The 56926-nt window shown below is 58.5% G+C and carries 53 protein-coding genes and 1 tRNA gene (2 of these 54 only partly in view); 30 read left to right on the forward strand and 24 right to left on the reverse strand.

Annotation, left to right across the window (positions count from 1 at the left end; genetic code table 11):
• From V0R60_RS07155 to lon, 4 genes are all read left to right on the forward strand, one after another.
• Positions 1 to 1226 carry the 3' portion of a TonB-dependent receptor gene (locus tag V0R60_RS07155; protein WP_330080169.1) on the forward strand. 829 nt of this gene lie to the left of the window's left edge, so only the last 1226 of its 2055 coding nucleotides appear in the window; its start codon lies off the left edge, out of view; it ends in the stop codon at positions 1224 to 1226.
• Positions 1227 to 1424: 198 nt separating this feature from the next.
• Positions 1425 to 2783 (forward strand): carbohydrate porin, encoded by a 1359-nt coding sequence (locus V0R60_RS07160; protein ID WP_330080170.1) that lies wholly within the window; start codon positions 1425 to 1427, stop codon positions 2781 to 2783.
• A 30-nt stretch (positions 2784 to 2813) separates the two neighbouring features.
• Complete coding sequence (locus V0R60_RS07165; protein WP_330080171.1) at positions 2814 to 5222, forward strand: glucose/quinate/shikimate family membrane-bound PQQ-dependent dehydrogenase; 2409 nt, start codon at positions 2814 to 2816, stop codon at positions 5220 to 5222.
• A 129-nt stretch (positions 5223 to 5351) separates the two neighbouring features.
• Positions 5352 to 7775, forward strand: a complete 2424-nt coding sequence (lon, locus tag V0R60_RS07170) for an endopeptidase La (protein WP_330080172.1) — start codon at positions 5352 to 5354, stop codon at positions 7773 to 7775.
• Positions 7776 to 7832: 57 nt separating this feature from the next.
• On the opposite strand, the gene V0R60_RS07175 is transcribed toward lon, so the two are convergent.
• Together V0R60_RS07175 and V0R60_RS07180 are read right to left on the reverse strand one after the other, a co-directional pair.
• Entirely contained in the window at positions 7833 to 8840 is a 1008-nt protein-coding gene (locus V0R60_RS07175) for an alpha-xenorhabdolysin family binary toxin subunit B (protein WP_330080173.1), read from the reverse strand.
• A 13-nt stretch (positions 8841 to 8853) separates the two neighbouring features.
• On the reverse strand, positions 8854 to 10017 hold the full coding sequence (locus V0R60_RS07180) for an alpha-xenorhabdolysin family binary toxin subunit A (protein ID WP_136474837.1): 1164 nt from the start codon (positions 10015 to 10017) through the stop codon (positions 8854 to 8856).
• A gap of 120 nt (positions 10018 to 10137) precedes the next feature.
• Here V0R60_RS07180 and V0R60_RS07185 point away from each other — a divergent pair, with 120 nt between their 5' ends.
• From V0R60_RS07185 to cmoB, 3 genes are all read left to right on the forward strand, one after another.
• Positions 10138 to 10539, forward strand: a complete 402-nt coding sequence (locus tag V0R60_RS07185) for a protease inhibitor I42 family protein (protein WP_136474836.1) — start codon at positions 10138 to 10140, stop codon at positions 10537 to 10539.
• A gap of 85 nt (positions 10540 to 10624) precedes the next feature.
• Positions 10625 to 11368 (forward strand): carboxy-S-adenosyl-L-methionine synthase CmoA, encoded by a 744-nt coding sequence (gene cmoA / locus V0R60_RS07190; RefSeq protein WP_136474835.1) that lies wholly within the window; start codon positions 10625 to 10627, stop codon positions 11366 to 11368.
• Positions 11365 to 12321 carry a tRNA 5-methoxyuridine(34)/uridine 5-oxyacetic acid(34) synthase CmoB gene (cmoB, locus tag V0R60_RS07195; protein WP_330080174.1) on the forward strand — a complete coding sequence of 319 codons (957 nt, stop codon included), beginning with the start codon at positions 11365 to 11367 and terminating at the stop codon, positions 12319 to 12321. The genes cmoA and cmoB overlap by 4 nt, the downstream gene beginning before the upstream one ends.
• 74 nt (positions 12322 to 12395) lie before the next feature.
• On the opposite strand, the gene V0R60_RS07200 is transcribed toward cmoB, so the two are convergent.
• Positions 12396 to 12602: a hypothetical protein gene (locus V0R60_RS07200; RefSeq protein ID WP_136474833.1), complete on the reverse strand. Its 207-nt coding sequence runs from the start codon at positions 12600 to 12602 to the stop codon at positions 12396 to 12398.
• 269 nt (positions 12603 to 12871) lie between these two features.
• Here V0R60_RS07200 and V0R60_RS07205 point away from each other — a divergent pair, with 269 nt between their 5' ends.
• Both V0R60_RS07205 and V0R60_RS07210 read left to right on the forward strand, forming a co-directional pair.
• Entirely contained in the window at positions 12872 to 13546 is a 675-nt protein-coding gene (locus V0R60_RS07205) for a heavy metal response regulator transcription factor (RefSeq protein WP_136474832.1), read from the forward strand.
• A complete protein-coding gene (locus V0R60_RS07210) occupies positions 13543 to 14937 on the forward strand; it encodes a heavy metal sensor histidine kinase (RefSeq protein WP_136474831.1) in 1395 nt (464 codons plus the stop codon). The genes V0R60_RS07205 and V0R60_RS07210 overlap by 4 nt, the downstream gene beginning before the upstream one ends.
• 163 nt (positions 14938 to 15100) lie before the next feature.
• Here the strand turns inward: V0R60_RS07210 and pdxJ are convergent, their stop codons facing one another.
• The 10 genes from pdxJ to rpoE form a co-directional block, all read right to left on the reverse strand.
• The gene (gene pdxJ / locus V0R60_RS07215) at positions 15101 to 15826 is read right to left on the reverse strand and encodes a pyridoxine 5'-phosphate synthase (protein ID WP_371922310.1); all 726 of its coding nucleotides are present in this window, start codon (positions 15824 to 15826) and stop codon (positions 15101 to 15103) included.
• A 62-nt stretch (positions 15827 to 15888) separates the two neighbouring features.
• The gene (gene recO / locus V0R60_RS07220; protein WP_330080175.1) at positions 15889 to 16572 is read right to left on the reverse strand and encodes a DNA repair protein RecO; all 684 of its coding nucleotides are present in this window, start codon (positions 16570 to 16572) and stop codon (positions 15889 to 15891) included.
• A gap of 56 nt (positions 16573 to 16628) precedes the next feature.
• On the reverse strand, positions 16629 to 17531 hold the full coding sequence (gene era / locus V0R60_RS07225; RefSeq protein ID WP_038607646.1) for a GTPase Era: 903 nt from the start codon (positions 17529 to 17531) through the stop codon (positions 16629 to 16631).
• Positions 17524 to 18213 carry a ribonuclease III gene (gene rnc / locus V0R60_RS07230; RefSeq protein WP_136474828.1) on the reverse strand — a complete coding sequence of 230 codons (690 nt, stop codon included), beginning with the start codon at positions 18211 to 18213 and terminating at the stop codon, positions 17524 to 17526. The genes era and rnc overlap by 8 nt, the downstream gene beginning before the upstream one ends.
• A 179-nt stretch (positions 18214 to 18392) precedes the next feature.
• Positions 18393 to 19247: a signal peptidase I gene (gene lepB / locus V0R60_RS07235; protein ID WP_136474827.1), complete on the reverse strand. Its 855-nt coding sequence runs from the start codon at positions 19245 to 19247 to the stop codon at positions 18393 to 18395.
• A gap of 9 nt (positions 19248 to 19256) precedes the next feature.
• Positions 19257 to 21053 (reverse strand): translation elongation factor 4, encoded by a 1797-nt coding sequence (gene lepA / locus V0R60_RS07240; protein WP_136474826.1) that lies wholly within the window; start codon positions 21051 to 21053, stop codon positions 19257 to 19259.
• A gap of 222 nt (positions 21054 to 21275) precedes the next feature.
• The gene (locus V0R60_RS07245) at positions 21276 to 22658 is read right to left on the reverse strand and encodes a DegQ family serine endoprotease (protein ID WP_371922309.1); all 1383 of its coding nucleotides are present in this window, start codon (positions 22656 to 22658) and stop codon (positions 21276 to 21278) included.
• A 221-nt stretch (positions 22659 to 22879) separates the two neighbouring features.
• Entirely contained in the window at positions 22880 to 23845 is a 966-nt protein-coding gene (locus V0R60_RS07250; RefSeq protein ID WP_136474824.1) for a MucB/RseB C-terminal domain-containing protein, read from the reverse strand.
• Positions 23846 to 23857: 12 nt separating this feature from the next.
• A complete protein-coding gene (locus tag V0R60_RS07255) occupies positions 23858 to 24448 on the reverse strand; it encodes an RseA family anti-sigma factor (protein ID WP_136474823.1) in 591 nt (196 codons plus the stop codon).
• A gap of 31 nt (positions 24449 to 24479) precedes the next feature.
• On the reverse strand, positions 24480 to 25061 hold the full coding sequence (gene rpoE, locus V0R60_RS07260; protein WP_010220971.1) for an RNA polymerase sigma factor RpoE: 582 nt from the start codon (positions 25059 to 25061) through the stop codon (positions 24480 to 24482).
• Positions 25062 to 25495: 434 nt separating this feature from the next.
• Between rpoE and nadB the strand changes: the two genes are divergently transcribed.
• Positions 25496 to 27112 carry an L-aspartate oxidase gene (nadB, locus tag V0R60_RS07265; RefSeq protein ID WP_330080176.1) on the forward strand — a complete coding sequence of 539 codons (1617 nt, stop codon included), beginning with the start codon at positions 25496 to 25498 and terminating at the stop codon, positions 27110 to 27112.
• Here the strand turns inward: nadB and V0R60_RS07270 are convergent.
• A complete protein-coding gene (locus V0R60_RS07270; protein ID WP_330080177.1) occupies positions 27081 to 27533 on the reverse strand; it encodes a protein YgfX in 453 nt (150 codons plus the stop codon). The two genes, nadB and V0R60_RS07270, sit on opposite strands and share 32 nt — an antisense overlap.
• Positions 27517 to 27771 (reverse strand): FAD assembly factor SdhE, encoded by a 255-nt coding sequence (locus V0R60_RS07275; protein ID WP_136474820.1) that lies wholly within the window; start codon positions 27769 to 27771, stop codon positions 27517 to 27519. Before V0R60_RS07275 ends, V0R60_RS07270 begins: the two co-directional genes overlap by 17 nt.
• Positions 27772 to 27936: 165 nt before the next feature.
• Here V0R60_RS07275 and ygfZ point away from each other — a divergent pair, with 165 nt between their 5' ends.
• Together ygfZ and V0R60_RS07285 are read left to right on the forward strand one after the other, a co-directional pair.
• Positions 27937 to 28878: a CAF17-like 4Fe-4S cluster assembly/insertion protein YgfZ gene (gene ygfZ / locus V0R60_RS07280; RefSeq protein WP_330080178.1), complete on the forward strand. Its 942-nt coding sequence runs from the start codon at positions 27937 to 27939 to the stop codon at positions 28876 to 28878.
• A 60-nt stretch (positions 28879 to 28938) separates the two neighbouring features.
• Complete coding sequence (locus V0R60_RS07285; protein ID WP_136474818.1) at positions 28939 to 29748, forward strand: HDOD domain-containing protein; 810 nt, start codon at positions 28939 to 28941, stop codon at positions 29746 to 29748.
• Here the strand turns inward: V0R60_RS07285 and V0R60_RS07290 are convergent.
• Both V0R60_RS07290 and V0R60_RS07295 read right to left on the reverse strand, forming a co-directional pair.
• Complete coding sequence (locus tag V0R60_RS07290; RefSeq protein ID WP_136474817.1) at positions 29745 to 31124, reverse strand: sensor histidine kinase; 1380 nt, start codon at positions 31122 to 31124, stop codon at positions 29745 to 29747. The two genes, V0R60_RS07285 and V0R60_RS07290, sit on opposite strands and share 4 nt — an antisense overlap.
• Positions 31117 to 31788 (reverse strand): response regulator, encoded by a 672-nt coding sequence (locus V0R60_RS07295; RefSeq protein ID WP_136474816.1) that lies wholly within the window; start codon positions 31786 to 31788, stop codon positions 31117 to 31119. The genes V0R60_RS07290 and V0R60_RS07295 overlap by 8 nt, the downstream gene beginning before the upstream one ends.
• A gap of 202 nt (positions 31789 to 31990) precedes the next feature.
• On the opposite strand from V0R60_RS07295, the gene V0R60_RS07300 reads away from it, so the two are divergent.
• The 5 genes from V0R60_RS07300 (at position 31991) to V0R60_RS07320 (ending at position 37468) form a co-directional block, all read left to right on the forward strand.
• Complete coding sequence (locus tag V0R60_RS07300) at positions 31991 to 33280, forward strand: OprD family porin (protein WP_330080179.1); 1290 nt, start codon at positions 31991 to 31993, stop codon at positions 33278 to 33280.
• Positions 33281 to 33314: 34 nt separating this feature from the next.
• A complete protein-coding gene (locus V0R60_RS07305) occupies positions 33315 to 34295 on the forward strand; it encodes a Bug family tripartite tricarboxylate transporter substrate binding protein (RefSeq protein ID WP_136474814.1) in 981 nt (326 codons plus the stop codon).
• 144 nt (positions 34296 to 34439) lie between these two features.
• On the forward strand, positions 34440 to 34898 hold the full coding sequence (locus tag V0R60_RS07310; protein WP_136474813.1) for a tripartite tricarboxylate transporter TctB family protein: 459 nt from the start codon (positions 34440 to 34442) through the stop codon (positions 34896 to 34898).
• 1 nt (position 34899) lies between these two features.
• Positions 34900 to 36414: a tripartite tricarboxylate transporter permease gene (locus V0R60_RS07315; RefSeq protein ID WP_136474812.1), complete on the forward strand. Its 1515-nt coding sequence runs from the start codon at positions 34900 to 34902 to the stop codon at positions 36412 to 36414.
• Positions 36407 to 37468: an AbrB family transcriptional regulator gene (locus V0R60_RS07320; RefSeq protein ID WP_136474811.1), complete on the forward strand. Its 1062-nt coding sequence runs from the start codon at positions 36407 to 36409 to the stop codon at positions 37466 to 37468. The genes V0R60_RS07315 and V0R60_RS07320 overlap by 8 nt, the downstream gene beginning before the upstream one ends.
• A gap of 15 nt (positions 37469 to 37483) precedes the next feature.
• Here the strand turns inward: V0R60_RS07320 and ung are convergent, their stop codons facing one another.
• The gene (gene ung, locus V0R60_RS07325; RefSeq protein ID WP_136474810.1) at positions 37484 to 38176 is read right to left on the reverse strand and encodes a uracil-DNA glycosylase; all 693 of its coding nucleotides are present in this window, start codon (positions 38174 to 38176) and stop codon (positions 37484 to 37486) included.
• A 127-nt stretch (positions 38177 to 38303) separates the two neighbouring features.
• Between ung and V0R60_RS07330 the strand changes: the two genes are divergently transcribed.
• Entirely contained in the window at positions 38304 to 39410 is a 1107-nt protein-coding gene (locus V0R60_RS07330; RefSeq protein ID WP_136474809.1) for an enoyl-CoA hydratase/isomerase family protein, read from the forward strand.
• Positions 39411 to 39415: 5 nt separating this feature from the next.
• Here the strand turns inward: V0R60_RS07330 and V0R60_RS07335 are convergent, their stop codons facing one another.
• Positions 39416 to 39790, reverse strand: a complete 375-nt coding sequence (locus tag V0R60_RS07335) for a hypothetical protein (RefSeq protein ID WP_330080180.1) — start codon at positions 39788 to 39790, stop codon at positions 39416 to 39418.
• Between the two features lie 215 nt (positions 39791 to 40005).
• On the opposite strand from V0R60_RS07335, the gene V0R60_RS07340 reads away from it, so the two are divergent.
• The 7 genes from V0R60_RS07340 to V0R60_RS07370 all read left to right on the forward strand — a co-directional run bounded on the left by V0R60_RS07340 (position 40006) and on the right by V0R60_RS07370 (position 46713).
• A complete protein-coding gene (locus tag V0R60_RS07340; RefSeq protein ID WP_136474807.1) occupies positions 40006 to 41496 on the forward strand; it encodes a sensor domain-containing diguanylate cyclase in 1491 nt (496 codons plus the stop codon).
• Positions 41489 to 41710: a cysteine-rich CWC family protein gene (locus V0R60_RS07345; protein ID WP_136474806.1), complete on the forward strand. Its 222-nt coding sequence runs from the start codon at positions 41489 to 41491 to the stop codon at positions 41708 to 41710. Before V0R60_RS07340 ends, V0R60_RS07345 begins: the two co-directional genes overlap by 8 nt.
• Positions 41711 to 41738: 28 nt before the next feature.
• Complete coding sequence (locus V0R60_RS07350; RefSeq protein WP_330080181.1) at positions 41739 to 42431, forward strand: pseudouridine synthase; 693 nt, start codon at positions 41739 to 41741, stop codon at positions 42429 to 42431.
• A 318-nt stretch (positions 42432 to 42749) separates the two neighbouring features.
• The gene (locus tag V0R60_RS07355; RefSeq protein ID WP_330080182.1) at positions 42750 to 43634 is read left to right on the forward strand and encodes an alpha/beta fold hydrolase; all 885 of its coding nucleotides are present in this window, start codon (positions 42750 to 42752) and stop codon (positions 43632 to 43634) included.
• Positions 43635 to 43785: 151 nt separating this feature from the next.
• Positions 43786 to 43859, forward strand: a tRNA-Gly gene (locus V0R60_RS07360).
• A gap of 305 nt (positions 43860 to 44164) precedes the next feature.
• The gene (locus V0R60_RS07365; RefSeq protein ID WP_330080183.1) at positions 44165 to 44818 is read left to right on the forward strand and encodes a glycosyltransferase family 25 protein; all 654 of its coding nucleotides are present in this window, start codon (positions 44165 to 44167) and stop codon (positions 44816 to 44818) included.
• Between the two features lie 188 nt (positions 44819 to 45006).
• Entirely contained in the window at positions 45007 to 46713 is a 1707-nt protein-coding gene (locus tag V0R60_RS07370) for a SulP family inorganic anion transporter (RefSeq protein WP_330080184.1), read from the forward strand.
• A gap of 17 nt (positions 46714 to 46730) precedes the next feature.
• Here V0R60_RS07370 and V0R60_RS07375 read toward each other — a convergent pair whose 3' ends face one another.
• Together V0R60_RS07375 and V0R60_RS07380 are read right to left on the reverse strand one after the other, a co-directional pair.
• A complete protein-coding gene (locus tag V0R60_RS07375; protein ID WP_136474801.1) occupies positions 46731 to 47366 on the reverse strand; it encodes a LysE family translocator in 636 nt (211 codons plus the stop codon).
• 69 nt (positions 47367 to 47435) lie between these two features.
• Positions 47436 to 48509, reverse strand: a complete 1074-nt coding sequence (locus V0R60_RS07380; RefSeq protein WP_136474800.1) for a glycerophosphodiester phosphodiesterase — start codon at positions 48507 to 48509, stop codon at positions 47436 to 47438.
• A gap of 107 nt (positions 48510 to 48616) precedes the next feature.
• On the opposite strand from V0R60_RS07380, the gene V0R60_RS07385 reads away from it, so the two are divergent.
• From V0R60_RS07385 to V0R60_RS07405, 5 genes are all read left to right on the forward strand, one after another.
• Positions 48617 to 49639: a DUF4917 family protein gene (locus V0R60_RS07385; protein ID WP_330080185.1), complete on the forward strand. Its 1023-nt coding sequence runs from the start codon at positions 48617 to 48619 to the stop codon at positions 49637 to 49639.
• Between the two features lie 86 nt (positions 49640 to 49725).
• Positions 49726 to 50265 (forward strand): RNA polymerase sigma factor, encoded by a 540-nt coding sequence (locus tag V0R60_RS07390; RefSeq protein WP_136474798.1) that lies wholly within the window; start codon positions 49726 to 49728, stop codon positions 50263 to 50265.
• On the forward strand, positions 50262 to 51212 hold the full coding sequence (locus V0R60_RS07395) for a FecR family protein (protein ID WP_330080186.1): 951 nt from the start codon (positions 50262 to 50264) through the stop codon (positions 51210 to 51212). The genes V0R60_RS07390 and V0R60_RS07395 overlap by 4 nt, the downstream gene beginning before the upstream one ends.
• Before the next feature lie 113 nt (positions 51213 to 51325).
• On the forward strand, positions 51326 to 53878 hold the full coding sequence (locus V0R60_RS07400; protein ID WP_330080187.1) for a TonB-dependent receptor: 2553 nt from the start codon (positions 51326 to 51328) through the stop codon (positions 53876 to 53878).
• A 101-nt stretch (positions 53879 to 53979) separates the two neighbouring features.
• A complete protein-coding gene (locus V0R60_RS07405; protein WP_330080188.1) occupies positions 53980 to 54867 on the forward strand; it encodes a DMT family transporter in 888 nt (295 codons plus the stop codon).
• Between the two features lie 44 nt (positions 54868 to 54911).
• Here the strand turns inward: V0R60_RS07405 and V0R60_RS07410 are convergent, their stop codons facing one another.
• From V0R60_RS07410 to V0R60_RS07420, 3 genes are all read right to left on the reverse strand, one after another.
• Entirely contained in the window at positions 54912 to 56129 is a 1218-nt protein-coding gene (locus V0R60_RS07410) for a class I SAM-dependent methyltransferase (RefSeq protein ID WP_330080189.1), read from the reverse strand.
• A 105-nt stretch (positions 56130 to 56234) separates the two neighbouring features.
• Positions 56235 to 56852: a TPM domain-containing protein gene (locus tag V0R60_RS07415; RefSeq protein ID WP_330080190.1), complete on the reverse strand. Its 618-nt coding sequence runs from the start codon at positions 56850 to 56852 to the stop codon at positions 56235 to 56237.
• A gap of 27 nt (positions 56853 to 56879) precedes the next feature.
• Positions 56880 to 56926, reverse strand: the end of a protein-coding gene (locus tag V0R60_RS07420) for a TPM domain-containing protein (protein ID WP_136474792.1). The gene runs 694 nt beyond the window's last position; 47 of the gene's 741 nt are visible here — the last part of the coding sequence; the start codon falls outside the window, past its right edge — the gene reads right to left on this strand; it ends in the stop codon at positions 56880 to 56882.

A 56926-nucleotide genomic window follows, 5' to 3' on the forward strand; every position in this document is an offset into this window, starting at 1 on the left:
GCTTCGCTTCAGAGCTGCGTGATCTTGATGGCCCTTTCAGTTCAGTGAAATTCGATGCCGGCTACACCGATTACCAACACCGCGAGCTGGAAGGCGGTGAGGTTCATACCACGTTCAAGAACAAAGGATACGAAGCTCGGGTAGAAGCCCGGCATCAGCCTTTGGGACCCGTAGAAGGCGTGATCGGGGCTCAAGTCAGTCGTAACGAGTTTTCCGCCCTCGGCGAAGAAGCCTTTGTGCCGCAGACCGACACCAACAGCGTTGCACTGTTCATGCTCGAGCAATGGCAAGCCACCGAGCGCCTGAACCTGAGCCTGGGTGGACGCCTGGAGCACACGCGGGTGGATCCCGACAGCCAGGGCAGCGAACGCTTCGCCCATGCCGACAGCGCCAGCAGCTTCACCGCCGCCAGCCTGTCGTCCGGTGCGGTTTATGAGTTGACGCCCATCTGGTCGCTGGCAGCGACGTTGGGTTATACCGAACGTGCACCGACGTTCTACGAGCTGTACGCCAACGGCGCTCACGTCGCTACGGGTACCTATGAGGTCGGCGATCCAGACCTGGGCAAAGAAAAAGCGATTTCCAGTGACCTGGCCTTACGTTTCGACAATGGCGTGCACAAAGGCAGCGTCGGGGTTTTCTACAGTCATTTCCGCAACTACATCGGCCTGCTGGCGAGTGGCAACATGCGTGAAGGTCACGACCACGATCATGGTGATCATGATCATGACCATGACCACGATCACGACCACGCCGCTGACGTTCCCGAGTACCTGTACAAAGGCGTACGCGCCCGCTTCTATGGCATCGAGGCCCAGGACCGTTGGCAACTGGCCGAAAATCACTTGGGCAGCTTTGCCTTGGAGCTATCCGGCGACTATACCCGGGCCAAAAACCTAGACACCGGAGAAGACCTGCCACGTATCGCTCCTCTGCGCTTGAACAGCGGTCTGGTGTGGGATCTGAACCGCTGGCAGGCACGGTTTGACGTGCAGCATGCCAGCGCCCAGCACCGTAAACCAGCCAACGAAACCAGCACCGATGGCTACACCACGTTGGGGGCCAGTCTGGGCTATCGTTTCGACGTCGGCCAAAGCCAATGGCTGGCATTTGTTCGCGGCGAAAATCTCACCGATCAGACCGTGCGTTACGCAAGCTCGATCCTGCGCGACATCGCACCTGCACCCGGCCGCAGTGTTGAAGTAGGCTTGCGCACCGCCTTCTGATGACCGCCGTTGCCGGACTGTTACCAATCCGGCAACGGTGCCTCTTGGTGAATTGACTTTTTTTCTTACACATTCATCTATATCCTCCCCGCCTCACGCTGAACCGGTTCAGTTTATCCCCTACTACCCTATCGCCGCCGATCTCCACGGTAGGGTGTATCTGTCGTTTTTTCTATAATCAAAAGATAGCGCTATCTCATGCCTCAGATTCAACGTTTTCGCATTTCTCCCAACACCCGAGCGCGGCTTTCGGGTCTGGTCATTGCCAGCTTGGCCCCCTGCACTCAGGCCGCAGCGATGTTCGCCAGCGACTCACCATGGATGCTTGGCGATTGGGACGGCAACCGCACGGAGCTTGCCGAGCGCGGCTATGACTTCACCCTGGGCTACACCGGCGAAACAGGCGCAAACCTTCACGGCGGTTATGACGATGACACAAGCGCTCGCTACAGCGGGCAGTTCACCCTGGGCACGCACCTGGATTTGCAGAAAATTTTCGGCTGGCAGGACAGCGAGTTCCAATTGACCGTTACCCAGCGTCATGGCGACAACATCAGCAACGACCGCATCAATGATCCGCGGGTCGGCGGCTTCACGTCTGCGCAGGAGGTGTGGGGACGCGGCCAAACCTGGCGTCTGACCCAGATGTGGATCAAGCAGAAATATTTCGACGGTGCCCTGGATGTGAAATTCGGCCGCTTCGGTCAGGGCGAAGATTTCAACAGCTTTCCCTGCGACTTCCAGAACCTGGCCTTCTGTGGCTCTCAGGTGGGTAACTGGGCCGGCGACATCTGGTACAACTGGCCGGTCAGCCAGTGGGCCTTGCGGGTCAAATACAACCTCACGCCCGAACTTTACGCACAGATCGGTGCCTACGAACAGAACCCGTCGAACCTGGACCGCAACAACGGCTTCAAGCTCAGTGGCAGCGGTACTCAAGGGGCCGTAATGCCGGTCGAACTGGTATGGACGCCGGCAATCGGCAGTCTGCCAGGGGAATATCGCGCGGGTTACTACTACAGTAATGCCAAGGCAACTGATGTCTACAAGGACAGCAACGACCAGCCAGCAGCACTGAGCGGTCAGGCTTACCGCAGCAGTTCGAGCAAGCACGGCTTCTGGCTGGGTGCCCAGCAGCAGTTGACGTCGCTGGCCTCCGACCATTCCCGTGGCCTGAGCGTGTTTGCCAATGCCACGCTGCATGACAAGAAGACCAACGCCATCGACAACTACGTTTCAGCAGGTGTGGTGTACAAGGGGCCCTTCGATGCCCGCGCCAAGGACGACATCGGTTTCGCCCTGGCCCGTGTGCACGTCAACCCTGCCTACCGCAAGAACGCCAAGGCGCTGAACCAGGCCAATGCTGTCAGCGACTACAACGACCCCCTGTTTCGCCCGATCCAGGATACCGAGTACAGCGCCGAGCTGTACTACGGCATTCACCTGGCCGACTGGCTGACCGTACGCCCGAACCTGCAGTACATCCGTCACCCTGGTGGTGTTAGCCAGGTCGACGACGCGCTGATCGGCGGGATCAAACTTCAGAGCAGTTTTTAATCGCCCTTTCCCTTTAACGGAGAACACAAGATGAGCACAGAAGGTGCCTTGAGTAGAACCCGCTGGCTGCCGCGCCTTATCGGCGTGCTGTTGCTGCTGATGGGCCTGGCCCTACTGGCGGGCGGCATCAAATTGAGCCAACTCGGCGGCTCTTTGTATTACCTGATTGCCGGTATCGGTTTTGCCCTGTCCGGCATTCTGCTGCTGGCCCTGCGTCGGCATGCCCTGGGGCTGTACGGTGCAGTGCTGCTCGGCAGTACCTTGTGGGCGTTGTGGGAAGTGGGTCTGGATTGGTGGCAACTGGTGCCACGTCTGGCGCTGTGGTTCGCTTTGGGGGTAGTCCTGCTGCTGCCATGGGCCCGCCGACCGCTGCTCGGCAACCCGTCGAAAATCAACCCGGCCCTGTTGAGCCTGGCGGTTGTCCTGTCGGGCGCCACCGCCGTGGCCAGCCAGTTTACCCATCCGGGCGAAATCAAGGGCAAGCTGGGTCGCGACAGCACAGGCTTGAGCAGCACCGCGCCGCAAATACCCGATGGTGAATGGCAGGCGTACGGTCGCACCGAGTTCGGCGATCGCTATTCTCCGTTGCGCCAGATCACCCCCGACAACGTGCATAAGCTGGAGGAAGCCTGGCGCATCCGCACCGGTGATCTGCCAACCGACAACGACCCGGTGGAGCTGACCAACCAGAACACGCCACTCAAGGTCAACGGCATGCTCTACGCCTGCACTGCGCACAGCAAGGTACTGGCCCTGGACCCGGACACCGGCGCTGAAATCTGGCGTTTCGACCCGAAAATCAAGAGCCCGACGGGCTTCAAGGGCTTCGCTCACATGACCTGCCGTGGTGTCTCGTATTATGACGAGAACAACTACGTCAATGTTGACGGCAGCCCTGCGCCGAAGATCTCCGATGCTGGCCAGGTTGTCGCCCGCACCTGTCCACGCCGTCTTTACCTGCCTACCGCAGATGCTCGCCTGATTGCCCTTAACGCTGACACCGGTAAAGTCTGCGAAGGCTTCGGCAACCAGGGGGTCATCGATTTGACCACTGGCATCGGCCCGTTCACTGCCGGTGGTTACTATTCCACGTCGCCTGCGGCGATCACCCGCGAACTGGTGATCATTGGCGGCCATGTAACCGATAACGAGTCGACCAACGAGCCATCCGGAGTGATTCGCGCCTACGATGTGCACGATGGGCGCCTGGTATGGAACTGGGACAGCAACAACCCGGATGAAACCGCGCCCCTGGCCGCGGGCAAAACCTACAGCCGCAACTCGGCGAACATGTGGTCGCTGGCCAGTGTCGACGAGAAGCTGGGCATGGTTTTCCTTCCCCTGGGCAACCAGACACCTGACCAGTGGGGCGCTGATCGCACCCCCGGTGCAGAAAAGTTCAGCGCCGGTATCGTTGCCTTGGACCTGGCCAACGGCAAGGTGCGCTGGAACTACCAGTTCACCCACCACGACCTGTGGGACATGGACGTTGGCAGTCAGCCGACCCTGCTCGATCTAAAGACCGCAGACGGGGTAAAACCGGCATTGATCGCGCCTACCAAACAGGGCAGCCTGTACGTGCTGGACCGTCGTGACGGTACACCGATCGTACCGATCCACGAGATCCCGGCCCCTCAAGGTGCGGTAGAGGGTGACCACACCGCGCCGACACAGGCTCGCTCGGAGCTCAACCTGCTTGGCCCGGACCTGACCGAACAAGCCATGTGGGGTGCAAGCCCGTTCGACCAGATGCTGTGCCGCATCCAGTTCCGTGAACTGCGCTACGAAGGTCAGTACACCCCGCCATCGATCCAGGGCAGTCTGGTCTATCCGGGCAACGTTGGCGTGTTCAACTGGGGCAGCGTCTCGGTCGACCCCGTGCGCCAATTGCTGTTCACCTCGCCGAATTACATGGCATTTGTGTCGAAGATGGTGCCGCGTGAGCAAGTCGCTGCCGGCAGCAAGCGCGAGAGCGAAACCAGCGGCGTGCAGCCCAACACCGGTGCCCCATACGCGGTCATCATGCACCCGTTCATGTCGCCACTGGGCGTACCTTGCCAGGCACCAGCCTGGGGCTACGTCGCCGGTATCGATTTGACGACCAACCAAGTGGTGTGGAAGCACAAGAACGGCACCAGCCGTGACAGCTCGCCGATTCCGATTGGCCTACCCATTGGCGTGCCAAGCATGGGCGGTTCCATCGTCACCGCCGGCGGTGTGGGTTTCCTAAGCGGCACCCTGGACCAGTACCTGCGCGCCTATGACACCAACACCGGCAAGGAATTGTGGAGCTCGCGTCTGCCAGCAGGCGGCCAGGCCACGCCAATGACCTACACCGGCAAGGACGGCAAGCAATATGTGCTGGTGACCGCCGGTGGCCACGGCTCGCTGGGCACCAAAATGGGTGACTACGTAATTGCTTACAAATTGGCTGAATAGGCCCTAGCGACAAGCGACAAGCTGCAAGCTGCAAGCTGCAAGTCCCGCAATCCCATCTTGCAGCTTGTAGCTTGAAGCTTGGAACCTAAGTCCCCATCTAAGCACCATAGCCATTTTCGCAGGTGCCCCATGAGTGATCAGCAGGATCTACCGGAACAACTCGAGGATTACGCCAAACTCGAGCATCCTGAAGCCTCCGCTAAAACAGGCCACAACCTCGCCCTGCCCGACCAGCAACTGCCGGAAAGGGTTTATGTCATCCCGATTCACAACCGCCCGTTCTTCCCCGCGCAGGTACTGCCGGTAATTGTCAACGAAGAACCTTGGGCGGAAACACTCGATCTGGTCTCCAAGACCCCCCATCACTCCCTGGCCCTGTTCTATATGGACACGCCGCCAGAAGATCACCGCCACTTCGATACGTCAGCGTTGCCGCTTTACGGCACCTTGGTAAAAGTCCATCACGCCAGCCGCGAAAACGGCAAGCTGCAGTTCGTCGCGCAGGGCCTGACCCGGGTGCGTATCCGTACCTGGCTCAAACATCATCGCCCGCCCTACCTGGTCGAGGTCGAGTATCCGCGTCAACCCAGCGAACCGACCGACGAGGTAAAAGCCTACGGCATGGCCCTGATCAATGCGATCAAGGAGCTGCTACCCCTCAATCCGCTGTACAGCGAAGAGCTGAAAAACTACCTCAACCGCTTCAGTCCCAACGATCCGTCGCCGTTGACCGACTTTGCTGCGGCACTGACTTCGGCTACCGGCAACCAATTGCAGGAAGTGCTCGATTGCGTACCCATGCTCAAGCGCATGGAGAAGGTCTTGCCGATGCTGCGCAAGGAGGTCGAAGTTGCTCATTTGCAGAACGAGATTTCTGCAGAAGTAAACCGCCAGATCGGCGAGCATCAACGCGAGTTTTTCCTCAAGGAGCAACTCAAGGTAATCCAGCAAGAGCTGGGGCTGACCAAGGATGATCGCAGCGCGGACCTGGAGCAATTCGAGCAGCGCTTGCAAGGCAAGACATTGTCGGCAGCCACAAAAAAACGTATTGATGAAGAGATGGGCAAGCTGGCGATTCTGGAGACAGGTTCACCCGAGTACGCGGTCACCCGTAATTACCTGGACTGGGCGACCGCGTTGCCATGGGGTGTCTATAGCAAGGACAAACTTGACCTCAAGCACGCACGAAAAGTGCTCGATCAGCACCATGCCGGACTCGACGATATCAAGGATCGGATCCTGGAGTTCCTCGCCATCGGTGCCTGGAAAGGCGAAATCAGCGGTTCTATCGTTCTGCTGGTCGGCCCACCTGGTGTGGGTAAAACCAGTGTCGGCAAGTCCATTGCGCAATCCCTGGGGCGACCGTTCTATCGTTTCAGTGTTGGTGGCATGCGCGATGAGGCAGAAATCAAAGGGCACCGACGCACCTACATCGGCGCGCAACCGGGCAAGCTGGTCCAGGCGCTGAAAGATGTCGAGGTCATGAACCCTGTGATCATGCTCGATGAAATCGACAAGATGGGGCAAAGCTACCAAGGTGATCCCGCTTCAGCCTTGCTGGAAACTCTCGACCCCGAACAGAACGTCGACTTCCTCGACCACTATCTGGACCTGCGTCTGGACCTGTCGAAAGTATTGTTCGTGTGCACGGCCAACACGCTGGACTCGATTCCCGGTCCGCTGCTTGACCGCATGGAAGTCATTCGTCTATCGGGTTATATCACTGAGGAAAAACTGGCCATTGCCAAACGCCACTTGTGGCCCAAACAGCTGCAAAAAGCCGGTGTCGTCAAGACCAGCGTGAGTATTACTGATAGTGCGCTGCGCACTGTCATTGAGGGCTACGCTCGCGAGGCAGGGGTCCGCCAACTGGAAAAGCAGCTCGGCAAATTGGTGCGTAAAGCGGTGATGCAACTGCTGGACAACCCGCAAGCCAAGATCAAGATCGGCCCCAAGGATTTGGAAGCCTCTCTGGGCATGCCCGTGTTTCGCAGTGAGCAGGTGCTGTCGGGCAAAGGTGTGATTACGGGCCTCGCCTGGACCAGCATGGGTGGCGCTACGCTGCCGATCGAAGCTACCCGTATTCATACCCTCAACCGCGGCTTCAAGCTGACCGGGCAGCTAGGCGATGTGATGAAGGAGTCGGCCGAAATTGCCTACAGCTATGTCAGCGCCAACCTCAAACAGTACGGCGGTGACCCGACCTTTTTCAATGAAGCGTTCATCCATCTTCACGTACCGGAAGGCGCCACTCCAAAGGATGGACCGAGCGCAGGCATAACAATGGCCAGCGCTCTGTTATCCCTGGCCCGAGATCAGCCCCCGAAAAAGGCAGTGGCCATGACCGGCGAACTCACCTTGACCGGGCAGGTGCTACCCATTGGCGGGGTCCGTGAGAAAGTCATTGCAGCGCGCCGGCAGAAAATTTTCGAATTGATCCTGCCGGAGGCCAACCGAGGTGATTTCGAAGAATTACCGGATTACCTCAAGGAAGGCTTGAGCGTGCATTTCGCCAGACGCTTCAGTGAGGTAGCCAAGGTGTTGTTCGAGTGATTTAACGCTGCAAGCCATCAGCGCGGGCGTAAAAGCCCGCGTCATCGGTTGGCTGAGTTAAAGGTACTTACGAAACTCGGCAACGACAAATTGTGCATAAGCCCTCAACCCGAAAGCCACAGCGTCCAGCCCTTGGGCACTATCGACATCAGCGACCTTTACCCCACGCAATCGGGTGTGTGCAGCATCCAGCTGAATGCAGATCTGTTTGTTTTCATCCAACCACTGCTGACGGATCTCGCCTAACGACAAATATCGATCAAGCGCCTCCAGATAACCCTGCAACTGCCTGGAACGAGATACTAAGTCAGCTTGATCGGTCTTCAATTCCTTGATTTGTGCCACCAATGCTCGTCGTTGCTCCTGCAACTGCGAATAACGCATGCTTTCCTCTAGGCCGCCGACAAGCTTGCCAACAGCCTCCAGTGCTCTCTCTACGGCCGCTACAGCCGCAGCCGGTGTCGTGCCCATGCTGACCAGTTCCTTAACCTGATCGACCGTTGGTAGCTTTCCCTCAAACAATGTATCCAAACCGTTGGATTCAAATACGTCGATTGCATCCTCCAGTTCGCCGAGATCCTTTTGCTTACTACTTAAGCTGTCGGCACAAAGTTGCTCGTCACTGGTGGTCCGCGCCTGTGCCGTCTGGTAGCCGCTTACATCGCGGCTCGCATCATATACAGGGAGGCTCTCGACCGTTTTCACGGCGGCTACGACACCGTCCTGTAACATCCCCAACTTCCTGCAGATATTATTTACCGAAACAGTGATCTCCCCGATGAAAAAATCCTTTTCTTCCGCGTCCCCTGCCTCGCGGAGCTTACCTGTCAATTTAGATAGATTTTCCGACTCGATACTTATTACGAGTGTTTCAGCATTGCTCGCAAACCCCTCGACAGCCGTCGTGATAGCGTTGTAATGACGCTCGATCGAACTATGTAGCATGGGCAGAAAGCCGAAGGTATTCTCCTTCCAGAACGCTGCGTAGGCCGATCTTGCAGCGAGGAACTTTTCCATGTCGGGGTTGGCCAATGAAGCGTTCAGCGAAACGACATTATCATTCATAAAAATAATTCCTTTATTTAATCGAAGCCGCGTCATCGAATACGCCATTCATATGCCTGGCGAAACTTCCTATCCCCTTCCATTGATCAACGAAGTTGCCAAAGAACAAAGCAAATTTGTACAGCTGCTGGTTGGACTCCACGCGATTCAGATGGGTAATCGAGGCGTCGATGTATTTACCGATCATGTCCCAGGCAGAGTGCAGATGAGAAGAAGCCGTCAGTACATCACGTAGCCGTGTTTCCAGTTGACCCATCTGCGTATTGAGTTCTTCCAGAAGGCCCTCGAGCCTGATGGCAGCTTTCAACTTTTGGCTAGTTTCCGCCCGCTCCGCCTGGCGAGCGTTGCGCTCCTTACGAACTTTTTCCGCTTTTGAACCATAGATTGAACCCGTTATAACCGCACCCAACGGTCCTGCCGCCAGTCCCGCAAGGGCTGCCTTCACATAATGGTCATACTCGCTACCAAGGCGTTTGATCTCGTTATCGAGGCTTACCAAATCCTCGCGTAGTTGTTCGATTTTCCCGCTGCTCTGGCGGCGCTTGAGGGCGTGAAGCTTGCGAATGACCAATGGCGCCAAGACTTCCCGCGCCACATCGCGAAACTCTTTGGTCTGTCCGCCTACAACAGTGACATTCTCTGCGAACTGCGCCACATCTTTTCGCAGGACGTCCATGAAACCGACAAGATCTTTCACCGTGCCCTTATCTATCAACGTGAGCTCGACAGGCTCATCGAAGCTGATGCTTTCCCACCTATCCCTCGATTTGCCAATGGCCACGGTTTTTTCCAGCGTTTTCAGTATGTATTGGCCTGTGCTGTCGATGCTGCTGGCGCTGGAGGCCAATTGAAAACCAAGGGCCTTGCTAATATCCGCCAACTCGACCCAGCTGCGTCCGTGCTGCTGCAATTGCTTATGCAAGTCACACATACTGGACGGCATTAACTCCGCTTCACTGATTGTCGAGTATCCCAACCACTCAATCACGGCATCAGTGGTGCCTGGCAGGCTGAATACATGGTTGGCATATTGATTGAGGGTGATAATGTGTTCCCGCGTCAGGGTGAGCCCGCCGTCATTGGGACCATCGCGCTCTGCCATACCCTGGATGAGGTTAGCGGGCAGGCGTTCAGCCTCTGCCTGCAATTGGTCGAAATTTTTTTCTGCACTGTCCATAGTTACGCCCCTGGTGATAGGCCATGTGGCCTGGGACTTGAAACTATTACTGATGAGTACTGCCGAGCAGAGGGCAGCTTTTCCCGAATGCCAATACTGGCCCGAACGAATGGATCGTCGATGAAAATCAACTGCAAATTACTCGTCCTTGGCTTGCCCCTGCTGATGGCCGCATGCGCTCAGACGCCAGGCAAGCACGATAACCTGGTATTGGAAAAAGCCAGCCAATGCCCCGTGCACCTGGAGATCAACCAGACGCTCACCCTCACCCTGCCGAGCAATCCCAGCACCGGCTACCGCTGGTTGCTGCAGAACCCTGCTTCCGGGATATTGAGAAGCTTGGGCCCCGAGGTCTACAGTCACCCGGAAGATGCAGGGGTGGTAGGAAGCGCGGGGCAATCGGTATGGCGCTTTCAGACGCAAGCCGCCGGCGAAGGTCATCTGATATTGGTTTATCAACAACCTTGGGCCCCTGAAGTGCGCCCGGTGCAGACCTTTGATTGTGCTATCAACGTGAAGTAACCGCGCTGGTCAGCCAGGCCATGCATCGCCTGGCAAGTTTGGCTAAAATGCCCGCCTTTTACCGCCTAATGCCTGGATTGTCCTTGTGAGCAAAGAACCTGACCGCCTATTCGCCCAGCCGCTTGGCCAGGTACCCGACTTCGCCTTCAACGAAGACGTGGTGCGCGTGTTCCCGGACATGATCAAGCGCTCAGTACCGGGTTACCCGACCATTGTCGAGAACCTTGGGGTGTTGGCTGCACAATTCGCTCAGCCGAACACAGCCCTGTATGACCTGGGCAGCTCGCTGGGTGCCGTGACCCAGGCACTGCGTCGGCATGTACGTAGCGACGGCTGTCGGGTTATAGCAATAGACAACTCCGCCGCCATGGTAGAGCGCTGCCGCCAATACCTCACGGCCCAGGACTCGATGTTCCAGGAACTGTTGCCGGTAGACGTAGTCGAGGGAGACATTCTCGCGCTCGAGTTCCAGCCTGCTTCGGTGGTGGCAATGAACTTCACCTTGCAGTTCATTGCACCAGAGCAGCGCCTGGAACTGCTTGCTCGTATCCGTGCTTCGCTGCTACCAGGCGGCGCACTGATTCTTTCCGAAAAATTGCGCTTTGACGATGCCCAAGAGCACGCCCTGCTCACCGACCTGCATGTTGCATTCAAGCGTGCCAATGGCTACAGCGAACTGGAAATAGCCCAGAAACGCAGCGCCATTGAGAACGTGATGAAGCCTGACAGTTTTGAAGAACACCGTCAGCGCTTGTTGGCAGCCGGTTTCTCCAAAGTAGTGCCCTGGTTCCAATGCCTTAATTTTGCCTCGTTGATTGCCCTGCCATGATTGATCTATCCCCGTTGGTCCGCCGTTTGGCGGGTACTCCCCTCGCACAATGGTCGCAAGGCCTGCAAGCACAGCTGGACGCCAAGATGGACAAGGGCCATGGCGACCTGGAGCGCTGGCAGAATGCCCTGGATGCGCTTCCGGCGTTGCAGCCAAGCACAGTGGACTTGCTCAACGGTCTGAACCTGGATTGCGAGTGCGACCAGGACACTCGCGACCGTATGCGCCAGGCCCTTATGGGGTTATCGCCCTGGCGCAAAGGGCCGTTTGACCTGTTCGGTGTACATGTAGACACCGAGTGGCGTTCGGACTGGAAATGGTCGCGCGTTGCTCCGCATCTGGATCTCCAGGGCAAACGAATTCTGGATGTCGGCTGCGGCAATGGTTATTACCAGTGGCGCATGCTCGGCGCCGGCGCCGACAGTGTGATTGGCGTCGACCCCAACTGGCTGTTCTTCTGCCAGTTCCAGGCCGTGCAGCGGTATCTGCCCGACCTTCCTGCCTGGCACTTGCCTTTCGCGCTGGAAGATCTGCCAGCCAATCTGGAAGGCTTCGATACCGTATTTTCCATGGGTGTGTTCTATCACCGTCGCTCCCCCATCGAACACCTGCTGGCGCTCAAGGACTGCCTGGTAAAAGGCGGCGAGTTGGTGCTGGAAACACTGGTGATCGAAGGCGATGAGAATCAGGTCCTCGTGCCCGAAGACCGTTACGCGCAGATGCGCAATGTCTGGTTTTTACCTTCAGTTCCAGCCTTGGAACGCTGGTTGCGCCGCGCCGGCTTCAGCGATGTACGCTGCGTGGATGTGAGCGTCACCAGCGTTGAAGAACAGCGCAGTACCGAGTGGATGCGTTATCAGTCGCTCAGCGACTTCCTCGACCCAGCCGACCACAGCCGTACTGTTGAAGGCCTGCCCGCGCCGCGTCGCGCAGTGCTGGTGGCGCGTAAATAAAAAAAGGCGCCCACAAGGGCGCCTAATATTCACCTTTTTCCAAAGGAGCTGGGGAGCTTCGAAGGTGAATGGAGCTACTCTTTGGCCACTTGCTGCTGAGCGTTCTCGCGCTTCTGCGCAGCGAATTTGGCGATCGCCTGATCCTTGTCGCCGTGGATCTGCTCCTGGCTCAGACGGAATTTTTCCCAGAACTGTTTCGAACGTTCTGCGCCGCCTTCGGCCAGTGCGGCGCCACTGCCCAAGGCCAGAACAGCCATCAGCGCATATTTGATCAGGCTCATGTTGCTCACCTCGTGATTGAATTTCAGTACGGTTCAATCTTACGAAAGGCAAGCTAACAACAAGGTGAGGCGCAAATTACAGTGTTGAAAGAAACCAGCCCGGGTGGTGGCGAGCTAGCGCCCCAGTAAAACTGTCGAAAATTACAATTCTGTAATTCAGCCGAAATCCAGCAAAAGATGGCTTAGTATCCGCCGTTCGATGCCCGCCCTTGACCCTGCAGCTACTTCAGGGTTGAAAATCACGTCCTTTCTCACCGTCGAGTCATTTCATGCGCTTATTGATCATCGAGGACGAGCTTCGTACCGCCGATTACTTGCAACAGGGTTTGAGTGAAAACGGCTATATCGTCGATTGCGCCCACACCGGAACCGACGGCTTGCACATGGCCCGCCAGCACGCCTACGACCTGATCATCCTCGACGTCAACCTGCCTGAGCTCGATGGCTGGTCTGTGTTGAAGCAGCTTCGCGCCGACGCCAGCACCCGAATCATGATGTTGACGGCACATGGTCGCCTATCTGATCGCGTCAAAGGCCTGGACCTGGGGGCCGACGATTATTTACTCAAGCCCTTCGAGTTCCCCGAACTGCTCGCGCGAATTCGCAGCCTGTTGCGACGTAACGATCAGAGCCTGCAACCCAGCACTTTGAAAGTCGCCGACCTGGAACTTGATCCGGGTCGCCACCGCGCTTACCGCAACGGACAGCGTATCGATCTGACGGCCAAAGAGTTCGCGTTGTTGCATTTATTGATGCGTCAAAGCGGCGAGGTGCTGTCTCGCACACAGATCATTTCATTGGTCTGGGACATGAATTTCGATTGCGACACCAATGTCGTCGAAGTCTCGATTCGCCGCTTGCGAGCCAAGATCGATGATCCCTTCGAGGACAAACTGATCCATACCCTGCGAGGCGTCGGCTATGTACTCGAGGCACGCGAATGAAGCCGGCCAGGCTGTCCCTGCGCCTGGGCATGAGTGTCAGCCTGATGGGCGCTGCGTTGGTGTTGCTGTTGGCATGCCTGGCTGTGCTCGCCCTGGACCACGAACTGGATAGTCGGGCACGCAAAAGCCTGGCCGCAAAAATGACCCAGATAGAGCATGGCCTGAGCATCGATCTGAAGGCCGGCGACCTGCAAACCTCGGCCCACCCCTTACTGGATGTAGTGATGGGACATGACAACCTGAGTCTGAGTGTAATCGCCCTGACCGGTCGCCACTCGGCCTTGCTCACGCTGGGGCCGGGGTTGGATGCCCAAGCGCTGATGCAGATTCCTATCCACCCCCACCTGAACTTCAATCAATGGCGCGACAGCAATGACAATCATCTGCTGACAGCCTCGCGCCTGATGCGTCTCAATGATGGGACGCAAGTGCATGTGCTGCTGACGGTCAATTTGGCCGACGACCATAGCCTGTTGCTGGCCTATTTGCGCTCGACCCTGTTTGCCTTGCCGCTACTAGTACTTCTGATTGGCTTTGGCGCCTGGATAGTGGTGCAGCGAGGCCTTGTCCCACTGCGCCGCTTCCGCCAGATCGCCGAGCAAGTGTCGGCCCAGCAATTGGCGCTACGCCTGCCAGTGAAGGACTTGCCCCATGAACTCAGCGAATTGGCCAGCACCATGAACATCATGCTTGATCGACTGGATGGAGGCGTGCAGCAGCTTTCACAGTTCTCGGACGATCTGGCCCATGAGCTGCGCACCCCCATCGGTAACCTCATGGGCAAGGCTCAGGTCACCCTGGCCCGAGAGCGTCCTATCGAGCAATACAAGGACGTACTGGAAGCCAGCATCGAGGAACTGACCCGTCTGAACCGCATCATCAATGACATGCTGTTTCTCGCCCAGGTCAGCCAGCCTGATAGTCAAATTCCGCTAAAAGCGGTCTGCCTGGCCGATGAAGCCAAGCGCGTCAGTGAGTTGTTCGAGTTCAGCAGTGAACAGAAGGATGTCAGTGTGCAGGTGCATGGCTGGGGCACGATTATGGCTGATCGCCTGATGGTGCAACGGGCGCTTTCGAACGTGTTGAGCAACGCCATCCGCCATAGCCCACAGGGGCAACGCGTTGAAATTGGGATTGAGCGGCACGGTGACGAAGTATGCATGTGGGTCGAAAACCGCGGACCGGGTATTGAGCCGGCGCATCTAGCACATTTATTCGAGCGCTTTTACCGCGTCGGCTCCGGACGTTCTCGCCTTGAGGGTGGCACCGGGTTGGGCCTGGCGATCGTGAAGTCGATCATGCTCGCGCATGGGGGCCGAGTTGAGGTGAGCAGTGAACTCAATGGTATGACTCGATTCAGCCTGATTTTTCCGGGTGCGCAAGCAGGTTGAAATGCTGCCCCGGTGCAAACCGGCTTGCTGCGCAATCTGGCGCAAGCGGCAGCCAATCCAGCGTACTCGATGCATCAGGCATATCCGACACCGAACGGCTCGCGGGTGTCGGTATGCTTTCACAGGTCAGCAAACTGGCCGCCTTTACATCCGCTGTGCACTATCAGTGGCGGCTAGCTGCCATGATCAGCGCTTTCATCTCCGCGACTGCCGACTTGAACCCAACAAACAGCGCATGTGCGACCAGCGCATGGCCAATGTTCAACTCGTTGATGCCCTTGATCGCAGCAACGGCTTCAACGTTGTGGTAATGCAAGCCATGACCGGCGTTGACGATCAGGCCCTGGCTCAAGCCAAACGCCACGCCATCGGCAACGCGCTTGAGCTCCTCGGCGACTTCAGTCGGCGTTTGGGCATCAGCATAGCGACCGGTGTGCAATTCAATGGCAGGCGCGCCTACACGGCGCGAGGCTTCGATCTGGCGCTCATCGGCGTCGATGAACAGCGAGACTTCCGAGCCCATGCGTGACAGGCGCTCAACTGCGGCTTTGATCCTTGCTTCTTGACCCGCCACGTCCAGGCCACCCTCGGTGGTCAACTCCTGACGAGTCTCTGGAACCAGGCAGATGTGTGCCGGACGGATGCGCTCAGCGAATACCATCATTTCTTCGGTGACGCCCATTTCGAAGTTCATGCGCGTCTGCAGCACGTCCTTGAGCACCAATACGTCGCGCTCCTGGATATGCCGCCGGTCTTCGCGCAGGTGCACGGTGATGCCGTCTGCACCGGCCTCCTCGGCGTCCAGCGCAGCCTTGACCGGATCGGGATAACGCGTACCACGCGCCTGGCGCAGGGTCGCCACGTGGTCGATGTTCACGCCGAGGAGCATGCGGTTGCTTTGAGTCACGAAGAGGCTCTCCTGATGATTTAGCCTGACAGCATACGTCGTGCTCAGCGCTTGCGAAACAGTTCCCGACTGACCAGCGGCTTTGTCCCCAAATGTACGGCCAGAGCCTGACGCATCAAGCGCTTGGCTGCGTTCAAGGCGCCGGGAACATCCCAGGCAGCTTCAGCCATGGCCATAAGCGCCTCGCCACGGAACAAACCAGGTTGCTGCAGGTAGACCCGCTCAAGCCCTGCATCCACTTGCAGACGGTACAAGCCATCACTGAGCAACGGCTCACCATTGATGTCCTGATCCAGGGCGAAGGCATAACCCAATTCATCCAGCAGGCGCCATTCGAAAGCTCGCAGCAGAGGCTCCAGCGGGCGCCCGGCAGCCAGCGCTGGAAGGGTCGCGGCATAATGCGCGAACAAGGCAGGATGCGGGTCTTCGGCTGGCAACAGGCGAATCAACAACTCGTTGAGGTACAGACCACTGAACAGGGCATCGCCACTGAGCCAAGCGGCCACGCCGACGCTATCCAGGCGGCCGACGGTCTTCAGCTCGCCGCGTCCACGAAACTCGACTTCAAGCGGCACGAACGGCCGGGCCTGACTGCCAGCCTTACCCCGAGCACGACGCAGCACTGCGCGCAGACGCCCTTGCGGGGTGAGGAAGTCCACCAACGCACTGGTCTCACGGTAGGCTCGGCTGTGCAGCACGTAGGCCGGTTGGCCGTCTGGCAGTTCCATGCGTACGCTTCAGGAAGAATGTGACCCGACAGCGGCTGCTGCCGGATCTGATGCGATCAGAGGTCGCCGTAGCCCAGCGAACGCAGGGCGCGCTCGTCGTCGGACCATCCACCTTTGACCTTGACCCAGAGGTTGAGCATGACTTTGGCGTCGAACAACACTTCCATGTCCTTGCGCGCCTCCGAACCGATGCGCTTGATGCGCTCACCCTTGTCGCCAATGATGATCTTTTTCTGGCCATCGCGCTCGACCAGGATCAGCGCATGGATATGCAGGATCTTGCCTTGTTGCTTGAACTCTTCGATTTCCACCGTGATCTGGTACGGCAGTTCGGCGCCCAACTGGCGCATGATTTTTTCACGCACCAGTTCAGCAGCAAGGAAGCGGCTGCTACGGTCAGTAATCTGATCTTCCGGGAAGAAGTGATCATTTTCCGGCAAGTGCTTGGCGATCAAGCCTTCCAACGCTTCAAGATTATGACCTTGCTGCGCGGAAATCGGCACGATTTCGGCGTTCGGCAGTTGTTCCTGCAACCATTGCAAGTGGGGGATCAATTCAGCTTTTTCTTCGATCCGGTCGGTCTTGTTGATCGCCAGGATCACCGGCCCCTGCACGTACTGCACGCGCTCGAGCACCAATTGGTCTTCGTCGGTCCATTTGGTACGGTCGACGACAAAAATCACCACATCGACATCTTTCAAGGCTGCCGATGCAGTTTTGTTCATGTAGCGGTTGAGCGCCTTTTCGTTGCTCTTGTGCATACCCGGGGTATCGACGTAGATCGCCTGGATATCACCTTCGGTCTTGATTCCCAGCATGTTGTGCCGAGTGGTCTGAGGCTTGCGCGAGGTGATCGCCAACTTCTGACCGAGAATGTGATTGAGCAGCGTCGACTTGCCAACGTTCGGACGCCCAACAATAGCGACATAGCCGCAGCGGGTGGTGTTTGTATCAGTCATTGCCATTCTCCACGCCCAGGGCGATCAGTGCTGCGGCAGCCGCCACTTGCTCGGCGATACGCCGGCTAACACCTTGCCCCCGGCTTTTTTCGGTCAAAAGGGTCACTTCGCATTCGACGAAAAACGTCCGGCAATGGGGCTCACCTTGAATATCCACCACTTCGTATCGCGGCAGTTCGCAGGCCCGCGACTGCAAGAATTCCTGCAGACGGGTTTTCGGGTCCTTGTTGGTATCGACCAGGGTCAGGCTCTCGAACTCACCGGTCAGCCAGGCCAGAACGCGCTCGCGGGCGGTCTGCATGTCCGAATCCAGGTAGATTGCACCGATCAACGCCTCAAGGGCATCAGCCAGGATCGATTCGCGGCGAAAGCCTCCGCTTTTCAATTCACCGGAGCCCAGCCGCAGGTACTCACCCAAGTCAAAACCCCGAGCCAGAACAGCTAGGGTTTCACCCTTGACCAATCGCGCTCGCAAGCGCGACAACTGGCCTTCACGCGCTTGGGGGAAGCGCTCGAACAGCGCCTCACCCGCAACGAAGTTCAGTATCGCATCGCCGAGAAACTCGAGACGCTCATTGTTGCGCCCGGCAAAACTGCGGTGCGTCAGGGCCAGCAGCATCAGCTCCTGGTTCTTGAAGGTATAACCGAGCTGGCGCTCGAGGCGGCTCAAAGGAACGCTCACAGTGTACCCACGCGCAGTTCGTGGTCGATATTCAACGCTTTGTTCAAATCAACATCCTGAAAGACTATTTGGCTCATGCCCACTGGCTCGATTGGTACGGGAGGATCAGCAGATCCCCATGAACACAGCCTATGCCAGAAATGCATTCGGCGCTGTCTGAGGACAGCGCCGTTGTGGTGTTACTTGATCAGACCTACCCGCGAAAGATTCGGGAAGTGGCTGAGTTTTGGCTCTGGCCAGCTCATCCAGACGGCGAAGGCCTTGCCGACGATATTCTGGTCGGGGACCATGCCGTGCAGCGCCTTGGGAATATTGGGATCATCCCAGTAGCGGCTGTCGTTGGAGTTGTCGCGGTTGTCGCCCATCATGAAGTAGTGGCCAGCCGGGACTGTCCACTGCTGATCAGGCGGCATACGGTAGCGGCTCATCTCCTTGCGGATCAGGTGCTCGGCCTCGCCCAGCTTTTCCTTGTACAGTTCAGCGCTGCCCAAGGTGCCTGGTTCGGTGCCTACCAATCGCTCGGCGATTGGCTGACCGTTGACGAACAGCTTCTTGTCGCTGGTGTAGCGGATCTGGTCGCCCGGCAAGCCAACTACACGCTTGATGTAGTTGACGTTCGGATCGCTCGGATAGCGAAACACCATTACATCGCCACGCTGCGGGTCACCCACCTCGATGACCTTCTTGTCGATCACTGGCAGACGAATCCCATAGGAGAACTTGTTCACCAGGATGAAATCGCCCACTTCCAGGGTCGGCTTCATCGATCCCGAAGGGATCTGAAAAGGCTCGACCAGGAACGAACGCAGCACCAGGACGATGAACAGAACCGGGAAGAACGACTTGCCGTACTCAATCAGCAACGGCTCCTTGTTCAATTGCTCGACCACTGCCATTTCTGGCTGGCTGACGCTGCCCTGATAGTTGGCGATCGCCGAACGCCGGCGCGGAGCCAGGAACAGCAGATCGACCAGGGCCAACAGACCGCAGACGGCAACGGCGATGACTAGCAACAGCGGGAAATTTAGCGACATAGGACCTAATTATTCCAACCTGAGCACGGCAAGGAAGGCTTCTTGTGGGATTTCCACGTTGCCGACCTGTTTCATGCGTTTCTTACCGGCCTTCTGCTTTTCCAACAGCTTGCGCTTACGGCTTACGTCACCACCGTAGCATTTGGCCAGTACGTTCTTTCTGAGCGCCTTGACAGTGGTTCGCGCCACAATCTGCCCGCCAATGGCGGCCTGGATTGCCACGTCGAACATCTGCCGAGGAATCAGTTCCTTCATCTTCTCTGTCAATGCGCGGCCCTTGTAGTGCGCATTGTCGCGGTGCACGATCAACGCCAGGGCGTCGACCTTGTCACCGTTGATCAGTACATCGAGCTTGACCAGGTTAGCCGACTGGTAGCGGTCGAAATGGTAGTCCAGCGAAGCATAGCCGCGACTGGTGGACTTCAAGCGGTCGAAGAAGTCCAGTACCACTTCGTTCATCGGCAGGTCGTAGCGCACTTGCACCTGCGAGCCGAGGAACTGCATGTCGCGCTGCACCCCACGCTTCTCGATACACAGGGTAATGACGTTGCCCAGGTGCTCTTGAGGCACAAGGATGGTCGCAGCTACGATCGGCTCACGGAAATCCTCTACCGAAGACACATCTGGCAGCTTCGATGGGTTATCAACGTAAATGGTTTCGCCAGTCTTGAGCTTGACCTCGAAGATTACGCTCGGCGCAGTGGTGATCAGGTCCAGGTCGTACTCGCGCTCCAGGCGCTCCTGGATGATTTCCATGTGCAGCATGCCCAGGAAGCCGCATCGGAAACCGAAGCCCAGTGCATCGGAGCTTTCAGGCAGGTATTGCAGCGACGAGTCGTTCAGGGTCAGCTTTTGCAGCGCATCACGAAAATCTTCGAAATCTTCGGAGCTGACCGGGAACAGGCCGGCATATACCTGAGGTTGAATACGTTTGAAACCTGGGAGAACTTCGACATCGGGAGTAGAACTCAAGGTCAGGGTGTCACCTACCGGCGCCCCGCCAATGTCCTTGATACTCGCAATGATGAAACCCACTTCACCGGCCTTCAGGTCAGCGGTGGCGGTGTGCTTCGGATTGAACACGCCCACGCTGTCGACCAGGTGCACCTTGCCGGTGGACTTCACCAGGATCTTGTCGCCTTTCTTCACTCGCCCGTGGCGCACACGCACCAGGGACACAACGCCCAGGTAGTTGTCGAACCAGGAGTCGATGATCAGCGCCTGCAGTGGTGCTTCGATATCGCCGGTAGGCGCGGGAATGGTTTGCACCAGTCGCTCCAGCACCTCGTCCACACCCATGCCGCTCTTGGCACTGCAGGCCACGGCGTCGGTTGCGTCAATGCCGATGATCTTCTCGATCTCGTCCTTGACCTTGTCCGGATCAGCCTGCGGCAGGTCCATCTTGTTCAGCACCGGCATGACCTCAAGGCCCTGCTCGATGGCGGTGTAGCAGTTGGCAACCGACTGGGCTTCAACCCCCTGGCCGGCGTCGACGACCAGCAACGCTCCTTCGCACGCAGCCAGGGAACGGCTCACTTCATAGGTGAAGTCTACGTGGCCTGGGGTGTCAATGAAGTTCAACTGATAGGTTTTTCCGTCCTGCGCCTTGTAATGCAGGGTGACGCTATGGGCCTTGATGGTAATACCGCGCTCACGCTCCAGGTCCATGGAATCGAGTACCTGGGCTTCCATTTCACGCGCGGAAAGGCCACCGCACATTTGAATGAAACGGTCGGCCAGCGTCGACTTGCCATGGTCAATGTGGGCGATGATGGAGAAATTGCGGATATGACTCAAATCACTCACGGGTCAACACTCAATAAGGCTGCGGGCCGGACGCCCACCGAAAAATAGCCGGGAATTGTACCTGAAGCTGAAAGGTTATGGGAGATTCCATATTGCCTAATCGCGGGGCAAGCTCGCGCCCCACGGCTCGATGGCAACTCGGCAACAGCCGGTTTGCCGACGAGAAATACCCGGCCAAACAAAAAAGGGCGGCCTAAGCCGCCCTCTTCCACTCAACCCGCCTTACTCAGCCAGCTTGAAGGTGATGAAGCTTGCCCGACCTTGACGCAGTACGCGCATGGACACGGAACGGTTCTTAGGCAGCTCCTTGGCAATTTCAGTGAACTGCTTGGCCGAAAGAATCGCCTGGTTGTTCAGGTGACTGATGACATCGCCCGGACGCAGGCCAATCATGGCCGCTGGACCGTCCTGGACTTCCTTGATGACTACGCCACCCTTGAGTTCCAGGGTTTTCTTCTGCTCGGCAGTCAGATCGGCTACCGAAACACCGAGACGATTACTGCTGCGCTCAACGCCACCGTTGGCACTGGCGGTAATCTCGGCGTCATCTTCAGGCAGCGCACCCACGGTGATATCCAGGCTTTGGCGCTTACCGTTGCGAATAATGTCGAGCTTGGCCTTGGCACCATCTTTCAGGCTGCCAACCAGGTGTGGCAAGTCAGCCGACATGACGATCGGCTGACCGTTCATGGTCAGGATCACGTCACCGACCTGCAGGCCACCCTTGGCTGCCGGACCCTCTTCCAGAACCTGGGCAACCAGGGCGCCAGCGGGCTTGTCCAGGCCGAAGGACTCAGCCAGGTCTTTGTTGACCTCCTGGATCACCACACCGAGCCAGCCGCGGCTGACCTTGCCGTCTTTCTTCAACTGGTTGGATACATCAATTGCCACGTCGATCGGAATGGCGAACGACAGGCCCATGAAACCACCCGAACGGGTGAAGATCTGCGAGTTGATACCGACCACCTCACCGTTCATGTTGAACAGCGGGCCCCCAGAGTTGCCCGGGTTGATCGCCACATCGGTCTGGATGAACGGCACATACGTGTCGTTAGGCAAGGTACGCCCCTTGGCGCTGACGATACCCTTGGTCACCGAGTGATCGAATCCGAAAGGCGAGCCGATGGCCAGCACCCATTCGCCCACCTTGAGCCTCTCGGAGTCGCCCAGCTTGACGGTTGGCAGGTTTTTGCCTTCAACCTTGAGCAATGCCACGTCGGTACGTGGGTCAGTGCCGACCAGTTTGGCTTGCAGCTCACTGCGATCGGAAAGACGGACGATGATTTCGTCGGCGTCGGCCACCACATGGTTATTGGTCAGCACGTAACCGTCACTGGAAATAATGAAGCCCGAACCCAGCGACTGCGCTTCACGCTGGCGATCACCACGCGGTGAACGCGGCTGCTGTGGCATGTTGCGCTCGAAAAACTCGCGGAACATCGGCGGCAGGCCTTCGAGATCCGGCATCTGGCCAGCTGCGTACTTGCGATCCGGCAGTTTCTGTTTGGTACTGATGTTGACCACCGCAGGTGAGGCCTGCTCCACCAGGGTCGTGAAGTCCGGAAGGGCTTCGGCCTGGGCAGCGGTGGCCACCTGACCGAGCATAAGCACGGCGGCGAACAACGATAGGTAGGTTTTCAAGCGTGGTATTGACATACGGCTCCCGTCACATCGAGCGTGGTTAGCAGTAGGGCCCTGCAGAAGCAGGAAAGGCCAGACCCCGAAAGGCCTGACCTATAGATAAATTCTGAGTTTTTTGCAAACTGCAAAGCTTGCCAATCATGTCAGCCAAGCAATCCTCGACCGGTGAGCACTGTACTTGCTGATCATTTTTTGGCCTGGGTGTCCTGAGGTCGTATCGACAACGCAATCCGCTCGGCGGTGCCAATCGGAATTTCGCCCACAACTGTCACCATCATCTCACCAGTAGGCGTGGTCAAGCGTCGCGACACTGCCACGGTAGGGCCCAATTGGGTACGGATATCCGCTGCAGAACCGCCATTCAAGGCTTCGACAAACACCGAGAAACGCGCCAGACCATCATCGAACATCAAGCTGCTGACAGCGCCTTTACCTTCAGGGTCTTTGCGCAAGGCACTGTCGATGAGCTCGAAGCCTGGCGGCAACCAATCCCAGCGCCATCCCGCGGCAGGCTGTACAGCCTGCGCAGCAACCTGCGCTACAGGTTTGCATTGTTCACCTGCCTTGAGCTGGTCATCGGTCGGCGCGTCCCGAGTGTCCAGCCGGGTGAACTGGAAGCGCTCAAGCAAACGCCCCTTGTCATCAAGCATCAATGACTTGAGTGGCAGCCCGGTCTGTTTGTCCAAGTGCAATTCAAACCCATATCGATGTTGATCACGCGGGCTCAGCGAGACGATGACCGCCTCACGCCCCGCCACTCGTGACTTGCCAGAGACCCCAAGGTCATACCAGCTCATCAACTTGAGAGGATCAAGCACTCGCGCCGTTGACTCCGGTGCATTGGTGACACCTGACACCAGGGAGCCACTTACGCACTGGGTATGCCCATCGACACGCACGACTTCCTGGGCCGAGCCATCGAGCTGAAGCAACCGCTCGCTGACCTTGCCGTCCTGGACACGATGCCAGATGTCGTGGGTGGAGAAGCTGCCGTTACGCTCGTAAACGAAAGTACCCTGATAGCTCTGCTGTTGCTCTGCCTGCGCCAGCTTTTTCAGCCAGTCGCCCGCCTCCGGGGAGGAGTTCGCCGCATGGGCCGGCAGAATCAGCCAGCCACCCAGCAACAGCGGTATGAGAGGTAGCGCGCGCATGATCCTCCTTACTTAACGGTTTTCCAGGCTGGCAGCGCGAGCATACGGCAGAGCGCTCTCGGTACCCTTCAGGGCTGCTTCCTGAGCATGCTGACGCAGATAGCCGGGCAGACGCTGGTCATGCCAGCCGGATTGCCCTTGCAGCACGCCATTGGCCATTGGGCCAGGCTGTTCTGCACTTTCACTATAGCCTGCCAGTACGGCGGGGCCTTGAACTTGTGGCGCGATCAGGCCTTGCTGAGCGGGTTGCTGGGCAGCCAACTGAGCACCGCTGATGTCATCCTGGTTATACAGGCGCACACCTGCCAGCACGGCGACGGTAACCGAGGCGGCTACAGCCAGGCGAGTCAGGCTGCGCCAAGGACCACGATTGGCCTTGACCGGTACATCTTCATCAGCCAGCGCTGCCGAGACGGCGGCGGCGATATCCAACTGTGGCAGCACCAGCTCCTTGTGCATGGCCGCACGCGCAACCTGGTAACGCGACCAAGTGGCACGGGTTTCAGCATCGTCGACGGCGTTCAACACCCGACGTAACTCAAGTTCATCCGCTTCGTTATCCATCACCGCGGACAGCGATTCCTGCAAAGCTTCACGACTCATGGCGGTTCCTCTCTTGGCTGTCGCCGCTGTCTCAGGTTTCCTGCAACAAGGGCTGCAGGGCTTTGTCTATGGCCTCCCGAGCGCGGAAAATTCGAGAGCGCACGGTGCCAACCGGACACTGCATGACGCTGGCAATGTCCTCGTAACTCAGACCATCAAATTCACGTAAAGTTAACGCCGTACGCAAATCTTCTGGCAGTTGCTGAATGGTCCGATGGACGGTGCCTTCGATCTCATCTCGCAACAACGCACGCTCGGGGGACTCCAGATCCTTGAGGCCATGATCGCCGTCGTAAAATTCCGCATCCTCGGAACTCACATCGCTGTCTGGTGGACGCCTACCGCGTGACACCAGATAGTTCTTTGCCGTGTTGATGGCAATGCGGTACAGCCAGGTATAAAAAGCACTGTCCCCGCGAAAATTTCCAAGCGCCCGGTAAGCCTTGATGAAAGCTTCCTGCGCCACATCCTGGGCTTCATGGGTGTCGTGTACAAAACGCACGATCAACCCGAGAATCTTGTGCTGATACTTCAGCACCAACAGATCAAACGCTCGCCTGTCGCCACGCTGCACGCGCTCGACAAGCTGCTGATCCTCTTCCTGGGTTAGCATGAACACTCCTCAATGAACTTGAGGGAGCGTTGCGAGAAGCATCGTTCAGGCTTGCAACCATAGACTCGGGCTTTTCGCAAAAGTTCTCCCCTCCAAGCAAGTTTCCTGCGGCCCTTGGTCGGCCCGCACGAAAAACGCGGCACGGACACGGCCGGCTGCGTCGATAATCGGGTTTCGAATACGCCAACAGTACCTTAATTATGGGCTACTGCCATGCGTCGCCACGGCATTGTGGTGTGCGGACAACCTTCTATGGATATCCACACAACGTGGAAAGTTCCCACAAAAAGCTGCCAGCACCTCGCAAGCGCCATTGGAAATCTGGGCACCGAGGCTGATATAAAGACAGCCGGTCCAGATTAACGATAGTTTCACAATGCCATAAGCGCCTGACTATTGTGCCGATCCCCCCCTTCAGATACTAGTGTCCTGACATGAGCCAACAACTCCAACATGATGTCCTCGTGATCGGCAGCGGTGCCGCCGGTCTGAGCCTGGCGCTGAACCTTCCCGGGCACCTGCGCGTTGCCGTGCTGAGCAAGGGCGATCTCGCCAACGGTTCGACCTATTGGGCCCAAGGCGGGGTTGCCGCGGTACTGGACGACACCGACACAGTCCAGTCCCACGTCGAAGATACCCTCAATGCCGGTGGTGGCTTGTGCCACGAAGATGCCGTGCGCTTCACTGTCGAGCACAGCCGCGAAGCGATCCAGTGGCTGATCGACCAAGGCGTACCTTTTACTCGCGACGAACACGCCAGCGTTGACGATGGTGGCTTCGAGTTCCATCTGACCCGCGAAGGTGGCCACAGCCACCGGCGCATCATCCACGCCGCCGATGCCACCGGCGCGGCGATTTTCACCACGTTACTGGCGCAGGCAAAGCAAAGACCCAACATAGAGCTGCTGGAGCAGCGCGTTGCGGTTGACCTGATCACCGAGCGACGCCTTGGCCAGGACGGTGATCGCTGCCTGGGTGCCTATGTGCTGAATCGCAACACGGGGGAGGTCGACACATTTGGCGCACGCTTCACGGTGCTCGCGACCGGCGGTGCCGCCAAAGTCTATCTGTACACCAGCAACCCGGACGGAGCCTGTGGCGACGGTATCGCCATGGCCTGGCGCGCGGGTTGCCGGGTGGCAAACCTTGAGTTCAATCAGTTTCATCCCACCTGCCTTTATCACCCGCAGGCCAAGAGTTTCCTGGTGACCGAAGCCCTTCGCGGTGAAGGGGCGCTGCTGCGGCTGCCCAATGGCGAGCGCTTCATGCCCCGCTTCGACCCGCGCGAAGAGTTGGCGCCACGCGATATCGTCGCTCGCGCCATCGACCACGAAATGAAGCGCCTGGGCGTGGATTGCGTCTACCTCGACATCAGCCACAAACCCGAAGACTTCATCAAAAGCCACTTCCCTACTGTCTATGAGCGCTGCCTGACCTTCGGCATCGATATCACCCGCCAACCGATTCCTGTGGTGCCTGCCGCCCATTACACCTGTGGTGGCGTGATGGTGGACGATCGCGGCCATACCGATGTCCCCGGCCTCTACGCCATCGGCGAAACCAGTTTCACTGGGCTGCATGGCGCCAACCGCATGGCCAGCAATTCACTGCTCGAATGCTTCGTTTATGGGCGCGCCGCTGCCAATGACATTGAAGCGCACCTGGAGCAGGTGAACATGCCTCGGCAATTGCCCAGCTGGGACGCCAGCCAGGTCACCGACTCGGATGAGGACGTGATCATTGCGCACAACTGGGACGAGCTGCGGCGCTTCATGTGGGACTATGTGGGAATTGTGCGAACCAGCAAGCGCCTGCAACGCGCAGAACATCGGGTGCGTCTGCTGCTCGACGAAATCGACGAGTTCTACAGCAACTACAAGGTAAGCCGTGACCTAATCGAGCTTCGCAACCTGGCCCAGGTGGCCGAGTTGATGATTCACTGCGCCATGCAGCGCAAGGAAAGCCGAGGTCTGCATTACACCCTGGACTACCCAGGCATGCTCGACGAAGCACGCGACACTATTCTGCAGCCACCCACCTACGACGACTGAATTTCAGGCGCACGCGCAGGCGTCGGTGTTGCACCGGCTCCAGCGCGTCATAGGTAATGCACAGTCCCTGGCTCCAGCGCCGACCCGCAGGGCGATAACGCAGAACGATCAAACCCGGCAAGGCCAGGCTATCGGGACGTAACTGCACTTTTTGCCAACCCTGGGCTCGACTGAACAGGTGCCAGCCGTCACGGTCGCATCGCAACCCGCTGACAGCCTGGGGGTGATTCAGCAAGATTCGTCTCGGGATGGTCCAACCGGCATGCAACAGACACAAGACAATGCCGCCAACCTGTTGCCACCACGGAACTTCCAGCAGGCTCAAGCCGAGCAAGGCCAGCAACAAGCTGACCAGGTAGGCCGCCAGCAGGCCTTTTGAGCCGTACCAGCGACACTCGAAGCGCTCACTTGGGCTGGACACGATCCAGGATGATGCGAACCATGCGCTGCAGCTCTGGATCTTCGGACTCGCTGCGCTCCATGAACCAGCCGAACATATCCTGGTCTTCACAGCTGAGCAGGCGCTTGTACAGGTCACGATCTTCCTGGCTCAAGGTCGGATAAACCTCGGCACTGAAAGGCACCAGCAATACGTCCAGCTCGAGCATGCCGCGTCGGCTGTGCCAAAAGAGCCGATTGAGTTCAGTTTGTTCGACCATGGAGCCCTCCTAAAATAGGCCGTCAGTATACAGAGCCAGCGCCCGGGAAACACGAGACGTTGGTCCGGACATGTGAGCAAATAATCACAGAGGCGTACCCTCAACTACCTATTTTGCCAACAGCGCTCTATCATGGCCCCCAGTCTTATTACCTTGCGATGACTCATGGCCGATTCCGCTTTTTTCTGCACGCTATCCCACGAAGGCATCCTCGCCGTCCGCGGCTCGGACGCCGGCAAATTCCTGCAAGGCCAACTGACCTGCAACATCAACTACCTCAACGACAGTACCAGCAGTCTGGGTGCGCGTTGCATGGTCAAGGGCCGAATGCAGTCGAGCTTTCGCATCCTCCCCGACGCCGACGGCTTTCTGCTGGCCATGGCCCGTGAGCTGCTTGAGCCGCAACTTGCCGACCTGAAAAAGTATGCAGTGTTCTCCAAGGCCAAACTGACCGATGACAGCGACGCCTGGGTTCGCTTCGGATTGCAGGAGGGTGAATCGGCCCTGCACGATCTAGGCATCGAAGTACCTGCGCAGATTGATGGCATCACCCGGCACAACGGGCTGATTGCCATTGCCGTGTCAACCGGCCGCATCGAGCTATGGGTACCCGCCGAACAAGCACGACAGGTACAAGAGCAGTTAGCTGCAAAGCTTTCGCAGGCTACGCTGAACGACTGGCTGCTGGGGCAGATTCGCGCAGGGATTGGCCAGGTCATGGCCCAGACTCGCGAGCTGTTCATTCCGCAGATGATCAACCTGCAGGCCGTCGGCGGCGTCAGCTTCAAGAAAGGCTGCTATACCGGTCAGGAAATCGTCGCTCGCATGCAATACCTGGGCAAGCTCAAGCGGCGCCAATACCGGGTAGCCTTGGCAGGCGAGAACGTGCCAGAACCCGGCACCGAGATTTTCTCGCCGACCCACGGTTCTTCGGTAGGTGAAGTGGTGCTTGCGGCACGCAGCGCAGACGGTATCGAACTCCTGGCGGTGCTGACCGCCGATGCTGTGCAAGACAACAACCTGCACCTGGCTAGCCCGGATGGCCCGGGCCTGAACCTGCTGTCCCTGCCCTACGAGCTGGATCGCGACCGCGAAATCCAACGCTGAGTCGGCCTCGCCCCGACGGTAGAACGCCGGGGCCCTTTTGAATTGCGTTAGAGAGTCACCATGAACAAGCTGGCCGAGACGGTCCAGGCCCAGTTGCTGGCCGCCATCGACAATGATGACCTGGTGTTGCCGACCTTACCCGAGGTCGCCTTGAGCATCCGCGAGGCCGCCGAAGACAGCGAGATCAGCGTCAGTGCCCTGAGTAAAGTCATCGGCCGCGACACTGCCCTGACTGCGCGCCTGATCAAGGTAGTGAACAGCCCGCTGCTGCGCGCCACGGTCGAAGTGACCGACTTGCAGACGGCCATTACCCGCCTCGGCATCAACTACAGCTGCAACCTGGCCGTCGGCCTGGTGATCGAGCAGATCTTCCACGCCCGTTCTGAGGTGGTGGAAAGGAAAATGCGCGAAATATGGGCCAGTAGTTTGGAGGTGGCGGGTATCAGCTACGAACTCTGCTTGCGTTACACCCAACTCAAGCCTGACCAGGGCGCCCTCGCCGGCCTGGTTCACCAGATCGGTGTACTGCCTATCCTGATCTATGCCGAAGAGCACAATGAGCTGCTCTCTGACCCGGTATGCCTGAACTATGTCATCGACCAGATCCATCCGGCACTCGGCGACAAGATTCTGAGCAGTTGGGAATTTCCCGAACAACTGGTGAAACTACCTGGACAGGTGCTCAATCTGGATCGCGGTAGCGATCGGGTCGACTACGTTGACATTGTCCAGATTGCCCGGGCGCTGAGCGCTGGCCCCGGCAAGTCCCGCCCCTTGGCAGCCCTTCCGGCCTACCGTCATCTGGGGCTGCCCACCGGCACCGAACTTGTGGCCGGCGAGTTGCTCCAGGCCCGGGCCATGTTTCGTTAATCGCCGATAAAACTGACTCGCACTTTCAACCCGCCCCGTTCGCCATCGTGCAGGCTGATCTTCGCCAGATGCGCGCGGCAGATTTCTCCGACAATCGCCAGGCCCAGGCCGGTCCCTTGCGCATTGCGGCGATAGAAGCGCTCGAACACCCGTTCACGCTCATCCTCCGGAATGCCCGGGCCATCGTCCTCGACTTCCAGCACCCCCGGCGCGTAGACCCGCAAGATGACATTGCCGCCCTTGGGTGTGTGGGCCAAGGCATTGTCCACCAGGTTGCTGAGCAATTCATTGAGTAGCGTAGGCTCGCCACGGACATGCACCGGGGCCTCAGCCTCCAATGCCAACGCCACTCCACGGGCGTAGGCCAGTGGCGCCATGGCCATCCCCAGTTCCCGTGCCAGTTGACTGAGGTCAAGCAGTTGCGCGCCACCTTCGGCAATCGCTCGCGCACCGTTTTCCACTCGCGCCAACGACAGCAACTGGTTGGCCAGGTGGGTCAGCCGGTCTGTGCCCTGGACCGCTGACTCCAGAGTATCGCGCCAGACCTGAGGCTCATTCGAGCGCAGGCCCAACTCGACCCGGGCCTTGAGGGCCGCAAGGGGGGTGCGCAGCTCATGAGCGGCCTCGGCAATAAACTGCGCCTGACGCTCGAACTGCTCGCGTAGCCGCTCGGTAAAGTGGTTCAAGGCGCGCACCAGTGGGCTAAGCTCACGCTGCACCTCGACCAGCGGCAGGGCCCGCAGGTCGTCGGGCTGACGCTCTTCGACGGCACCACGCAAGCGCTCCAACGGGCGCAATGCAGCGCTCACCGCGAACCACACCAGCATCAGTGCGCCCAGAGCCAGCATGCCCAGACGCAACAAGGTATCGGCCATCAAGCTGCGGGCCATGCGCACCCGCGCTTCTTCGGTTTCGGCCACACGAATTTCGGCCATGCCATTCATGTTCGGCTCACTGACGGCCTTGAGCAGACTCACCACGCGCACATCCTGGCCCAAGTAGCGCGCATTGTAGAACCGCGCCAGCGCTGGGTAATCATCGGTGCGCGGCGTGCCTGGTGGTGGCGCGGGGAGGTTTTCGTAGCCGGAAATAAGGCGTTGATGAATATCGTTGACTTGGTAGTAGATGCGTCCGGCGCTGTCGTACGCAAAGGTATCCAAGGCCACGTAGGGCACATCGGCGCTGAGCGTGCCGTCGCGCTGGGACAGGCCGGCAGCGATGGTGCGCGCCGACGCCAACAGGGTTCGGTCATAGGCAGTGTCGGCCGCTTCGCGTCCGTTCCAATAGGCACTGAGCCCACTGGCGAGCATCAACACCACCAGCAGCAGGGCCAGGTTCCACACCAAGCGCCCGCGCAGACTGCCACTGTCACGCATCGCGGTGCTCGAGCAGGTAACCGAGCCCCCTGAAAGTGACGATGACCACGGCATGACCATCAAGCTTCTTGCGCAGACGATGGATGTAAATCTCGATCGCATCGGCGCTGGCTTCCTCATCCAGGCCGAACACCTGGGCGGCCAACTGCTCTTTGCTCATCACCCGCCCAGGACGTGCGATCAAGGCTTCGAGCACCGCCTGCTCGCGGGAGGTCAGGGTCAGCAAATCGTCATCGAGGGTAAAGCGCCGGGTATCGAGGTCATAGACCAGCGGCCCGCAGCGTTGCTGGCGCTCGCCACCGAGTACGCTACGACGCAGCAAGGCCTTGACCCGCGCTTCAAGCTCGGTGAGCTCGAACGGCTTGGCCAGGTAGTCATCGGCACCCAGGTTCAAGCCATGAACCCGATCCTTGACGTCACTGCGTGCCGTCAACATCAACACCGGTACGGTCTTGCCACGTGCGCGCAAGCGCGCAAGCACCTCGAAGCCGTCCATGCGCGGCAGCCCGACATCGAGCACCGCCACTGCATATTCCTCGCTGGCCAGCGCCAGGTCGGCAGCCACGCCATCATGCAGCACATCCACTGTCAGCCCCGTGCTCTTGAGAGCCTGGGCCACGCTCTCAGCTAGCTGCAGATGGTCTTCTACAAGCAGCACACGCATTGTTTTTCTCCTGTCAGGTCCAGGTCAATGGCGCGGAGTGTACAGCCGACTGCTCGCCTGTGAAGCCTTGGTAACGATGAAAAGTAGTTGAAAGGTTAGTGAAAGGTTCAGCCCCTAGCATCCTCTGACGGCTCACTCTGCTTGCCGTACAACCGAACCTTGAAGTTCGAACTAATAAGAACAAAAACGGAGTTACTCGACGATGCTGTCCATGCAGCCACAGGCCCATGTGCCTACCCGCCGTTTGCCTACCCGCCAGTCCGCCGTTGTCAGCGCCCTCGCCCTTGCCGGCGTCGCGCCCATGAGTCAAGCCGCCTTCTTCGATGACAGCAAGGCAACCTTCGAAACCCGCAACATGTATTTCAATCGCGACTTTCGCGATGGCACCAGTGCCCAACAGTCCAAGCGTGATGAGTGGGCACAGGGCTTCATGCTCAACTTCGAGTCCGGCTATACCGATGGCACTGTAGGCTTTGGCCTGGATGCCCTTGGCATGCTCGGCATCAAGCTCGACTCCAGCCCCGACCGCACGGGTAGCGGTTTGCTGCCCACCCACGACAACGGTCGCGCAGCCGATGAATATTCCAAGCTTGGCCTGACCGGCAAGGTCAAGATTTCGGCCACCGAACTCAAAGTCGGCACCTTGATGCCAGAGCTGCCCACTTTGCAGCCAAACGACGGTCGCATCCTGCCGCAAACCTTTGAAGGCGGTCTGCTGACCTCCGGCGAAATCAAGAACTTGACGTTTACAGGCGGCCGCCTGGAAAAAGCCAAGGATCGCGACAGCACCGACAATCAGGACATCGCCCTGAACAACAAGAACAGTCGCTTTCTAGGCACTGTTGCCGGCAACCACTTCGACATGGCCGGCCTGGATTACAAGTTCACCGACAAGATTACCGGTAGCTACCATTGGGCTCAGCTCGACGATGTCTACCGCCAGCACTTCGTCGGCATGCTCGCCAGTCAGCCTTGGGGGCCGGGCACGTTTGGCGCCGACCTGCGCATGGCCTTCAGTGATGACCAAGGTCAGGCCCGCGGCGGCGAGATCGACAACACTGCGCTCAACGGCATGCTCAGCTACAGCCTTCTGGGCCACAAGCTCAGTGCCGGCTACCAGCACCTGTCAGGCGATACCGCCTTCCCTTACGTCGATGGCGCTGATCCGTACCTGGTCAACTTCGTTCAGATCAACGACTTTGCCGGCGCCGACGAGCGCTCCTGGCAAGCTCGCTACGACTACGACTTCGCCAAACTGGGTATCCCTGGCCTGACCTTCATGACCCGCTACATCAGCGGCGATAATGTCAGCCTGGCCGATGGCGGAGAGGGCAAAGAATGGGAACGCAATACCGAATTCAAGTATGTGGTGCAAAGTGGCGCCCTGAAAAACGTCGCCGTGCGCCTGCGCAACGCCACCTTCCGCTCGAACTTCGCCCGTGATGCGGATGAAGTTCGACTGCTGGTGAGTTACAGCCTTGCGCTGTGGTAATCCCCGATAACAATAACGCTCACGGAGATCGACGATGACCTTTTCACTGCGCCGCATTGCCCTCGCCACGGCCTGCTTGATGCTCGCCGGCCAAGCCATGGCAGCCGAACCGAAACGCCCGGAATGTATCGCCCCCGCCTCACCCGGCGGTGGTTTCGACCTGACCTGCAAGTTGGTGCAAAGCGCCCTGGTCAACGAGAAAATTCTCAGCAAACCCATGCGCGTCACCTACATGCCCGGCGGTGTCGGCGCGGTCGCCTACAACGCAGTGGTTGCCCAGCGCCCGGCGGATGCCGGTACCCTGGTGGCCTGGTCCAGCGGTTCGCTACTCAATCTGGCGCAAGGCAAATTCGGCCGCTTCGACGAAAATGCCGTGCGCTGGCTGGCGGCGGTCGGCACCAGCTATGGCGCCATCGCGGTGAAAAACGACTCGCCCTACAAAACCCTGGATGACCTGGTTGCGGCGCTGAAAAAAGATCCAAGCAAAGTGGTGATCGGTTCAGGCGGTACCGTCGGCAGCCAGGACTGGATGCAGACAGCGCTGATCGCCAAAGCCGCAGGTATCAACCCGCGCGATCTTCGTTATGTCGCCCTTGAAGGCGGCGGCGAAATTGCCACGGCACTGTTGGGTGGGCACATCCAGGTCGGCAGTACCGACATCTCCGACTCCATGCCGCATATCCAGAGTGGTGACATGCGCCTGTTGGCAGTGTTCGCCGAGACCCGGCTGGACGAGCCGGAAATGAAGAACATTCCTACCGCCAAGGAGCAAGGCTACGACATCGTCTGGCCGGTGGTGCGCGGTTTCTATCTGGGGCCAAAAGTCACTGATGAAGAGTACGACTGGTGGAAAGCCTCGTTCGACAAACTGCTGGCCTCCGAAGAGTTCGCCAAGCTGCGTGACCAGCGCGAACTCTTCCCTTTCGCCATGACCGGCGCCGAGTTGGACACCTATGTAAAAAAACAGGTGGCTGACTACAAGGCCCTGGCCAAGGAATTCGGGCTGATCCAGTAAGGCCGTCATTCCCTCGTTGGAGCGGATTCATCCAGGAAGGGCTGCCCCTGCGGCCCTGACGGGAAAGGCGTTGCCTTTTGCCTTTGAAAACGGCGCTCCAACAAAATCGATGACTGTTTGTGAACCTCATTGAGGACAGGCGACATGATCCTGCAACGTGTCTTCGCCCTGATTCTGCTGGCGCTATGCGCCGTCCTGGCCGTGATGGCCTGGCCCTATCAGGCGGCTTTTTCCTACGAACCGGTCGGCCCCCGCGCCTACCCGTTACTGATGCTCGGTTTGATGGCGCTGGGGCTTATGTACCTGGCCTTTCGACCAACACCCATTGTGCACAAAGACGACGAGCCAGAACTGGACCGCGAGACCCTCAACAAGATTGCCCTGTGTGTGGGCCTGCTGCTGGTCTTCGCTGCCACTTTCGAGCCACTCGGGTTCATTCTCAGCGGCGTGCTGATTGGCGTACCGATGGCCCGTCTCTATGGCGGGCGATGGCTACCCAGCGTGGTGATCATCGGCCTTATGACGATTGCCCTGTACTGGTTGTTCGACCGAGTCATGGATGTCCCTCTACCCCTGGGCTTACTCGACGTTCTGGAGAATTGACATGGATACTCTCAGCTATCTGGGCCAGGGCTTCGGCGTCGCCCTGAGCCCCTACAACTTGGTTACGGCCTTGTCCGGCACCTTGATCGGCACCGTGGTTGGCCTGTTGCCGGGCCTGGGCCCGATCAATGGCGTGGCCTTGTTGATTCCGATCGCATTTGCCCTCGGCCTGCCACCGGAATCAGCACTGATTCTGCTGGCCGCTGTGTACTTGGGTTGCGAATACGGCGGACGCATCAGCTCGATCCTGCTCAACATCCCCGGTGAAGCGTCGACCGTGATGACCACCCTCGACGGCTACCCCATGGCGCGCCAGGGCCTGGCCGGCGTGGCACTGTCGCTGTCGGCCTGGAGTTCGTTCATCGGCGCGTTCATCGCCACGTGCGGCATGGTGCTGTTTGCCCCCTTGCTGGCGAAATGGGCGATCGCCTTTGGACCCGCGGAATACTTTGTACTGATGGTGTTTGCCATTGTCTGTTTGGGTGGCATGGCCGGTGATCGTCCGCTCAAGACCTTCATCGCGGCATTGATTGGTCTGTTCCTGTCCAGCGTCGGCATCGACGCTAACAGTGGCGTCTACCGATTCACCGGCGACAGCGTCCACCTGGCTGACGGCATTCAATTTGTCGTGTTGGTACTGGGTCTGTTCTCCATCAGCGAAATCCTGCTGCTGCTGGAAAAAACCCATCACGGCCATGAAGCAGTGAAAGCCACCGGACGCATGTTGTTCAACTTCAAGGAAGCAGCGTCGGTATTCGTGGTCAATATTCGCTGCGGCGTGCTCGGTTTCATCATGGGTGTATTGCCCGGTGCCGGTGCGACCCTGGCCAGTGCTGTTGCTTATATGACCGAGAAGCGCATCGCCGGTGCCAGCGGTACTTTTGGCAAAGGCGACAAGCGTGGCCTGGCGGCTCCAGAAACCGCCATCGGTGCTTCATGCTGCGGCGCCCTGGTCCCCATGCTGACCCTCGGCGTCCCCGGCTCTGGCACCACCGCGGTGATGATCGGCGCCTTGACCCTGTACAACATCACCCCCGGACCAATGCTGTTCGCCCAGCAACCTGACATTGTCTGGGGCCTGATCGCTTCACTGTTCATCGCCAACATCATGCTGGTGATCCTCAACATTCCGATGATCCGCATTTTCACCCGCATTCTTGCGGTGCCGAACTGGGCCCTGGTGCCAATCATCGCGATCATTACCGCGATCGGCGTCTACGCCGTGCATGCGACCACCTTCGACCTGTTCCTGATGATCGGCATCGGTATCTTCGGTTACATCCTGCGCAAGCTGGATTTCCCGCTGTCGCCGATCTTGCTGGGCTTCATTCTCGGTGGATTGATGGAGCAGAACCTGCGCCGTGCCCTGTCGATTTCCAATGGTGCCCTGGACATTCTCTGGTCCAGCCCGATCAGCATGAGTGTATGGGCGCTGACCATTACCATGATGCTTCTGCCACTGCTGCGTATCTGGCGCAAGCGCAGCATCCAGCGTCGTGCTCTGGCTGATGTCTAATGGGCCGTTGAAATTGTATTGGGCGACTGGACTGGTTGGCCTGGTTGGCGGCTACATCGCCAGCCAGGTTGGCTGGCCGCTGCCATGGATGGTCGGTTCGCTGTTGGCGATCATCCTGGTGCGCTGCCTGACCCCCTGGCAGTTGAGCGAAATACCCGGCGGGCGCAAATGCGGCCAATGGATTATCGGCATCGGTATCGGCCTGCATTTTACCCCGGCTGTAATCGAACAGGTGGCGAGCAATTTCGGCCTGATCTTTTGCGGTGCATTGATCACCAGTGTGTCCAGCGTGGTCGGCATCTGGCTGTTGCGCCGCACCGGCGAAGACCGCGCCACGGCGTTCTTTTCCAGCATGCCGGGCGGCTCGGGAGAAATGGTCAACCTCGGTGCGCGCAATGGCGCGGTACTCAGCCAGGTGGCGGCGGCACAAAGCTTGCGTGTGCTGGCCGTGGTGTTGTGTGTACCGGCGCTGTTCAAGTACCTGCTTGGTGACGGTGTGGTGCTAACCCATGCCGGTAGTGTCAGTTGGGGCTGGCTGGCACTGATCTGCCCTTTGGGGATTGTTGCAGCATGGCTATGGCAGCGCTTGAAACAGCCCAACCCCTGGTTGTTCGGACCACTGCTGGTGGCTGCCATTGCCAGCGTCGGCGCCAACCTGCAGATCGCGCTCCCCGACGGTGCCAGTCAGATTGGTCAATGGCTGATCGGCAGTGGACTGGGTTGTCATTTCAACCGAGCCTTCTTTCGCCGTGCGCCCTCATTCCTTGGACGCACGCTGATTGCTACCGCCCTGAGCATGCTGATCGCCGCTGTTGCAGCCTGGGTGTTGAGCCAATTGACCCAGTTGGACCTGCGCTCGTTGACCCTGGGGATGATGCCCGGTGGCATTGCGGAAATGAGCCTGACCGCCGAAACGCTGCAGCTTTCTGTCCCTCTGGTGACCGCGCTACAGGTGATGCGCTTACTGTTTGTGCTGTTTCTGGCCGAGCCGCTGTTTCGCCATTGGATCGGCGAGCACTCCACAGCCGGGCCAGACAGTAAAAAAGGAAGCTAAGGCTTCCTTTTATACTTACAACGGCGGCAACGCCCATTGCACTGGCGTCAGGCCATGTTGTTCGAGGAACTTGTTGGTACGGCTGAAATGCCCGCAACCAAGGAACCCGCGGTAAGCAGACAACGGCGACGGGTGCACTGACTTGAGCACCAGGTGCTTGGTGCCATCGATCAATTTCTGTTTGCTCTGCGCATGCGCGCCCCAGAGTAGGAACACGGTATTGGGCTGGTGCTCGCTGACCAGCTCAATGATGCGATCAGTGAAAAACTCCCAGCCTTTTTTGGCGTGGGAGGCAGCATTGGCGCGCTCCACGGTCATGGTGGTGTTGAGCAGCAATACGCCCTGATTCGCCCAATGCTGCAGGCACCCGTGCTTGGGGATCTCGATGTTGAGGTCGCGGTGCAACTCTTTATAGATATTGACCAGCGAGGGCGGCGTGGCAGTACCCGGCTGCACCGAAAAACACAGGCCATGCGCCTGTCCCGGACCGTGATAGGGATCCTGGCCGAGGATTACCACCTTCACTTGGTCCAGTGGGGTTGAATTCAGTGCATTGAAAATCAACGGACCCGGCGGATAGATTTCCTTGCCTGCCGCATGCTCCGCGCGCAAAAACTCACGCAGTTGGTGCATATAGGGTTGCTCGAATTCGGCACGCAGCGCTTCTTTCCAGCTGGGTTCAAGTTTGATGCGATCGTCGTCAGTCATGGGGCCATCCGTAAACAATGGCGCGACACTAGGAAAGCTGCCCGCGCTTGTCAATCGATCCGACCGGCGACCAGCAGTTTCGCCGACACCGACCATACTTGTCCGGATAAAACCAATGAGGTCGCCCATGGCAGTTCAGTGCGAAGAACTCACCGGCGTCGATGGCGCACGAATCGGCATCGCCACTCTGGATGCAGAGAAGGCGCTCAATGCCTTGTCATTGCCGATGATCGAAGTGCTCGATCAGCAACTGGCGCAATGGGCGGACAACCCGGAAATTGTCTGTGTGTTGTTGCGCGGCGCAGGCACCAAGGCGTTTTGCGCCGGTGGTGATGTTCGCAGCTTGATGCAGGCCTGTCGCGACCAGCCGGGGACTGTTCCGACCCTGGCAGCGAACTTCTTCGAAGCAGAATATCGCTTGGACTATCGCCTGCACACGTATCCCAAACCCGTGCTGTGCTGGGGGCATGGCCACGTGCTGGGTGGCGGCATGGGCCTGCTGCAAGGCGCCAACGTGCGCATCGTGACACCGAGCAGCCGCTTGGCCATGCCCGAAATCAGTATCGGCTTGTACCCGGATGTAGGTGCCAGCTGGTTTCTTGCCCGCCTACCCGGAAAACTCGGCCTGTTCCTCGGCATGACCGGGGTTGGCCTCAATGCCCGCGACGCCTTGGACCTGGGCCTGGCAGATCGATTGCTGGGGGACAATCAGCAGAAGGAACTGATCGATGACCTGCTCCAATTGAACTGGCAAGAACAGACTGCTCTGCAATTGAACAGCCTGCTCAAGGCCCAGGAGCACAGAGCCCAGGCTGAGATGCCACAAGCCCAGTGGCTGCCTCGACGCCAGCAGATCGACGCACTGCTCGACGTCGCTGACCCGGTCTGTGCCTGGCGGGCCATTGCCACGCTGCGGGGCCATGACGACCCGCTTCTGGCAAAAGCTGCACAAACCATGCTCGAAGGGTGCCCGCTGACCGCCCACCTGGTCTGGCAGCAGATTCAGCGAGCACGCTATCTGTCACTGGCGCAGGTATTCCAGATGGAATACAGCATGAGTCTCAATTGTTGTCGCCACCCTGAGTTCGCCGAAGGCGTGCGCGCCCGGCTGGTCGACAAGGATCAGCAGCCACGCTGGCACTGGGCGGACATTGCCAAGGTGCCAGCGGCGGTCGTCAATGCGCACTTCTCTAAAGTTTGGGAAGGCCGCCACCCTTTGGCGGACCTTGTCTGAACAACCTAGCGGTGCCAGTTGCCATGGGCTCGACCATCACTGTCACGCTCATGCCGTGAAGCCCCCTGGCGATAACGATCATGCCCACGACCTGGATAAGGCTTGTAGTAGTGATCCGGTGCCGGGCGGTAATACTGCGGCGGCGAGCGATAATAATGGGACGGTGGCCGGTAATGCCGAGGGGGCGGCGAGTAGTAACGCTGCTGCGGCACCACATAGTAGCCACGGTTGGACGGGTAGGAAGGCCGGTAATAGCCAGGATAGCCATATCGGTCGGCGGTATAGACGTCAGTGCGATGGTAGTAGCCATTACCTCCATAAGGGACACAAGCGGCGGTCAGCGAACTCAGCACGGCAATAAGCAAAAGTCGGCGATACATAGCGGCCTCCCGGACCGCGAAACTGCCCATTCCAGCGGCGCTGGTCGGCGTCGATCGGCAAGCGTTCATCGACACGAATTAAGACCATCAAAAGAAGCGCCGGTGCTCCCGTAGAAATAATTTGAAACAACGCCAATACCCTTGATAATTGTCCAGTTATTTTCCAGCGGTGCCACTAGAATGAACGGCATTGGCCTACATCAAGGGATTGTAAATTGCCTCGCTCCGCCTTGTTTTCGCAGCGCTCGCTAATTCTGACCTTGCTGTTACTGCTCGGCAGCGGTTTTTTAGCCACGTCGCTGCTGAGCTATTTCGCTTCACGCAGCGCGATTCGCGACAGCATCGTCAACACTGAATTGCCGCTGACTTCAGATACTGTCTATTCGGAAATCCAGAAGGATCTGGTAAGACCGATCCTGATTTCCTCGATGATGGCTCACGACACCTTCCTGCGAGACTGGACGTTGGCCGGTGAGCAAGACCAAGCGCAAATCTCCCGCTATCTCAACGAAGTCATGACCCAGTATCACGCCTACACCGCATTCTTCGTCTCCAGCGCTACCGACAACTACTATCAGGCGCAAAAAGGCGTCCTGAAAAAGATCGATCCGCAGGAGCCCCGCGACGTCTGGTACTACCGGGTGAAGGAAATGCCCACACCCTACGAAATCAACGTTGACCTGGACATGGCCAATCAGGACAAACTTACTGTCTTCATCAATTATCGAGTACTGGACTACAACGGTAACTTCATTGGGGCAGTCGGCGTCGGCCTCACGGTCGAAGCTGTGGTGCGGCTTATCGACGACTACCAGCAGCGTTATCAACGCCAGGTATATTTCGTCGACCCGCAAGGCCTGGTGGTGTTGACCGGTTCCAAAGGCGGTGCCCATGGCGCCCGAACGGGTCAGTCGCTCAATGAACTGGACGGCTTGCATGAACTGCTCAAGCAGATGCCTACACCCGTGGGCGGTAGCCATGAGTACACCAGTCGCAACGGCAATAGCCATTTCCTCAATGTGCGCCTGGTACCGGAGTTGAATTGGTACCTGTTCGTAGACAAACGCGAAGACGGTGCTCTGGATAACATACGCCAGACGCTGTACCTGAACCTCGCGATCTGCGCCATTATTGGCTTGGTGGTATTGTCCTTGCTCAATGCCATGGTCAAGCGTCATCAGGACAATATCGAAACCCTGGCCACTCGCGACAGCCTCACCGGCCTGCCCAACCGCCGCGGCTTCGATCTTCTAGCCGCGCAGGCACTCAGTGAAACGCATCGTGACAGCAAGGCATTGGTGGCATTGTTGATCGATCTTGACCACTTCAAAATCCTCAACGACACCCATGGCCACCTCGCTGGCGATGAAGTATTGCGCCAGTTTGCCCAGGTACTGGAAAACTGCTTGCGCCAGGTCGATATTATTTGTCGCTGGGGTGGCGAAGAATTCATCGTGTTGCTCAAGGATACCGACGCCACCCATGCCCAAGAGGTCGCCGAAAAGATTCGCCTGCACTGCGAACAACGGGAGTTCAGGTTCGCCGACAAAGTGATCCGTTTGACGACCAGTATTGGCTTGAGCAACTTGCAGCCTGAGGACACCTTGCACAGTGTGATCGCTCGCGCCGATCATGCGCTGTACCGCGCCAAGCAAAGTGGACGCAACCGCGTCTGCGTGGAAATATTCAGGTCCGACTATGAATGACCCTAAATGCTGCCCTGCCTGCGGGGCCAGCAACCGCTGCAGCCTCGCCGATCCCCGTACGGCAACGGAAACCTGCTGGTGCTACAGCGTAAGCATTGCCCCGGAAATAATCGAAGCGTTGCCTGCTGACCAACGCAACACAGCCTGCTTGTGTCCCGCTTGCGCACAGGTACTGGATCAACTGGAAGCAGCCAAGGCATCGCTCGCCAGTTAAACTGCCACGCCCAGCACCTGTGCCTTGTATGCGTCTTGATCGATTTCTCAGCAACCTGCCCTGCTTCAATCGCCAGCAAGTCCGCGTGCTGCTGGCGCAGCGACGGGTGCGCGTAGACGGTTGCTGTGTAACTGACCCACATCTGGAAGTGCGCGAATTCAGCCGCATAGAGGTCGATGAGCAGTTGCTCCAGGATGCACAGCCTGCACGCTACCTGATGTTGCATAAACCCCAGGGCTGCGTCAGCGCCACCCAGGACCCTGAGCACCGAACCGTGCTGGACTTGCTCAATGAATCAGACAAGCACACGTTACACATTGCCGGGCGCCTGGACTTCAACACCACCGGCCTGATGTTGTTGACCAACGATGGTCAATGGTCACGGCGCCTGACCCAGCCGCAAACCAAGCTACCGAAAATCTACTATGTCGAGACAGAACAAGTCATCGCACAGCACTACGTCGAAAAATTCAACCAAGGCTTTTATTTCGCCTTCGAGGACCTCACCACCCTGCCCGCGGAACTGACCCTGCTCGGCCCACGCAGTGCGCGATTGAGCATCGTCGAAGGCCGCTACCACCAGGTCAAGCGCATGTTCGGTTACTTCGACAACAAGGTACTGCGCCTGCATCGGGAGTCCATGGGCCCGCTGAGTCTGGACCCCGGATTACGCCCAGGCGAATACCGGGCGCTGTATCCCGAAGAAATCCTCGCGATCTGAAGCAACGACCGCTTAGCGGAAAGATTTCATCAATTGCCCCAAAGGCACTTGCGGGTTACCCCTGTGCCTGCTTGAATCCAATCGTCGGTCTGCATGTGACCAATCAGTCACAGCTGTAGTCCAAGACGCCCTTTTGCTGACGACCAATGCCTCGAAGCACTGGAGTCCGGCAGATTGCCCACCTAAAACAATACCCGTCGACCAGCGTATCGGATCGACAAGGGCCCTCGGTTTCTCTTCAAGGCGCATGCCTACCTGTCATAAAGAACGCGCATTCTTGCATGTGCGAACACCCTTTTTGCGCCAGGAGTCGACGAGATGAGGCCAGAAATTGCTGTGCTTGATATACAAGGTCAGTATCGGGTTTACACGGAGTTCTATCGCGCAGATGCCGCTGAAAAGACGATCATCCTGATCAATGGCTCGTTGGCCACGACGGCCTCGTTTGCCCAGACGGTTCGTAGTCTGCACCCGCAATTCAACGTGGTTCTCTATGATCAGCCCTACGCCGGGAAGTCCAAGATCCACAACCGTCACGAGCGGCTGCTGACCAAGGAAACCGAAGGGCAGATACTGCTGGAATTGATCGATCACTTCGCTGCCGATCACGTGATGTCGTTTTCCTGGGGCGGTGCCTGCACACTGCTAGCCCTGGCACACAAACCGCGGCGTATCGAGAAGGCCGTCGTCAGCTCGTTCTCACCGGTCATCAACGAACCAATGCGCGACTACCTCGAGCGGGGTTGCCATTACCTCAGCGCCTGTGACCGTTACCAGGTGGGCAATCTGGTCAACGACACCATCGGCAAACACCTGCCCTCGCTTTTCAAGCGCTTCAACTACCGGCACGTGAGCAGCCTGGACAACCACGAATATGCGCAAATGCATTTTCACATCAACCAGGTGCTCGAAAACGACCTGGACAATGCCCTACGCTGCGCACGTGTAATCGACATTCCGGTGCTGTTCGTGAATGGTGAATGGGACGAGTACACCACCATCGACGATGCACGGCAGTTCAGCCAGCATGTGCGCAACAGCCACTTCAGCGAGATCCGAGCGACAGGACATTTCCTCGACATGGAGCACAAGGCAGCCTGCAACGATACCCGCGATGCATTGCTGGGCTTTCTCAAGCCGGCAGTACGAGAATCGCGTGTGCGTTATCAGCACACTCAGGATCACCATGCCCTGGCGATCTGAACAACAGCGTTGGCGGTAGCACAGCCTCTTGCATCAGTGGCAACGGCCAAAAAGAAGATGCAGGATCTCGTGCTACCGGCCACCGTCCAGTTTTTTTGCAGGGCAACACTTCAAACTTCATCGTGATTCTGGTAAAAAGTCAGCCCTGAAAGCGGGTGTCGTATAATGGCATTACTCCAGCTTCCCAAGCTGATAACGAGGGTTCGATTCCCTTCACCCGCTCCAGCTTTGTCCAGGTGTTCAATTCCTTTTCTGTAACAGCATTCTTTGCCGTTAACCGTAACAGAAGCAACGGAAACACCATTAGCGCCTCTCCCCTCTTGCTCTCGTCATTTCAGACCCTGCTCTGAAACAAACACTTGATCTGAGCCCGTGTCTGCGCAAGTCAGTCCGAAATGACCGTATCTCCCTATGGGCAAAAAGGGCCCTTGGCGTTTTAATTTTCTGGCGTTCGACCCCTGCCTGTTGAACTCGCCAGCACATAGAAATCATGCATGTTCAGGAGTTGTTGGTGATTCAAGGATTGCGCGGTGAGTAAGATCAAGTTCGATGTAGATGCTGTGTACTGCATATCGCTTAAAGAACGGACCGACAGACGTGAGTTGTTCAGGAAAACCCTGGGTTGCCTACTTCATAACCCGGTAATATTCCATGTCGTCGAAAGAAACCAAGACCCTGTAAAAGGATGTTACGAATCTCACCAAGCGCTGGCAAAGAAAGCGCTGGACGAAGGATTAAACCGAGTACTGATCTTTGAAGATGATGTTAAGCCCTACGAATTGAAGGCAACACCGATTCGTTGGATCAATCGCTTCATCCGCACTCGAAACTTCCAGGCGCTGCACTTGGGCTACAGCATGGGTAGAACATGGTTGACCTGGTTCCCCTATATTGCCCGAGGTAAGGTTGTAGCACTGCATGCCTACATTCTTTCCCGCGAGGGATGTCAGGTGCTGGCCAACACGCCTTACGACGGCACGCCTGTGGATGTGGTGTTCAAAAAGCAGATCAAACAACATTGCGCGTTTCCGATGCTGTTTCGCCAACACGCAGGATCAGACGTTGGCAGTGATATCGAAGCGGTCGTACGCAATGAAGATGACTGGTGGCAACGCAACTGGAACAAACACCGGCGATCACCGGTTAAAAACTTCTGGCGCACGATGCTTCGCCTGAACTTCTAGTTTTGGCACGCGCGCTTATCAACAGGCTCCTGGGTTCGAGTAGACCGCCGACCTGGGTTGACTCGAACGCCAGCGCAAGACCAGCACAACCTTTTGATCTGGCACCAGCTTTGGATCGCGCAATGCGCTTTAATTAGAGCGTTTGCGTATTCTTCAGCCTTGTTGCGAAACACTCTAAAGGACTGTTCATGCTGCTCTCACGCTGGCTCCCAGGCCTGTCCAATCTTTTGCACTATCGCCGCGAATGGTTCCATGCCGACCTGCAAGCTGGATTGTCGGTGGCAGCCATTCAGATTCCGATCGCCATCGCCTACGCACAGATCGTCGGTTTACCACCGCAATACGGGTTGTACGCCTGTATTCTGCCGATGATGGTCTATGCCTTGGTGGGCAGTTCAAGGCAATTGATGGTCGGCCCGGATGCAGCGACCTGCGCCATGATTGCAGGCGCCATTGCCCCGCTGGCGATGGGTGATCCCGCCCGACTGGCGCAGTTGTCGGTGATCATCACCCTGCTGGTTGGGCTGATGTTGATCGGCGCGGGCGTGGCACGTGCCGGTTTTATTGCCAGTTTCTTCTCGCGCCCGATTCTGATCGGTTACCTGAACGGTATTGGCCTTAGCCTGTTGGCAGGGCAGTTGGGCAAGGTGCTGGGCTTTCAGATAGAAGGCAATGGTTTCATCCTCAGCCTGATCAACTTGGTCGAGCGCCTGGGAGAAATCCGCTGGTTGACGCTCACAATCGGCATGGCAGGCCTGGCGCTGCTGATCTGGTTGCCGCGTCGCTACCCGCGCCTGCCGGCTGCCTTGGTCACGGTAATTATCGCCACAGCAGTGGTCGGCGTGTTTGGCCTGGATCGTTTCGGTGTGGCTATTCTCGGCCCGGTACCCGCAGGCATCCCGGAGCTGACCTGGCCTCAAACCAACCTGGAAGAGATGAAAAGCCTGATGCGCGACGCCTTGGGTATTGCCACGGTAAGTTTCTGCAGCGCAATGCTCACGGCCCGCAGCTTCGCAGCTCGGCACGGTTATGCGATCAATGCCAACCATGAGTTCCTGGCACTGGGTGTGACCAACATCGCCGCCGGTGTTTCCCAGGGTTTCGCCATCAGCGGCGCCGACTCGCGTACGGCGGTCAACGACATGGTCGGGGGCAAAAGCCAACTGGTGGGTATTATTGCCGCCTTGGTCATCGCCCTGATCCTGTTGTTTTTCACCGCACCGATGGCCTGGATTCCACAAGCAGCGCTAGGCGCCGTACTGCTGATGGCCGGTTGGGGCCTGATCGATGTGAAGTCCCTGGGCAAGATCTACAAGCTCAGCCGTTTCGAGTTCTGGTTGTGTGTGCTGACAACCGTTGGGGTGCTGGGGCTCGGCGTGCTGCCCGGAATCATTTTTGCCGTGACCCTGGCGATCCTGCGCCTGCTCTACAGCATCTACCAGCCGACCGATGCGGTGCTGGGCTGGATGCCCGGCGTCGAAGGTCAGGTGGATATCCGTCAGCACAAGGAAGCCCGCACAGTGAAGGGGCTGGTGGTGTATCGCTTCGATGACGCGATCCTGTTCTTCAATGCCGACTACTTCAAGATGCGCCTGCTCGACGCAGTGCAGCAGGAAAATGAACCTCGGGCAGTGCTATTCGACGCCGAAGCGGTCAGTTCGATCGACGTCAGCGGCATATCAGCATTGCGCGAGGTGCGTGACACTTTGCAAGCGCGTGGCATCCACTTTGGCATCGCCCGAGCGCGCGGTCAGTTTCTACGCATGCTGGTGCGCTCGGGCATTGCTCGGGAAATGGAAAAAGGCATGCTTTTCGGGTCAGTGCGCTCGGGCATCCGCGCCTACCGCCTGTGGCGCAACCGCACGCGCAAAGGTGCCGTATCGGCACCGACCTGAGCCGCAGGGCCGCAGCCTTAGCGCTGCGGCATCAGCCCCGGCAGAGCATGCATCAAGGCATTGACGGCAAAGCCGATGAACATCAGCCCGCAAGCCCGGGTGATCCACAGTTCGTAGCGGGTATAGAGCGTGCGCACATGGCGCGCGCCAACCACCGCGATAAGGATTACGTAGGCCAGCAGGCCACCGACAAAGCTCAGTGCGATGAGCATTGGCAGCATCGACCAGTCCAATGCTTCGGCGCGGCTGGAGAGCAAGGCGGTGAAGGTTGCAACTGCCACCGGGTAGGCCTTGGGATTGGTCAGGCCGAACACCACACCATGCCAGAACGGCTTGCGTACAGGACCGCGCTCACCGTCAGCGCTGCCAGGACGGCTGCGCAACGCGCGCCAACCCAGCCAGAACAGATACAGACCGCTGAGCAGGCCAAGAATATCGAACACCGAACTGCCAATCTGACGGGCCCCGACAATAGCGACCAGCGCCGTGCTGCACCACAGCACATCGCCGAGCAGGTGACCGCAGAGAAAGCCCGCACCGGCCTTGCGGCCGCGCGCAGCGCCAATGCCCAGCACCGCCAGCACACCCGGACCCGGGGTGATGCCATAGATAAAACCAGAAGCCATTACGGCAAACAGCAGCGAAAAGGTCATTGGCAAAGGGTTCCGAGCGAACACGCAAAACGCGCAGTCTACGGTAGCTATTGGATCCAGACCAGATCCTCAATAGCCTTGTTCGTCGAGTATTTGCACTTCGTTCAGGGCTGCCGGGCGCGAGAAGTGGCGCAACAAATTGCCGCTGCGATTGGTGAAGATTCCATCTACCCCAGCAGCCATGACCTTGGCGAAGTCCACTTCTTCGTCAACGGTGTAGACATGCACCAATAGTTGCTTGTCATGGCTAAGACGGTTCATCCACGGCTGCGCCAGGTCGGCGTAACTCTGCGCACCTCCGGCCGAGCGCGCCGCCGATGGGCCGACACCAATGGCACCCGTCGCTTTGGCGTAATCAAGCCAGCGTTCGAACTCAGCCTGGCTCTCGGGCTGTTGTCGGGCGTAGAACGCCGCCTTGTCGGATTCACCCGATTGAGCGAAGGTCTGCTTGGATGCCGGCTCGATACCGCCGTCGCCGATCCATAACAACAACACCCTGGGCACCTGTGGCATCTCCTGTTGCAGTAACGCCAGACTGCTGCGGTCAAAGCTCTGCAGCACCACCCGCCCCGGTTGCTCGAGCCAGCCGCGTGCCTGCAGGCGGGCCTTGAGCTGGGCCTCGATGCCGGGAAACAACCGCGGTTTCTTGGTTTCGATATAGAGCCCGGGCTGCTTGCGCGGATCGCCTTCGGCGATATCTATGACCTCATCGAGCGTCTGGATCTTCAAGCCCACGAAACGGCTCCGAGCACGTTCGGGATAGGCTTTGTTGAACCAACTGCCGACATCGAGCAACTTCAATTCAGCTAGGGTAAAAGCGCTGACCGGGCTGTTTTTGCGCTCGGGAAAACGCTGCGCAACATCACTGGTGCGCAGCAGCGTATCGTCATGCACAGCAACCAACACGCCGTCGCGACTGCGTTGCAGATCCAACTCCAGGTAATCGGCCCCCAGTTCACGCGCCAACAGGTAGGCCGGCGCCGTGGACTCCGGCGCATCGAACGAGGCGCCGCGATGGGCAATCACTGCCGGGTGAGCAATGCCCTGCAGATGCGCCAGTGCCTTGCCCTGTCCGGCATCGCTCAAGCCAGCGAGCGGCAACAGCGCCAGGCAGCAATAGCGGCGGATCCCTTCAAGCAACATAGTCGTACCTCAATTGTGCAGCGCATCCAGCATAGTCGCCGACGCTGATGACAAGCCGGTTGCATGCTAAAGTCGCGCCGATTGCCGCCACATCATAGAGATGCCGAATGTCCCACACCAACCTCGATGCCAGCCTTCACTCCTGGCCGGAACTGATTGCCAGCCATCCTTGCAGCGGTCTGCTCCTGGGCAACGGCGCCAGTCGAGCATTGTGGCGACCTTTCACCTATTTCTCCCTGTTCGAAGAAGCCCAGCGGGTGCGGCACAAACCGCTCGGCCTGACTGATCAGGCGTTGTTCAAATCCCTCGGTACCGAGCTGTTCGAGCCGGTACTCAGCGCGCTGAACACCACCGTACGTGTTAATGCGGCCCTGGCGGTCAGTTCATCAGCGCCTTTGAATCGCTATTACGCGATCAAGGAAGCACTGATTCACGCGGTACGTAGCGTCCACCTCCCCTGGCGCCTGCTGCCGCAATCGACGCTGCAGGTGATCAACAGCGAGCTGCGTAACTACCAGAGCGTCTATTCGAGCAACTACGACTTGCTGTGCCACTGGGCCGCCAGTCAGACGCCGGACGCATTCCAGCAGCTGTTCAATGAAGAGGGCGTTTTCGATATCCGCCACACCCGCAGACCGGGGACACGCCTGCTCTATCTACACGGCGGCCTGCATCTGCTCAAGCAACAGGACGGCAGCACTCGCCAGCGCAGCGCCAGCGATAGTCAGCTGCTCGATGGCTTTGCGGTCAATACCCCGGGTGACGTCCCCCTGTTCGTCAATGAAGGCAGCAGCGATGACAAGCTCAAGGCCATCAGCAGTTGCGACTACCTCACTTGGTGCCTGGGCGAACTCGCCGGCCATCAAGGTGGCCTGTGCCTGTTCGGCCAGCATCTGGACGGCAGCGACCGCCACTTGCTGCACGCTATCAAAGAGGCGCACCCGGCGTATCTGGCGATCGCCATCCGCCCCTTGAGCGAGGCCTCGATCATCAGCCAGAAGCAGCACTACACCCAGCGCTTTGCCCACACGGCAGACCTGCCGCTGTACTTCTTCGACGCCAGCAGCCACCCCCTGGGCGCGCCGGAGCTTGAAATTCCGGTTCCGCTGGTCACGCGCAAGCGGCGCTGACGGCATGATGATTTCGCCATGGCAAATCACAATAATTATCGCTAACATTCGCAGCTTTCTTCTTCGCTCCATCCTGGAAAGCTTGCATGCAACGCCCCAAACCGGACTCGCTGGGCCACGATACGTGCCGCGGGTTTTATGCTGACATCCTGCATTTCCTGCGCAAGCGCATGGATAACGCCAGCGATGCCGCCGACATGACACAGGATGTGTTCGCCCAGTGGCTGGGCTATCGTGATCGGTCGCGGGTAGAGCAGCCACGAGCCTTTCTGTTCCAGGTCGCGCGTAACCTGCTCAACGATCACTGGCGCCGCCAACGTGTTCGTCACGCCGTGCTGGATGAACAATCTCAGGCCGATGACGTCACTACCTTGGACACTCGCAATGACCCGCTGAACCATGCCCAGCAGCAACAACGCCTGGAGCAATTGAAACGTGTTCTCGCCGAGCTCTCGCCGCGCCGCCGCGAAGCCCTTATGCTGCACCGTTTCGAAGGTCTGACGCAGGCACAGATCGGGGAGCGCATGGGCATCTCCGTGAGCATGGTAGAAAAACACATTGCCGCTGCACTGCTGCATTGCAAACAACGCCTGGACAGTGACGACGGCATGGAGCAGCCAGAATGACTACAACCCCAGAAATCGATAAGCGTTCGGTCGATGCCCAGGCGGCCAGCTGGTTCACACGCAACCGCAACAAGCCATCGAGAGCCGTGCGCAAAGAGTTCGAGCAGTGGATGCAGACGCCCGAACATGCCCGAGCCTACACCCAGTTCGTCCAGCTCTGGGATGATTTGGCTGCACTCAAAACCCTAAACCAACCCGTGCCTCTGCCTACTCGCAAGGTCAGAAATTGGCGCCCGGGACTGGCGGTGGCCGCAGCCGTGCTTTGCGCGCTGCTGGCGGGCAACCTGGGACTGCCAAACCATCACTACGCCCAGACGGTAGCGGTCTACAACGAACAGCCGCAGACCCTCGAACTGCCTGATGGCAGCCAATTGAGCGTCAATGCGCACACCCACGTGCGCATTGATTTCGATGGCGACCGGCGCCTGATCCATCTGGACAAGGGCCAGTTCTACATCGATGTTGCCGCCGACAAGGAACGGCCATTGTTTGTCGATGCCGGTAGTGCTCGTGTGCGGGTAGTGGGTACCGGTTTCGACCTGCGCCGCAGTCGACATGAACTGGTGGTAAGCGTCGCCCATGGTCAGGTCGCCCTGGAAACGCCCGGAGAGCACCAGCCATCGGCACTGCTCGGTGCTCGCCAGCGCGCCACCTACAACCTGGCCCGTGGCAGCGTCAGTTGGCAGACCCTGAGCAATGAAGAGGTGGCCGACTGGCGCGGTGGTCATGTGACGTTTCGCGATCGCGAACTGAGCAGCCTGATCGATGAACTTTCACTCTATCGCTCCGCTGAGATCCTGCTCGCCGACCCTGCGTTGGGCCGCTACAGGGTCTCCGGTAACCTGGATGTCGAAGACCCCGATGCATTGCTCAATGCCCTGCCCGCCTTGCTCCCTGTCAAGGCCGTCACCCTCGCCGATGGCCGCGTGCGCATCGAGCGCAAATAAATTGAGAATATTTTTCATTCGCATATGAGGGTTTCAAGCGCCGCCACGTCTTCCTCCCGTCTGCGTAGTCACTGCAGGCCTTTTTGGCATCTGTTGCCGTACTGGGGGATTTCATGTTGCGTGCGTTTCGTCCACTTTCACCGCTGTCTGCCCGTCCATCGCTGTTGGCAGCCTGCCTGGCCCTGAGCCTCCAGGCGCAGGCCGCTCCGGCCGAGCTGCAGCTGCCGGCACAATCACTGGCGGTGTCGTTGAGCCAGTTGGCCCAGCAGGCAAAGGTGCAATTGCTGTTTGACGAAGCCCTGCTGCGCAGCGTGCAAGCCCCTGCCATTAACGGCACTTACGAAGCCCAGGCGGCCATCGACCTGTTGCTGCGCAACAGTCGCTTCGCCGTGGTCAAGGTCGGAAACACTTATGTGGTGCGACTGCGCGACAATGATCCGACAGCAGACAATGGCATCCAACTAGGCGCGGTCAGCATTGTTGGCGATGGCCTGCAGGTTGACCCCAGCACCGTTGGCCGCTCGACCCTGACCCAGGAGGATATCGACCGCTACCAGCCCAGCAACATTCCCAGCGTGCTATCGACCCTGCCCGGGGTGAACATGGGTGGATCGGCCAAACCAGGTGGCCAGACCATCAATATCTGGGGCCTGGGCGACGCCGAAGACGTACCCATGACTGTCGATGGGGCGACCAAAAGCGGCTTTGAGCGCTACCAGCAGGGCACCATCTTCATCGAGCCGGAGCTGATCAAGAACATCGAAGTGGAGAAAGGCCCGCACTCGATCTTCACCGGTAACGGTGGCTTCGGCGGCAGTGTCAACATGATCACCAAAGATGCCCCCGATTTGCTGCAGGAAGGGCGCAACAGCGGCGCCATGCTCAAATACGGCTATGCCAGTAACGATCACCAGCAGGTCTACAGCTCGGCCTTGTTCGGGCGCACCGAAGATGGCCGCATGGATGCGCTGGTGTACCTGACCAAGCGAGACGGTGGCGACATGAAGCTGGCCGGTACCCTACCGGATCCCGACAACGACTACCCGATCAACCCCCAACGCCTGCCCAACAGTGCCCTGGATCTGGACGGCGGGCTGCTCAAGTTCAACATGCACTTGACTGACGAACACACCTTGGGCTTTTCCTGGTCGCGTTCTCAGAGCGAGCGCTGGGCGCCTTTCTCCTCCACCGCCTACCCTACTCCGCCGACCCAGAACGACATCGACAGGTTCGGCTACGACAATGCCCTCAAGCGCTACCTGGCCAATCGCACCACCACCGATACCACTTGGTCGACCACCTATAAGTACCAGCCGATCAACAACCCGCTGATTGATCTGCAAGTGAAGTATTCGGTATCTGATACCAAGCAAACCGACGAGCGCGATGCCACCGCGTTTTTCCAGCCGTCCACCGGCGGGCGTAAGATGGACACCGAATACACCGACCAGATGCTCGATGTACGCAACGTCAGCCTGTTCGCCACAGGCCCCCTGGAACATGCGTTCACGTCGGGGTTCCAGGTACGTCGCCACGAGCGTGACACGCAAATGTGGATGCCTGGGGCAAAATACGACACCCCGCTGTACAACAACGGCCACTACCAACCCAATTTCATGCCGAGCGGTAGCGTCGACAGCCAGGGCTACTTCATCCAGGATGCAATCACCCTGGGAGACGTCACTGTGACCCCCTCTCTGCGCTACGACCATGTCGCCAACAAGGGCAAGGAAAACGACGCGCCGTTCTACAACAATCCAAAACTGGGCCACGACTACAGCGAAAAAACCTACAGCGGCTGGACGCCACGCCTGTCGATCTTCTGGAAGACCAACGACCAGACGGCCTTCTTCGCCGACTACAGTAAGACATGGCGGGCCCCGGTACTCGATGAGCAGTATGAAATCCAGGGTCTGGGCACTCGTACCGCTTCCAGCCGGAATCTTGACCCGGAACGCATGACCGCTCTGCGCGCCGGTAACATCACTAATCTGTCGAGTGTATTCACCGACCAGGACATGGTGCTGATCCGCACCACCTTGTTCCGCAACGAGATCGACGACGAGATTTTCAAAGCCACCGGCATTGGCTGCCCGCAACAATTGGTCAACGGCGAAAGCATCTCCAAGGCATGCGGCAAAGGCTTGATGTCCAACTACCGAAATATCAAAAGCGTGACGATCAAAGGTTTCGAGGTCGAAAGCTTCTACGACTCCACCTACCTCTTTGGCTCGCTGTCGTACTCATGGATCACCGGCCGCCATGAAGGGGCCTACACCAACCCCTGGGGACCGGATGTCTGGGCCAAGGACATTCCAGCGCCGAAATGGATCACCACCCTGGGTGTGAAGATCCCCAGTTGGGATGCCAAGGTGGGCTGGCAGGCACAGTTCATCCGCAAGACCGACCGTTTGCCCAGCGACAACTACCGCGAAGGCCCGGGCAGTTCCCTGGGTGACCGCTATTACGATCATTACGCCAACGACGATTATCAGCTCCACGGTCTGTTCGCCAATTGGAAGCCCCAGCAGCCGTACCTCAAGGGCACCGAGGTCAACCTGACCATCGACAACCTGTTCAACCAGGACTACCGCGCTGAACTCAGCGGCGCCTACGCCTACAGCCAGGGTCGCAACGCCAAGGTGAGCATCACCCGCTTCTTCTGATCGACAGCAAACTGTACGGATGAACTTGTGACCAACTGTAACCGGATCATCCGTGCCGGCTGTGGCTCAATGACGGGACTCATCTGTCACAGGCTTTCGTTATGTCCAGCCGCGAAAACACCGGGATGGCCCTTGGGCTGCTCGGTGTCATCATTTTCAGTCTGACCCTGCCCATGACCCGAATCGTCGTGCAGGAACTGCATCCGCTGCTAAATGGGCTGGGCCGCGCCCTGCTGGCGGCCATCCCGGCCGCGGCCTTACTGCTCTGGCGGCGAGAGAAATGGCCAAGCTGGCGGCAGATCAAGGGGCTTAGCCTGGTAGCGCTGGGCGTTATCCTCGGCTTTCCGGTATTTTCCGCCTGGGCCATGCAGACAGTGCCGGCGTCCCATGGCGCCCTGGTCAACGGTCTGCAACCTCTGTGCGTGGCCATCTATGCTGCCTGGCTGTCCCATGAGCGCCCGTCGAAAGCCTTCTGGGCTTGTGCGGCGCTGGGCAGCGCACTGGTGCTTGTATACGCCTTGATCATGGGTGCCGGACAAATTCAGGCGGGCGATTTGCTAATGCTGGCGGCCATCGCCGTGGGTGGCCTGGGCTATGCCGAAGGTGGGCGGCTCGCGCGGGAGATGGGTGGTTGGCAGGTGATCTGCTGGGCGTTGGTGCTATCGACCCCGTTATTGATCGGCCCTGTTGCTTACCTGGCTCTGCAGCATCAGGGGCCAGTGAGTGCCAAAGCCTGGTGGGCATTTGGCTACGTGTCGCTGTTTTCGCAGTTCATTGGTTTCTTTGCCTGGTACGCAGGACTGGCGATGGGCGGGATCGCCCGCGTCAGCCAGATCCAGTTGCTGCAGATTTTCTTCACCATCGCCTTTTCGGCGCTGTTCTTCGGCGAGCACGTAGAGCCGATCACCTGGGTGTTTGCTGCAGGCGTGATCGCTACCGTAGTCCTGGGGCGCAAGACCCAGGTGCATCCAGCGCCCGTGCGAGCCTGATCACCGGGCAAGCCCGCTCCCATAGAATGGGAGCGGATCGATCTTCAGGCTGCGATCAGGCCATCAGCGCGCAACAAGGTCTCCAGGCAGTGCTCCTGAACGCCGTAGAACGCCTTCAACTGCTGGATTTTTTCCAGCAAGGCAGTTGGATTCTGCGGCGCCTGACGCTTCACCGCCAGGATCATCTTGTTCTTGTTGGTGTGTTCCAGCGAGATGAACTCGAACACCTTGGTTTCATAGCCACAGGCTTCCAGATACAAGGCACGTAAGCTGTCGGTGAGCATTTCTGCCTGCTGCCCCAGGTGCAGTCCGTACTGCAGCATCGGTTTGAGCAGGCCCGGGCTGTGCATCTGCGGACGAATCTGTTTATGACAGCACGGCGAACACATGATGATGGCCGCACCGCAGCGAATTCCGGTGTGAATCGCATAGTCGGTAGCGATATCGCAGGCATGCAGAGCAATCATCACTTCGATGGCGCTGGGCACTACGCTGCGCACATCCCCACACTCGAACACCAGTCCCGGATGCTCCAGACCCGCAGCGGCGGCGTTGCACAGGTCAACCATGTCCTGGCGCAACTCGACCCCCGTTACCTGGGCTTCGCGCTGCAAGGTGTTGCGCAGGTAATCGTGGATAGCGAAGGTCAAATAGCCCTTGCCCGAGCCGAAGTCGGCAACGCGCAGCGGCTGATCGACAGCCAGCGGCGCTGAGTTCAACGCATGGGAAAACACTTCGATGAACTTGTTGATCTGCTTCCACTTGCGTGACATGGCCGGGATCAAGGCGCACTGCTTGTCGGTCACGCCCAGGTCATGCAGAAACGGCCGGCTCAGTTCCAGATAGCGCTTTTTCTCCCGGTCGTGTTCGCCGGCGGGCGCCTCGCGTTCCTGCTTGACAGCCTTGCGGTGCAGCATCGGTTTGCCCTTCTTGCTGAACTCAAGCTGTGCTTCATCACTGAGACTCGACAGGTGCGCATTGCGAAATGATGCGGGCAACAACTCTGCCACCAGCGCCAGGGCTTCCTGGTTCGGCACGTTACGGGTGATATCGCGGGTCTGGTAGCGGTAGACCAAGGACAGGCACGCCTGGCCCTTCACTGTAAGCGGCTTGGCAATGATCCGTTGCAAGGCTTCTTCAGTACCGACGTGGCGCGCCAGCACCAGCTTGATCAGGGCATTTTGTTCCAGACTGGTGGCGAGCAGGCTCAGAAATTGCGCACGTGCATCCGGCGCGGCCTGGGCGGTGAAGGAATCGGACATCAGGGGTGGGTGCCTCGGATTGCGGAAGGAGCGGCTAGGCGCAGTGCCGGCATTTTACGTGGATGACCGGCCTGCGCACAGCTTTTGTCGATCAGCGTTTACAGATCACCCGAGCACGACCAAGCGGTTTGGCAGTTCGTTGCGCGCATGGGTCACTGGCACATGGCTGGCCAGCAACTCGCCGCAAGCCTCGATACAGCCGACAAAGCCCTGCACGGTCTGGCCTTGACGAACCTGTTCGGTAAAGCGCTGGACGATGCCCTCCCATACCTGGTTGTCCAAGTGCCTGGAAATGCCTTCATCGACGAGGATTTCCACATAACGCTCGGCCTCACTGACGAATATCAGCACCCCGGTACCACCCACCGTATGGTGCAACTGCTGCTCCAGAAACTGTCGTCTGGCAAGGTTCGAGGCGCGCCAGTGGCGCACCGAACGGGGAATCAATCGGGTCGTCACACCAGGTAGCCGAAACAGCAGACACAAGACAATAAACGTCAGCCATTGCGCGATCAGCAAACCGTTGACGCTCAACCAACCGCCCAGATAATAAACTGCGCCAGGTACCAGCAAGGCCAGCAAGCTGGCCCAGAGCAGCGGAATATAGGCGTAGTCGTCAGCACGGGCTGCCAGGACCGTGACCAGTTCGGCATCGGTATGCCGTTCGACTTTGGCAATCGCTTCGGCTACCTGTCGCTGTTCATGTTCAGTGAGCAATGTCATGCGCGGGCTATCTCTTTGATTACTGTTCTACCAACCACCGGAGGAACCTCCACCACCGAAGCCACCGCCGCCGC

Origin of the sequence: Pseudomonas auratipiscis (assembly GCF_036324085.1) — a bacterium.
GTDB classification, from domain to species: domain Bacteria; phylum Pseudomonadota; class Gammaproteobacteria; order Pseudomonadales; family Pseudomonadaceae; genus Aquipseudomonas; species Aquipseudomonas auratipiscis.

What these genes read in the sequence shown, in the direction of transcription:
- V0R60_RS07160 (WP_330080170.1), top strand. Translation starts at nt 1,425, where the DNA reads ATGCCTCAGATTCAACGTTTTCGCATTTCTCCCAACACCCGAGCGCGG.
- V0R60_RS07165 (WP_330080171.1), top strand. Translation starts at nt 2,814, where the DNA reads ATGAGCACAGAAGGTGCCTTGAGTAGAACCCGCTGGCTGCCGCGCCTT.
- lon (WP_330080172.1), top strand. Translation starts at nt 5,352, where the DNA reads ATGAGTGATCAGCAGGATCTACCGGAACAACTCGAGGATTACGCCAAA.
- V0R60_RS07175 (WP_330080173.1), bottom strand. Translation starts at nt 8,840, where the DNA reads ATGAATGATAATGTCGTTTCGCTGAACGCTTCATTGGCCAACCCCGAC.
- V0R60_RS07180 (WP_136474837.1), bottom strand. Translation starts at nt 10,017, where the DNA reads ATGGACAGTGCAGAAAAAAATTTCGACCAATTGCAGGCAGAGGCTGAA.
- V0R60_RS07185 (WP_136474836.1), top strand. Translation starts at nt 10,138, where the DNA reads ATGAAAATCAACTGCAAATTACTCGTCCTTGGCTTGCCCCTGCTGATG.
- cmoB (WP_330080174.1), top strand. Translation starts at nt 11,365, where the DNA reads ATGATTGATCTATCCCCGTTGGTCCGCCGTTTGGCGGGTACTCCCCTC.
- V0R60_RS07200 (WP_136474833.1), bottom strand. Translation starts at nt 12,602, where the DNA reads ATGAGCCTGATCAAATATGCGCTGATGGCTGTTCTGGCCTTGGGCAGT.
- V0R60_RS07205 (WP_136474832.1), top strand. Translation starts at nt 12,872, where the DNA reads ATGCGCTTATTGATCATCGAGGACGAGCTTCGTACCGCCGATTACTTG.
- V0R60_RS07210 (WP_136474831.1), top strand. Translation starts at nt 13,543, where the DNA reads ATGAAGCCGGCCAGGCTGTCCCTGCGCCTGGGCATGAGTGTCAGCCTG.
- pdxJ (WP_371922310.1), bottom strand. Translation starts at nt 15,826, where the DNA reads ATGCTCCTCGGCGTGAACATCGACCACGTGGCGACCCTGCGCCAGGCG.
- recO (WP_330080175.1), bottom strand. Translation starts at nt 16,572, where the DNA reads ATGGAACTGCCAGACGGCCAACCGGCCTACGTGCTGCACAGCCGAGCC.
- era (WP_038607646.1), bottom strand. Translation starts at nt 17,531, where the DNA reads ATGACTGATACAAACACCACCCGCTGCGGCTATGTCGCTATTGTTGGG.
- lepB (WP_136474827.1), bottom strand. Translation starts at nt 19,247, where the DNA reads ATGTCGCTAAATTTCCCGCTGTTGCTAGTCATCGCCGTTGCCGTCTGC.
- V0R60_RS07245 (WP_371922309.1), bottom strand. Translation starts at nt 22,658, where the DNA reads ATGCTCGGTCAGGTGGCCACCGCTGCCCAGGCCGAAGCCCTTCCGGAC.
- V0R60_RS07250 (WP_136474824.1), bottom strand. Translation starts at nt 23,845, where the DNA reads ATGCGCGCGCTACCTCTCATACCGCTGTTGCTGGGTGGCTGGCTGATT.
- V0R60_RS07255 (WP_136474823.1), bottom strand. Translation starts at nt 24,448, where the DNA reads ATGAGTCGTGAAGCTTTGCAGGAATCGCTGTCCGCGGTGATGGATAAC.
- rpoE (WP_010220971.1), bottom strand. Translation starts at nt 25,061, where the DNA reads ATGCTAACCCAGGAAGAGGATCAGCAGCTTGTCGAGCGCGTGCAGCGT.
- nadB (WP_330080176.1), top strand. Translation starts at nt 25,496, where the DNA reads ATGAGCCAACAACTCCAACATGATGTCCTCGTGATCGGCAGCGGTGCC.
- V0R60_RS07275 (WP_136474820.1), bottom strand. Translation starts at nt 27,771, where the DNA reads ATGGTCGAACAAACTGAACTCAATCGGCTCTTTTGGCACAGCCGACGC.
- ygfZ (WP_330080178.1), top strand. Translation starts at nt 27,937, where the DNA reads ATGGCCGATTCCGCTTTTTTCTGCACGCTATCCCACGAAGGCATCCTC.
- V0R60_RS07285 (WP_136474818.1), top strand. Translation starts at nt 28,939, where the DNA reads ATGAACAAGCTGGCCGAGACGGTCCAGGCCCAGTTGCTGGCCGCCATC.
- V0R60_RS07290 (WP_136474817.1), bottom strand. Translation starts at nt 31,124, where the DNA reads ATGCGTGACAGTGGCAGTCTGCGCGGGCGCTTGGTGTGGAACCTGGCC.
- V0R60_RS07295 (WP_136474816.1), bottom strand. Translation starts at nt 31,788, where the DNA reads ATGCGTGTGCTGCTTGTAGAAGACCATCTGCAGCTAGCTGAGAGCGTG.
- V0R60_RS07300 (WP_330080179.1), top strand. Translation starts at nt 31,991, where the DNA reads ATGCTGTCCATGCAGCCACAGGCCCATGTGCCTACCCGCCGTTTGCCT.
- V0R60_RS07305 (WP_136474814.1), top strand. Translation starts at nt 33,315, where the DNA reads ATGACCTTTTCACTGCGCCGCATTGCCCTCGCCACGGCCTGCTTGATG.
- V0R60_RS07310 (WP_136474813.1), top strand. Translation starts at nt 34,440, where the DNA reads ATGATCCTGCAACGTGTCTTCGCCCTGATTCTGCTGGCGCTATGCGCC.
- V0R60_RS07315 (WP_136474812.1), top strand. Translation starts at nt 34,900, where the DNA reads ATGGATACTCTCAGCTATCTGGGCCAGGGCTTCGGCGTCGCCCTGAGC.
- V0R60_RS07320 (WP_136474811.1), top strand. Translation starts at nt 36,407, where the DNA reads ATGTCTAATGGGCCGTTGAAATTGTATTGGGCGACTGGACTGGTTGGC.
- ung (WP_136474810.1), bottom strand. Translation starts at nt 38,176, where the DNA reads ATGACTGACGACGATCGCATCAAACTTGAACCCAGCTGGAAAGAAGCG.
- V0R60_RS07330 (WP_136474809.1), top strand. Translation starts at nt 38,304, where the DNA reads ATGGCAGTTCAGTGCGAAGAACTCACCGGCGTCGATGGCGCACGAATC.
- V0R60_RS07335 (WP_330080180.1), bottom strand. Translation starts at nt 39,790, where the DNA reads ATGTATCGCCGACTTTTGCTTATTGCCGTGCTGAGTTCGCTGACCGCC.
- V0R60_RS07345 (WP_136474806.1), top strand. Translation starts at nt 41,489, where the DNA reads ATGAATGACCCTAAATGCTGCCCTGCCTGCGGGGCCAGCAACCGCTGC.
- V0R60_RS07350 (WP_330080181.1), top strand. Translation starts at nt 41,739, where the DNA reads ATGCGTCTTGATCGATTTCTCAGCAACCTGCCCTGCTTCAATCGCCAG.
- V0R60_RS07355 (WP_330080182.1), top strand. Translation starts at nt 42,750, where the DNA reads ATGAGGCCAGAAATTGCTGTGCTTGATATACAAGGTCAGTATCGGGTT.
- V0R60_RS07370 (WP_330080184.1), top strand. Translation starts at nt 45,007, where the DNA reads ATGCTGCTCTCACGCTGGCTCCCAGGCCTGTCCAATCTTTTGCACTAT.
- V0R60_RS07375 (WP_136474801.1), bottom strand. Translation starts at nt 47,366, where the DNA reads ATGACCTTTTCGCTGCTGTTTGCCGTAATGGCTTCTGGTTTTATCTAT.
- V0R60_RS07380 (WP_136474800.1), bottom strand. Translation starts at nt 48,509, where the DNA reads ATGTTGCTTGAAGGGATCCGCCGCTATTGCTGCCTGGCGCTGTTGCCG.
- V0R60_RS07385 (WP_330080185.1), top strand. Translation starts at nt 48,617, where the DNA reads ATGTCCCACACCAACCTCGATGCCAGCCTTCACTCCTGGCCGGAACTG.
- V0R60_RS07390 (WP_136474798.1), top strand. Translation starts at nt 49,726, where the DNA reads ATGCAACGCCCCAAACCGGACTCGCTGGGCCACGATACGTGCCGCGGG.
- V0R60_RS07395 (WP_330080186.1), top strand. Translation starts at nt 50,262, where the DNA reads ATGACTACAACCCCAGAAATCGATAAGCGTTCGGTCGATGCCCAGGCG.
- V0R60_RS07400 (WP_330080187.1), top strand. Translation starts at nt 51,326, where the DNA reads ATGTTGCGTGCGTTTCGTCCACTTTCACCGCTGTCTGCCCGTCCATCG.
- V0R60_RS07405 (WP_330080188.1), top strand. Translation starts at nt 53,980, where the DNA reads ATGTCCAGCCGCGAAAACACCGGGATGGCCCTTGGGCTGCTCGGTGTC.
- V0R60_RS07410 (WP_330080189.1), bottom strand. Translation starts at nt 56,129, where the DNA reads ATGTCCGATTCCTTCACCGCCCAGGCCGCGCCGGATGCACGTGCGCAA.
- V0R60_RS07415 (WP_330080190.1), bottom strand. Translation starts at nt 56,852, where the DNA reads ATGACATTGCTCACTGAACATGAACAGCGACAGGTAGCCGAAGCGATT.